The 55,223-nt window shown below is 72.5% G+C and carries 52 protein-coding genes (1 of these 52 running past the window's edge); 20 read left to right on the top strand and 32 right to left on the bottom strand.

All coding sequences use genetic code 11. The annotated features are described in order from the left end of the window. On the bottom strand, positions 1–1,226 hold the 5' portion of the coding sequence (locus ACGFYU_RS32675; RefSeq protein ID WP_393830924.1) for a helicase-associated domain-containing protein. It extends 1,258 nt beyond the left edge of the window; 1,226 of the gene's 2,484 nt are visible here — the first part of the coding sequence; it begins with the start codon at positions 1,224–1,226; its stop codon lies beyond the left edge, outside the window. 86 nt (positions 1,227–1,312) lie between these two features. On the opposite strand from ACGFYU_RS32675, the gene ACGFYU_RS32670 reads away from it, so the two are divergent. After that, positions 1,313–2,302: a hypothetical protein gene (locus ACGFYU_RS32670; protein ID WP_393830923.1), complete on the top strand. Its 990-nt coding sequence runs from the start codon at positions 1,313–1,315 to the stop codon at positions 2,300–2,302. Positions 2,303–2,576: 274 nt separating this feature from the next. Here ACGFYU_RS32670 and ACGFYU_RS32665 read toward each other — a convergent pair whose 3' ends face one another. The 7 genes from ACGFYU_RS32665 to ACGFYU_RS32635 are packed head-to-tail and all read right to left on the bottom strand — an operon-like array spanning position 2,577 to position 6,359. After that, positions 2,577–3,002, bottom strand: a complete 426-nt coding sequence (locus ACGFYU_RS32665) for an NUDIX hydrolase (protein ID WP_393830922.1) — start codon at positions 3,000–3,002, stop codon at positions 2,577–2,579. A gap of 19 nt (positions 3,003–3,021) precedes the next feature. After that, complete coding sequence (locus tag ACGFYU_RS32660) at positions 3,022–3,813, bottom strand: STM4013/SEN3800 family hydrolase (protein ID WP_393830921.1); 792 nt, start codon at positions 3,811–3,813, stop codon at positions 3,022–3,024. After that, positions 3,810–4,289, bottom strand: coding sequence for a hypothetical protein (locus ACGFYU_RS32655; RefSeq protein WP_393830920.1), 480 nt, complete (start codon positions 4,287–4,289; stop codon positions 3,810–3,812). The genes ACGFYU_RS32660 and ACGFYU_RS32655 overlap by 4 nt, the downstream gene beginning before the upstream one ends. Next, positions 4,282–4,935 (bottom strand): dTMP kinase, encoded by a 654-nt coding sequence (locus tag ACGFYU_RS32650; RefSeq protein ID WP_393830919.1) that lies wholly within the window; start codon positions 4,933–4,935, stop codon positions 4,282–4,284. Before ACGFYU_RS32650 ends, ACGFYU_RS32655 begins: the two co-directional genes overlap by 8 nt. Continuing rightward, positions 4,932–5,954 carry a radical SAM protein gene (locus ACGFYU_RS32645; RefSeq protein WP_393830918.1) on the bottom strand — a complete coding sequence of 341 codons (1,023 nt, stop codon included), beginning with the start codon at positions 5,952–5,954 and terminating at the stop codon, positions 4,932–4,934. Before ACGFYU_RS32645 ends, ACGFYU_RS32650 begins: the two co-directional genes overlap by 4 nt. 37 nt (positions 5,955–5,991) lie before the next feature. Beyond that, entirely contained in the window at positions 5,992–6,192 is a 201-nt protein-coding gene (locus ACGFYU_RS32640; RefSeq protein ID WP_393830917.1) for a hypothetical protein, read from the bottom strand. Continuing rightward, positions 6,192–6,359 carry a hypothetical protein gene (locus ACGFYU_RS32635; protein WP_393830916.1) on the bottom strand — a complete coding sequence of 56 codons (168 nt, stop codon included), beginning with the start codon at positions 6,357–6,359 and terminating at the stop codon, positions 6,192–6,194. The genes ACGFYU_RS32640 and ACGFYU_RS32635 overlap by 1 nt, the downstream gene beginning before the upstream one ends. Before the next feature lie 269 nt (positions 6,360–6,628). Here ACGFYU_RS32635 and ACGFYU_RS32630 point away from each other — a divergent pair, with 269 nt between their 5' ends. Continuing rightward, positions 6,629–7,837 (top strand): XRE family transcriptional regulator, encoded by a 1,209-nt coding sequence (locus ACGFYU_RS32630; RefSeq protein ID WP_393830915.1) that lies wholly within the window; start codon positions 6,629–6,631, stop codon positions 7,835–7,837. Next, positions 7,828–8,340, top strand: coding sequence for a GNAT family N-acetyltransferase (locus ACGFYU_RS32625; RefSeq protein ID WP_393830914.1), 513 nt, complete (start codon positions 7,828–7,830; stop codon positions 8,338–8,340). Before ACGFYU_RS32630 ends, ACGFYU_RS32625 begins: the two co-directional genes overlap by 10 nt. 159 nt (positions 8,341–8,499) lie before the next feature. On the opposite strand, the gene ACGFYU_RS32620 is transcribed toward ACGFYU_RS32625, so the two are convergent. The 5 genes from ACGFYU_RS32620 to ACGFYU_RS32600 all read right to left on the bottom strand — a co-directional run bounded on the left by ACGFYU_RS32620 (position 8,500) and on the right by ACGFYU_RS32600 (position 12,837). Continuing rightward, complete coding sequence (locus ACGFYU_RS32620; protein ID WP_393830913.1) at positions 8,500–9,339, bottom strand: hypothetical protein; 840 nt, start codon at positions 9,337–9,339, stop codon at positions 8,500–8,502. A 9-nt stretch (positions 9,340–9,348) separates the two neighbouring features. After that, positions 9,349–9,861 (bottom strand): SigE family RNA polymerase sigma factor, encoded by a 513-nt coding sequence (locus ACGFYU_RS32615; protein ID WP_393830912.1) that lies wholly within the window; start codon positions 9,859–9,861, stop codon positions 9,349–9,351. A gap of 107 nt (positions 9,862–9,968) precedes the next feature. Further along, entirely contained in the window at positions 9,969–10,781 is an 813-nt protein-coding gene (locus tag ACGFYU_RS32610) for an ABC transporter ATP-binding protein (RefSeq protein WP_393830911.1), read from the bottom strand. Then, on the bottom strand, positions 10,778–11,821 hold the full coding sequence (locus ACGFYU_RS32605) for a FecCD family ABC transporter permease (RefSeq protein WP_393830910.1): 1,044 nt from the start codon (positions 11,819–11,821) through the stop codon (positions 10,778–10,780). The genes ACGFYU_RS32610 and ACGFYU_RS32605 overlap by 4 nt, the downstream gene beginning before the upstream one ends. Then, positions 11,818–12,837, bottom strand: a complete 1,020-nt coding sequence (locus ACGFYU_RS32600; protein ID WP_393830909.1) for a FecCD family ABC transporter permease — start codon at positions 12,835–12,837, stop codon at positions 11,818–11,820. Before ACGFYU_RS32600 ends, ACGFYU_RS32605 begins: the two co-directional genes overlap by 4 nt. Before the next feature lie 113 nt (positions 12,838–12,950). Between ACGFYU_RS32600 and ACGFYU_RS32595 the strand changes: the two genes are divergently transcribed. Next, a complete protein-coding gene (locus tag ACGFYU_RS32595; RefSeq protein WP_393830908.1) occupies positions 12,951–13,586 on the top strand; it encodes an HAD family hydrolase in 636 nt (211 codons plus the stop codon). Between the two features lie 188 nt (positions 13,587–13,774). On the opposite strand, the gene ACGFYU_RS32590 is transcribed toward ACGFYU_RS32595, so the two are convergent. Beyond that, positions 13,775–14,029 carry a hypothetical protein gene (locus ACGFYU_RS32590; protein ID WP_393830907.1) on the bottom strand — a complete coding sequence of 85 codons (255 nt, stop codon included), beginning with the start codon at positions 14,027–14,029 and terminating at the stop codon, positions 13,775–13,777. Positions 14,030–14,207: 178 nt separating this feature from the next. Between ACGFYU_RS32590 and ACGFYU_RS32585 the strand changes: the two genes are divergently transcribed. Continuing rightward, positions 14,208–14,591: a cold-shock protein gene (locus tag ACGFYU_RS32585; protein WP_322975534.1), complete on the top strand. Its 384-nt coding sequence runs from the start codon at positions 14,208–14,210 to the stop codon at positions 14,589–14,591. A 71-nt stretch (positions 14,592–14,662) separates the two neighbouring features. Here ACGFYU_RS32585 and ACGFYU_RS32580 read toward each other — a convergent pair whose 3' ends face one another. The 4 genes from ACGFYU_RS32580 to ACGFYU_RS32565 all read right to left on the bottom strand — a co-directional run bounded on the left by ACGFYU_RS32580 (position 14,663) and on the right by ACGFYU_RS32565 (position 18,438). Further along, entirely contained in the window at positions 14,663–15,532 is an 870-nt protein-coding gene (locus tag ACGFYU_RS32580) for a 1,4-dihydroxy-6-naphthoate synthase (protein ID WP_393830906.1), read from the bottom strand. Continuing rightward, a complete protein-coding gene (locus ACGFYU_RS32575; RefSeq protein WP_393830905.1) occupies positions 15,501–16,244 on the bottom strand; it encodes a futalosine hydrolase in 744 nt (247 codons plus the stop codon). Before ACGFYU_RS32575 ends, ACGFYU_RS32580 begins: the two co-directional genes overlap by 32 nt. A 13-nt stretch (positions 16,245–16,257) precedes the next feature. Beyond that, complete coding sequence (locus ACGFYU_RS32570) at positions 16,258–16,746, bottom strand: DUF2771 domain-containing protein (RefSeq protein ID WP_393830904.1); 489 nt, start codon at positions 16,744–16,746, stop codon at positions 16,258–16,260. Positions 16,747–17,064: 318 nt separating this feature from the next. Beyond that, positions 17,065–18,438 carry an MFS transporter gene (locus ACGFYU_RS32565; RefSeq protein ID WP_393830903.1) on the bottom strand — a complete coding sequence of 458 codons (1,374 nt, stop codon included), beginning with the start codon at positions 18,436–18,438 and terminating at the stop codon, positions 17,065–17,067. 326 nt (positions 18,439–18,764) lie between these two features. Here ACGFYU_RS32565 and ACGFYU_RS32560 point away from each other — a divergent pair, with 326 nt between their 5' ends. The 3 genes from ACGFYU_RS32560 (at position 18,765) to ACGFYU_RS32550 (ending at position 21,893) form a co-directional block, all read left to right on the top strand. Then, positions 18,765–19,688: a DUF3027 domain-containing protein gene (locus tag ACGFYU_RS32560; protein ID WP_393830902.1), complete on the top strand. Its 924-nt coding sequence runs from the start codon at positions 18,765–18,767 to the stop codon at positions 19,686–19,688. A 391-nt stretch (positions 19,689–20,079) separates the two neighbouring features. Further along, complete coding sequence (locus ACGFYU_RS32555; RefSeq protein ID WP_393830901.1) at positions 20,080–20,301, top strand: hypothetical protein; 222 nt, start codon at positions 20,080–20,082, stop codon at positions 20,299–20,301. 128 nt (positions 20,302–20,429) lie between these two features. After that, positions 20,430–21,893, top strand: coding sequence for an SPFH domain-containing protein (locus ACGFYU_RS32550; protein WP_393830900.1), 1,464 nt, complete (start codon positions 20,430–20,432; stop codon positions 21,891–21,893). 215 nt (positions 21,894–22,108) lie between these two features. Here ACGFYU_RS32550 and ACGFYU_RS32545 read toward each other — a convergent pair whose 3' ends face one another. After that, positions 22,109–23,131: a WD40 repeat domain-containing protein gene (locus tag ACGFYU_RS32545; protein WP_393830899.1), complete on the bottom strand. Its 1,023-nt coding sequence runs from the start codon at positions 23,129–23,131 to the stop codon at positions 22,109–22,111. 76 nt (positions 23,132–23,207) lie between these two features. On the opposite strand from ACGFYU_RS32545, the gene ACGFYU_RS32540 reads away from it, so the two are divergent. Then, entirely contained in the window at positions 23,208–23,900 is a 693-nt protein-coding gene (locus tag ACGFYU_RS32540; protein ID WP_393830898.1) for a GDSL-type esterase/lipase family protein, read from the top strand. A gap of 70 nt (positions 23,901–23,970) precedes the next feature. Here ACGFYU_RS32540 and ACGFYU_RS32535 read toward each other — a convergent pair whose 3' ends face one another. From ACGFYU_RS32535 to ACGFYU_RS32520, 4 genes are all read right to left on the bottom strand, one after another. Beyond that, a complete protein-coding gene (locus ACGFYU_RS32535) occupies positions 23,971–24,960 on the bottom strand; it encodes an aldo/keto reductase (RefSeq protein ID WP_393830897.1) in 990 nt (329 codons plus the stop codon). Positions 24,961–25,201: 241 nt separating this feature from the next. Next, a complete protein-coding gene (gene thpR, locus ACGFYU_RS32530; protein WP_393830896.1) occupies positions 25,202–25,756 on the bottom strand; it encodes an RNA 2',3'-cyclic phosphodiesterase in 555 nt (184 codons plus the stop codon). A 138-nt stretch (positions 25,757–25,894) separates the two neighbouring features. Continuing rightward, positions 25,895–27,253, bottom strand: coding sequence for an MFS transporter (locus ACGFYU_RS32525; protein ID WP_393830895.1), 1,359 nt, complete (start codon positions 27,251–27,253; stop codon positions 25,895–25,897). A gap of 26 nt (positions 27,254–27,279) precedes the next feature. Then, entirely contained in the window at positions 27,280–27,717 is a 438-nt protein-coding gene (locus tag ACGFYU_RS32520; protein WP_382644402.1) for a MarR family winged helix-turn-helix transcriptional regulator, read from the bottom strand. 131 nt (positions 27,718–27,848) lie between these two features. Here ACGFYU_RS32520 and ACGFYU_RS32515 point away from each other — a divergent pair, with 131 nt between their 5' ends. After that, positions 27,849–28,031 carry a hypothetical protein gene (locus tag ACGFYU_RS32515; protein ID WP_030156886.1) on the top strand — a complete coding sequence of 61 codons (183 nt, stop codon included), beginning with the start codon at positions 27,849–27,851 and terminating at the stop codon, positions 28,029–28,031. 3 nt (positions 28,032–28,034) lie between these two features. On the opposite strand, the gene ACGFYU_RS32510 is transcribed toward ACGFYU_RS32515, so the two are convergent. Next, on the bottom strand, positions 28,035–29,495 hold the full coding sequence (locus ACGFYU_RS32510; protein ID WP_393830894.1) for an NCS2 family permease: 1,461 nt from the start codon (positions 29,493–29,495) through the stop codon (positions 28,035–28,037). Between the two features lie 129 nt (positions 29,496–29,624). On the opposite strand from ACGFYU_RS32510, the gene ACGFYU_RS32505 reads away from it, so the two are divergent. Beyond that, the gene (locus ACGFYU_RS32505) at positions 29,625–29,903 is read left to right on the top strand and encodes a DUF2530 domain-containing protein (RefSeq protein WP_393830893.1); all 279 of its coding nucleotides are present in this window, start codon (positions 29,625–29,627) and stop codon (positions 29,901–29,903) included. Between the two features lie 109 nt (positions 29,904–30,012). After that, a complete protein-coding gene (locus tag ACGFYU_RS32500) occupies positions 30,013–32,490 on the top strand; it encodes an HAD-IC family P-type ATPase (protein WP_393830892.1) in 2,478 nt (825 codons plus the stop codon). Positions 32,491–32,503: 13 nt separating this feature from the next. On the opposite strand, the gene ACGFYU_RS32495 is transcribed toward ACGFYU_RS32500, so the two are convergent. From ACGFYU_RS32495 to serC, 4 genes are all read right to left on the bottom strand, one after another. Continuing rightward, positions 32,504–35,644: a sacsin N-terminal ATP-binding-like domain-containing protein gene (locus ACGFYU_RS32495; RefSeq protein WP_393830891.1), complete on the bottom strand. Its 3,141-nt coding sequence runs from the start codon at positions 35,642–35,644 to the stop codon at positions 32,504–32,506. A 71-nt stretch (positions 35,645–35,715) separates the two neighbouring features. Then, complete coding sequence (locus ACGFYU_RS32490) at positions 35,716–36,357, bottom strand: class F sortase (RefSeq protein WP_393830890.1); 642 nt, start codon at positions 36,355–36,357, stop codon at positions 35,716–35,718. Next, a complete protein-coding gene (locus ACGFYU_RS32485; protein WP_393830889.1) occupies positions 36,350–37,135 on the bottom strand; it encodes a hypothetical protein in 786 nt (261 codons plus the stop codon). Before ACGFYU_RS32485 ends, ACGFYU_RS32490 begins: the two co-directional genes overlap by 8 nt. Before the next feature lie 268 nt (positions 37,136–37,403). Further along, positions 37,404–38,522: a phosphoserine transaminase gene (gene serC, locus ACGFYU_RS32480; RefSeq protein ID WP_393830888.1), complete on the bottom strand. Its 1,119-nt coding sequence runs from the start codon at positions 38,520–38,522 to the stop codon at positions 37,404–37,406. Between the two features lie 115 nt (positions 38,523–38,637). Between serC and ACGFYU_RS32475 the strand changes: the two genes are divergently transcribed. Beyond that, positions 38,638–41,655 carry an FAD-binding and (Fe-S)-binding domain-containing protein gene (locus ACGFYU_RS32475; protein ID WP_393830887.1) on the top strand — a complete coding sequence of 1,006 codons (3,018 nt, stop codon included), beginning with the start codon at positions 38,638–38,640 and terminating at the stop codon, positions 41,653–41,655. 46 nt (positions 41,656–41,701) lie between these two features. Further along, positions 41,702–42,694, top strand: a complete 993-nt coding sequence (locus ACGFYU_RS32470) for a DMT family transporter (RefSeq protein ID WP_393830886.1) — start codon at positions 41,702–41,704, stop codon at positions 42,692–42,694. Here ACGFYU_RS32470 and ACGFYU_RS32465 read toward each other — a convergent pair. From ACGFYU_RS32465 to ACGFYU_RS32455, 3 genes are all read right to left on the bottom strand, one after another. Continuing rightward, positions 42,652–42,993 (bottom strand): DoxX family protein, encoded by a 342-nt coding sequence (locus tag ACGFYU_RS32465; protein ID WP_393830885.1) that lies wholly within the window; start codon positions 42,991–42,993, stop codon positions 42,652–42,654. The genes ACGFYU_RS32470 and ACGFYU_RS32465 overlap by 43 nt on opposite strands. 160 nt (positions 42,994–43,153) lie before the next feature. Beyond that, complete coding sequence (locus ACGFYU_RS32460) at positions 43,154–44,020, bottom strand: GyrI-like domain-containing protein (RefSeq protein WP_393830884.1); 867 nt, start codon at positions 44,018–44,020, stop codon at positions 43,154–43,156. 89 nt (positions 44,021–44,109) lie between these two features. Next, a complete protein-coding gene (locus tag ACGFYU_RS32455; RefSeq protein WP_393830883.1) occupies positions 44,110–45,069 on the bottom strand; it encodes a helix-turn-helix transcriptional regulator in 960 nt (319 codons plus the stop codon). Between the two features lie 50 nt (positions 45,070–45,119). Between ACGFYU_RS32455 and ACGFYU_RS32450 the strand changes: the two genes are divergently transcribed. Then, positions 45,120–45,572 (top strand): hypothetical protein, encoded by a 453-nt coding sequence (locus ACGFYU_RS32450; protein WP_393830882.1) that lies wholly within the window; start codon positions 45,120–45,122, stop codon positions 45,570–45,572. A gap of 75 nt (positions 45,573–45,647) precedes the next feature. On the opposite strand, the gene ACGFYU_RS32445 is transcribed toward ACGFYU_RS32450, so the two are convergent. Next, a complete protein-coding gene (locus ACGFYU_RS32445) occupies positions 45,648–47,279 on the bottom strand; it encodes a CocE/NonD family hydrolase (RefSeq protein WP_393830881.1) in 1,632 nt (543 codons plus the stop codon). A gap of 341 nt (positions 47,280–47,620) precedes the next feature. Here ACGFYU_RS32445 and ACGFYU_RS32440 point away from each other — a divergent pair, with 341 nt between their 5' ends. The 5 genes from ACGFYU_RS32440 (at position 47,621) to ACGFYU_RS32420 (ending at position 54,963) form a co-directional block, all read left to right on the top strand. Next, positions 47,621–48,421, top strand: coding sequence for a TIGR03084 family metal-binding protein (locus ACGFYU_RS32440; protein ID WP_393830880.1), 801 nt, complete (start codon positions 47,621–47,623; stop codon positions 48,419–48,421). A gap of 71 nt (positions 48,422–48,492) precedes the next feature. Then, the gene (locus tag ACGFYU_RS32435) at positions 48,493–50,295 is read left to right on the top strand and encodes an acyclic terpene utilization AtuA family protein (protein ID WP_393830947.1); all 1,803 of its coding nucleotides are present in this window, start codon (positions 48,493–48,495) and stop codon (positions 50,293–50,295) included. Beyond that, entirely contained in the window at positions 50,292–51,890 is a 1,599-nt protein-coding gene (locus tag ACGFYU_RS32430; protein WP_393830879.1) for an acyl-CoA carboxylase subunit beta, read from the top strand. The genes ACGFYU_RS32435 and ACGFYU_RS32430 overlap by 4 nt, the downstream gene beginning before the upstream one ends. An 8-nt stretch (positions 51,891–51,898) precedes the next feature. Beyond that, a complete protein-coding gene (locus ACGFYU_RS32425) occupies positions 51,899–53,806 on the top strand; it encodes a biotin carboxylase N-terminal domain-containing protein (RefSeq protein WP_393830878.1) in 1,908 nt (635 codons plus the stop codon). Further along, positions 53,803–54,963: an acyl-CoA dehydrogenase family protein gene (locus tag ACGFYU_RS32420; protein ID WP_393830877.1), complete on the top strand. Its 1,161-nt coding sequence runs from the start codon at positions 53,803–53,805 to the stop codon at positions 54,961–54,963. The genes ACGFYU_RS32425 and ACGFYU_RS32420 overlap by 4 nt, the downstream gene beginning before the upstream one ends. Positions 54,964–55,223 lie beyond the last annotated feature (260 nt).

Raw genomic sequence — 55,223 nt, 5'->3', positions numbered from 1 at the left:
CAGGCGGCCGCCAGCGCCGACCACCGCTCGGCGGGCGGCAGTTCGCACCAGTCGTCGAAGGCGGGGGTGGGCGCGTACCGCTCGTCGGCCTCCCCGTCGCTGGCCAGCAGCCCGGCCGCGTAGGCCAGTTCGATCCAGAACGCCGCCTGCGGCTCGGCCGTGTCCAGGGTGACCGCGGCCCGCTTCAGGTCCCGTACGGACAGCCCGCCCGCGCGCAGCACCGGCGGACCGGCGTGCTCCCAGGACTTCACCAGCTCCTCGACGGTGGACAGCGCGGCCAGCGCCTGCCCGGCGGCGTTCGCGTCCACAAGCTGTGGACGGTGCTCGCGGTGCGCCGGCACCGGCGGGGGCACCGGCGCGGTGTCCCGGTGCGCGAGCCCGCCGCGCAGGTGCAGCGCCACCTCGCGGGGCAGTACGACGGTCCGCGCCGAGGCCGGCAGCAGCAGCCCGCGGTCGCGCAGCCAGCGCACCGGCACGGTCGGATTCGGGGTCACCTCCCCGTACGGCGGCCCCCACACCAGCCGCCCCAGCACCTGGTGGGCTTCCGCCGGGGCCTCGTCGAGCAGGGCGGACATCCGCTCCGGGTCGGTGAACAGCCCGGTCAGCGCGGTCACCGCGGACACCGGGTCGTGGGTGGCGGGCAGCCCGACGGCCGCGACGATCTCCTGGATCCGGGTCGGCGACATCCCGGCCGTGGCCTCGGCGACCGTCGGCCCCAGGCCGGTCGGGGAGGGCCGCTGGGCGGAGGGCGCGAGCAGCTCGCGGGCGGTGCGCACCAGGCGCAGCCGGTCCTCGCCGCCCCACACCAGGGCCTGGTCGCGCAGGGTGCCCAGGGCCCGGGGCAGCGCGGCGCGGGCCCCGTTGTCCTCGCCGGTGGTCCCCTCCTCGCCGGTCAGCAGGGACTCCAGCACCTCGTACGGGCACGGGTCCGGGGCCACCGCGAGCGCCTCGGCGGTCTGCAGCGCGAACCGGTCCATGCGCTCCAGCGCGCGCACCACCGAGGCCCGGGTCCCGGCGCGGGTGGCCAGCTGGGTGACGTCGCCGGGCACCGGGTTCAGCAGGTCGGGGCGGGCGCGGAGCAGGGCGGCGAGCGCCGCGTCGTCGCGGGCGCGCAGCGCCTCGGCGAGGGAGCGCGGGGCTCCGCTTCCGCCGGATCCTCCCGCAGTGCTTGCCTCGGGCACAGTCGCCTCCCGGTCGCGTCGGCCGGTCAGTGGGCCGGTTCCCATCCGGCCAACGGTATCCGCTGCGCCCGCGGCCGCTCCACGGGCGCACGCGCTACCTTTCCGAGAGGCGGTACGGGAGGAGCCGGGGCATGGGGATCGAGAGCGACCATCTGGTCTACGAATATCTGAGCCGTGTCGGGGACTTGGCGCAGCGGCGGCAGCTGTCCTCCGGCGACCGCATGCGGCTGGTGGCGGGGCTGCGGGACGAGATCGACCGTCGGCGCGCCAAGTACGACCCCGAGACCCCGGCCGCCGTACGCCGCATCCTGGAGCGGATCGGCACGCCGGAGGAGGTCCTGGACACCCTGTCGGGGGCCTCCTCCCACGGGGCACCCGAACCGGACCCCGCCCCCGCGGTGCCCACCCAGCGGGGGCCCGGCCCGCTCCGCCGCAAGCAGGTGCCCGCGCCGCGCCCGGCGGCGGAGCCGCGGAACGTGCCGCCGCACCTGGCCGGGCTCGACGAACTCGGCCCCTCCGGCTCCGGCGGGGAGGAGCCCGACTGGTGGCGCGTCACCCCGGGCACGTACGGGGCGGGGCCGCAGGTCGAGGGCTTCGCGGGTGGCATCGAGATCCCGGACCTGTTCAAGGAGGGCCCGGAGGAGGAGACCGCCGAGCCGGCGGGGCCGCCGCCCGGCCCGCCGGAATCCCGCGCGCGGACCCTCGTACGGTTCCTGCGGGAGCGGCGGCGAGCGAAGGCGGAGGCGGCGGCCCCCGAACCCGCGGCCGAGGCCCCGGCCGCGGCGCGCCCCCGGCCCAACGCCTTCCTGCTGCTGGCCGCGGCCGTCCTGGTGGTGGGCGCGGTCACCGGCTACTGGCTGCTGCTCGTCGTCGGCTGGCTCCTTCCGTACGCGTCGCGCGTGCTGCGCCCCGCCGAGCGCAAGTGGGCCGTCTTCGGCCCGCCCGGCGCGGTCCTCGCGGGGGCGGCGGTGTGGCTGTGGGGCCGCATGAACGGCAAGTGGGGCGAGTCCCTCGCGGAGGACCAGCTGAGCGGGGTCCTGCACGGCATGTGGCCATGGCTCCTGCGCGGCGCGGCGCTGGCCTCGGTCCTGTACCTGGTGTGGCGGGCGCGGCGGCGGTGATCGGGCGCCTTGCGCGGGTGGGGCTTGTACGGGCCGGGGCGCGGGTTGGGGTTGTACGGATTCACGCGCTTGCGGGGGCTTAACCCCCCGAGCTCCCCACTCCCGGGCGATGGCTGCCCGCCCGCCCCCCTCGGTGGTGACGCGGGGGCGGGGGCGCCCGGTGCAGCGGGGCCTGTACGCATTCACGCGCTTGCGGGGCCTCCACCCCCTCCGAACGCCGTATTGCGGTTCACCCCGAGTGCACGCGGAGCTGGGAGCTTCGTAGTGTGCGGGGTCAGAGCCGCTCGGCGAGGAGCAGTGCGAGGGGACCTCCTTGAAGGAGGAACCGGCCTTCGGCGGCGGCGGTGATGGCGTCCTGTATGGGCCACCACATGAGCTTGAAGTCGTCTTCTCCCTCGGCTGGTTCCTGGGGGCCGAGTGTGAGTCCTTCGGCGAGGAACAGGTGGACGCGGGCGGTGGAGCCGAGGGTGATGGCGTACGAGCCGAGGGGACGCCAGGACTGGGCGGTGATCCCGGCCTCTTCGCGGAGTTCTCGCTGGGCGCACTGCTCGGGGGTCTCACCGGGCTCCATTCGGCCGCCGGGGAGGAAGAGGTATTCGCCGCCGTGCTTCGGGAACCGTGAGGTGAGGAGGGCCACCAGGCCGTTCTCGTCCCGGGCCGCGATCACGGCGGCGTCGCGCATCTCGTGTTGTGCGTCCATGGTTCGAGCGTAGTGAGGGTCAGAGCAGCGTGGAGGCGAACGGCACATTCGTCACCGTGGGGTGGATGATCCCCCGGCCGTGGTATCCATCCTCTCCGAAGGCGTCGCCGTGGTCGGCGCAGATGATGACGAGCCACTGCCTTTTCGCGGTGAGCCCGGCGACCAGGCGGCCGAGGTGTTCATCGGCGTAGGCGAGGGCTGCGGCCTGGGATGCCCACGTGTTGGTGCTCTGGTTGAGGTAGTGGCCATGGGGGACGTGGGTGGCGGAGACGTTGACGAAGAGGAACAGCGGCTGGCTGTCGTGCTGCTCGGCGATGGTGAGGGTGTGGTCGACCTGGTGGCGGGTGGAGTCCTGTTCGGGTGAGCAGAACTCTGGGCGCCAGTGGTCTTCCTGGAACATGGCGGGGAGGACGGAGCCAAGTGGCGTCTCGCGGGAGAAGTAGGTGACACCGCCGATGCAGATGGTGCGGTAACCGTGCTGGATGAGTCCTTCGAGGAGATTCGGGGCGTCGAATACGAATGTGCCGGGGTCGACTTTCTTGAACGCGGGCGGCCGGCACTCCCAGAGACGGGGCGGCTGGTGGGGCTGCGGGAGCTTGGGCAGGAAGCCGGAGAAGAACGCCATGTGGGCGGGGAGGGTGAAGGTGCCCGGCGTCCGTCGCTCTTCCCACTGGCCGCCGGGGAGGATCTTGGCGAGGCGGGGGGTCTGTCCGGCGTGGAGGGCGGCGCGGGCCACGTCGTAGCGCAGGGAGTCCAGGGTGACGAAGAGGATGCTCGTCCCGGACCGGATGATCTCGGCGGCGTCGATCACTGGATGACCTCCGCGTAGGGCTGGATACGACCCTTGCAGCCGCTGTTGACCGGGATGGGGACGCGGTCCTCGGCGATCATGATGCGGATCAGGGAGAGGCCGGTGTCTTCGGTGAGCGGGGCGCCGTAACGGTCGTACAGCGTGAGGGTGGCGGTGTCGCCGGTTGTCGTGACGCGCATCCCGGGCACGCCGTCGGCCTCTTTCATCGCGGCCAGCAGCGTCTTCACGTCCGCGTTGCCCAGGTCGAGGACGTGACAGGCGTAGTGCTGGGCGTTGATAGCACCCAGGCACATGCGGTCGAAGAACGGGGCGGTGGCCGGCTGCCCGTCGTAGGCGACGACGATGCGGTGCGCGCGGGCGGTGACGACAAAGCAGGTTGCCATCCACCACGCCACCGCGGGGTGGATCTCGTCGGGGAACCGGCCCGTGGCGCCCCCGGCCTGGATGACGGCCGCGGTGTCGATGGGGTTAAGCACGCTGGCGCTCCAGGTGGGCTGTGATGATGTCGGCGAGGTCGTCCGGGGTCATGCCGTCGGTGTCCAGCGCGGTCGCGGTGGGGTCGGTGGCGGCGACCAGTTCGAAGCACTCGCGGAGGGCCTTGAGGCGGCCGGGGACGCCGAAGAGGTCGGTGTCGTCCTGCTTGGTGTCGTCCTTGACCGCCATGCGCTCTCGGAGGGTCGCGTCCGAGCAGGTCAGATAGAACGTGTGGCCGGGGGCCAGGAGGTAGGGCTGGAACGGGGCCAGGAGGGCGTCCACATCGTCGGGGGCTACCCCGTGGATGGCGGCGTGACAGGCGGTGACGGAGGCCGCGTACCGGTCGGCGATGACGGGGCCGGTGGCGAGGGCGCGGCGGATGCGGTCGGAGACGTGCAGCAGCCCGGACAGGTAGAACACGAGGACTGGGAGGGGCTGCATGCGGTGGGCTTCGGCGGACCATCCGGAGTGCGGGGGCGCGAGGGTGTGCAGGACGGTGCCGCCCAGGCGTTCGGCGAGGATCGCGGCGAGGGTCGACTTCCCGATCCCGGACACGCCTTCCAGGTTGATGAAGGGGTGACCGCTGTCCTCGCCGTGGGCGAGGGGTTCGAACGGCAGGGGCAGCAGATGCGTGCGGGTCTGGGTCACAGGGTCCCCTCGGTGAAGGCGGTGACGTGTCCGGCGATGGCTTCGGCGATGGCCTCGGGTTTGTCCAGGAGATCCCGCAGGTTCAGGCGCAGGTCGTCGCGCAGGAGGCAGGGTTGGAGACCGCCGGCGTGGTCGGCGCGGAGGGACCAGAAGCCTTCGACGCACTTGGGGCGGACGGGGCAGGTGCCACACTGGCCGACGTGATGGCGGCCGAGGCCGCGGTGGATGACGTCGATCTCCACGCCGTCGACCCGGAAGACGCGGCGCCCCTGGCCGACTCCGGTGATCTCGGTCCGCTCGTCGCTGGTGAGCGTGCGCAGGTGACGGATGATGTCGTCCGCGGGAACGGCGGAGGCGGCGCGGTTGTCGTTGAAGTCGGTGCCCACCAACTCGATGAACTGCATGGGCATGCGCCGGTCGAGTGCGAAAGTTAGGATGTCGCGGACCTCGTGGGCGTTCTCCTTTTGGAGCAGACAGTTCAGCTCCACGTTCTCGAAGATCTCGCGGGCGGCTTCGATCCCGTCCAGGACGCAGCCAATGCCGATCCGCGTGCCCGCGATGGCCTTGAACGACTCGTCGGAGAAGTAGTGCAGCGACACCTTCACCGTGTCGAGCGGGGTCTTGGCGAGCCACGACTGGTGGGTGCGAACGCGGGTGCCGTTGGTGATCAGCGTGTACGACCCGTCTGGGCCGCTCGGGCGCAGCCCCGTCAGCACATCCCGGGCGAGCGGGGAGGTCAGCGGCTCGCCCCCAGTGAAGAAGACGCGCTTGAGGCCGGCGTCCATCACCGCGTTGATGACGGTAAGGAAGTCGGCGGCTCCGTAGTGGCGGGTACGCGGTTGCCGGATGCGGTCCCGGCGAGTGACCGGTGGCGGTACGTCGGCCTCGTTGTGGCAGAACCAGCAGGCCACGTTGCACCGAGGGGTGAGGGAGACCCGGAACTGTCCGCCGAGGTGCGCGAAGTTCCGGAACGCCGTCCAGTCCACCGGGGGCTCGGCGAACGGTAAGAGGGTGGTCATGGTGGTGCTCCTCTCGATCGGCTTCGAGTGGTGCGAGTTACGCCGGTTCGATGTTGCTGGCCGCGGTGGTCCAGGTGATGCCGGAGGGAGGCCGGATGTGGGCGACGCGGACGGTGCCGTGGCTGTGCACTTCGTGGGTGACGGCGTCCAGGGTGCCGATGCACTTCGAGGCGATGTCCCGGACCTGGCGGTGGAGCAGGGGGTGCTGCTCGTGGCCGGTGTGGTCGACGGGGTACATCAGGCGTCGTCCTCCTGGTCCTGGAGCCGCATCCGGGCGAAGAACCGTTCGAGGCCGTGCTCGGCACGATCCCGGAGTTCCGGAGAGGGCTCGCCGAACCCGTCCCAGGGGGTGAAGTCGTGGCCGATCGGCTTGCCGGGCTGTCTGCGGGGAAGCGGTGCGGGCATCGCGGGTGCTCCTCTTCGAGGGGATGCAGCAGCGCACCGTGCGACATGGGGGACGGAGCGGTGCCCTGCTGCTGGGCGGCCACCCTGCGGGGGGCGGCGTGATGCCCAGTGAACCGGCCGGAACCCGAGCCGGAACAGGAAAGGCTGCCGTCGACTTGCTCCCGTCCGACCGGAAAACTTTGCCCGCGCATTACCCGGTGCCTGGTGCGGACAGTGGGGGTGCGGCTACGTTCTGTCGCATGGGAGTGAACGTCATCCTTAAGGCCCGGATGGGTGAACTCGGCCTGACGCAGGACGAATTGGCACGTCAGATGAACAACGCGCTCCACAAGATCACCGGCAGGCCGGGCGATGTCTCCGCACGGTCGGTGCGGAACCTGCTCAGCGGCGCGACCCGGCGCCCGATCGGCCGTACATGTGCCGCACTGGAAGAGGTGTTCGCCTGCCCCGTCGCCGACTTAGGGTTCGGCCCACCACGTACCGCAGCACACTCGGAGGACCCTGTGCTCCGCCGTACCTTCCTTGTCGCAGCAGCAGGAACCGCCATTGCCGCCAGCCCTGTAGGCCGAACGCGGCTGGGGCAGTCCGACGCCGACCGGTTCCACCTGGAGTACACCGAGCTACTGCGCGACGACTCGCGCATCGGCGGGGCGCGGCGCATCGAGAACCGGGCCGTCGAGCTCGCGGCGCGTATCCAGTCCTCGCTCGCCGGTGGGGGCGCCTCGGACCGCTTCCAGCGGCAGGCGTACCGGCTCGCGTCCGACGTCACGTGCCTGGCGGCCTTCGCCGCCATCGACGCGAGCACACCGCTGCGTGCACGCGCCCATCTGGACAAGGCCCTCGCCCTCGCGGGACTCGCACGTGACAGTGAGGCCACGTATCGGGTCTGGGACCACCTGATGCTCACCTCCAGCCAGCGGGAGAACCATGGCGAGGCGGCGGCCGGCGCGGAGGTGTTGAAGCGTTCGTCGGTGGCCCGGTGTGACCCGTTGTACGCGTCGCTGGGGCACATGCGGCACGCCAATGCCCTGGCCAGGCTTCGTCAGCCTGCGGAGTCCCTGCGGGCCCTGAACCTCGCGGAGAAGGCATTCGGACGTACCCGGGGCGAGCAGCCGTCGGCGTGGATCACGTTCTACTGCCGCGCCGAGTTCGACGCCCTGTCCTCGTACGTCTGGACGGCGCTCGGGGAACACGAGAGAGCCGAATCGTGTCTTCACCGCACCCTCGCCGCCATCCCCGACGGCATGGTCCGCAACAAGGCGCTCTACACCGCGCATCTGTCTCTGGCCCAGGCGAGGCAGGGAGAGGTGGAACTGGCGTGCGCGACCGGGCGGCAGGCTCACGGGATGCTGCTGTCGGCTTCCGGGTCGCGGCGTACGACGAACACGCTGGCCAGCACGCGCCAGGTGATCGAGGCCACGGGCACGAAGGCGCCCGAGGTCGTGAGCTGGATCGAGGAGTCCCGCCAATGGATCTGAAGACGTACACGCACGCCGACGCCCAGGACGTGCGGTCCCTGCTCCTTGACATCCACGACGAGGTATACGCGGACGATCCCGACCCGTTCCACTCGCGTGAACGCTTCTCGTACTTCGTCGACCTGTGGTCAGGGCGCGAGGACTGGCTGTGCGTATCGGGGTGGGAGAACGGAGGCCCGGTCGGCTACGCGTACGGCTCGAAGTTCAAGCCGGGCGGCTGGTGGAAGGGAACGGACCGTCCGAAGGGTGTGCGTGGCCGGATCTTCGCTCTGTCCGAGCTGATGGTGATGCCCGAATGGCAGGGGACCGGACGGGCGCGGCAGATCCATGACGCACTGCTCCAGTCGGTTGACGTCGACTTCGTGACGCTGCTCGTGGACTCCGCGCATCACAGAGTGCAGGGCTTGTACGAGAAGTGGGGCTACGTGAAGCAGGCCGAAGCCAAGCCGTCCGACGACTCCCCGCTGTACGCGGTGATGGTGCAGGATCTGCGGACCGCCTGACCCCGAAACAGCGAGTGCCCCCGCTGGCCCCCGAACTGCGAAGCCACCGACCCGCAGGCCGACCTGCCGGAGCGGAACGCCGCTTGGCCCGACCCCGGCCGACAATCTGCCGGGCCTCGGCCTCGCGCCCGGCGGGTGGGCCGCGCGGGGCGCCCGCGCTCAGCCGCCCGGGATCGTCTGCTGCGGCTGCTCCAGCGGGTTGGCGTCGGCGGTTTTGACCAGGTCGATGAAGGCGGGGTCCTTGGCGAGTTCCAGGAGCTGGTCGTTGGTGACGGGTGCCGAGGTGTTCGAGGCGTCGTGCGGGGCGACGGCCAGCCTGATGTTGCTCTTGCCGTACCGGAAGGAGAGCTCGGTCTCGGTGACGTTGCCGTTGTTGACCGGCATCGTCACGGCCGTGGCCTCGATGCCGCCGGGCAGGGTGGACTTCTTGCAGACCATGCCCTTCACGTCCGCGCAGGGCTTGTTGTTGGAGTCCGAAGCCGACGGACGGATCGAGAAGATGATGACGAAAGTCTTGCCGTCCTTCGTTCCCTGGTACATGCGGACGTTGAGGTCGGTCCGCTGCACGGTGCCCACCGTCGGGGGCAGCAGAGCCTGGAGCACGCCGACCGCCTGGTTCTGGAAGTTCTCCTGCCGGGTCCGCTCGGCGGCCGGCAGGTCGGCCATCGAGGATTCGCCCGGGGTCGGTTCCAGGTGGACCGGCGGCTGCGGCCCGGTGCCCGACGGCGGTGCGGCCACGTTGACCGTTCCGGACACCTGCCGGCCGCCGCCGACGTCCGACAGCGACACGGCCCCGGCCACGCCGATCGCGGCGACGGCCAGTACCCCGCCGCCGATCGCCACCCGGACGCGCGCCTTGCGGCGCCGCCCCTGGGCGAGGGCCGCGCCCGTCAGGTCCGGCAGTGGGGGCAGGTCCGCGGTCGTACGGTCCATCGCGTCGCGGACCAGCAGTGCGGCCCGGTCGTCCGGGACTTCGTAGAGGTCTTCGGTGGTACCCATGACGTCTCCTCAGTTCTCGGTGGCGTAGATGTGGGCCTCGCCGAGCTGCGTGCGCAGCTTGGCCAGGGCGCGCGAGCACTGGCTCTTGACCGTTCCCTCGCTGCACCGCAGCAGCTCCGCGACCGTGCCGACGCTCAGGTCCTCCCAGTAGCGCAGGACGACCATGGCGCGGGCCCGCGGCGGTAGCTCGGCCAGCGCGGCGAGCAGGGTGACGCGCAGCTCGGCGTGCTGGGGGAGCGGCGGCGGGTCGGCGCGCGTGTGGGCCAGGAGGTCCCGCAGTCGACGTCGCTGTTCGGCGAGGAAAGTACGGGTCAGTACGGTCCTGGCGTACGCGTCGGGACTCTCGGCGGCGGACACCTTCCGCCAGTGCTGGAACAGCTTCGCGAGCGTCGTCTGGGTCAGATCGCGTGCGCGGTCGGTGTTCCCGCACAACAGGTACGCGGTCCGGTACAGCTTGCGCTGACTGGCCCGGGCAAAGGCTTCGAAGTCCCGGCCGGAGTCGTGTTCGGTGCCTGGTGGCATCCGCCCTCCCCTTTTCACATCGTGTCTTTCACCCTGTCCTGAGTGCTGCCGCACGGAAAAGGTTGAGCACGAGTTTGCGGGCTCGGCGGATGGCTGTCCGTTCGGCCTCAGACGCCGCCGGGTGCACCCCACGGCGCGCTCGGGATGACCAGGGGGGAGGCCGTGATCGGGTCCGGGATGACGATCGCGTCGAGGCCGAAGACCTCGCGGACCAGCTCGGCGGTGACCACCGCGGACGGCGGGCCCTCCGCGACCACGCGGCCCGCCTTCATCGCCACGAGGTGATCGGCGTAGCGGGCGGCCTGGTTGAGGTCGTGGAGCACTGCCACCACCGTGCGGCCCCGGTCGCGGTTGAGCCGCCGGACCAGGTCCAGGACCTCCACCTGGTGGGCGATGTCCAGGAAGGTGGTCGGCTCGTCCAGGAGCAGGAGGTCCGTGTCCTGGGCGAGGGCCATGGCGATCCAGACGCGTTGGCGCTGTCCGCCCGAGAGGGCGTCCACCGGCCGGTCCGCCAGCTCGGCCACCGAGGTGCGCGTCATCGCCTCCGCGACGGCGCGCTCGTCCGTCTCCGACCACTGCTGCCACCAGTGCTGGTGCGGCTGCCGCCCCCGCGCCACCAGGTCCGCGACCGTGATCGCCTCCGGGGCCACCGGGGACTGCGGGAGCAGCCCGATGGTCTGCGCGATCTTCCGGGTCGGCATCGACGACAGCGCCGCACCGTCCAGCAGCACCGCCCCCGAGCGCGGCCGCAGCAGCCGGCCCAGGGCCCGTAGCGTCGTCGATTTCCCGCACGCGTTCGGGCCGACGATCACCGTCACCTTCCCGTCGGGCACGGCGAGGTCCAGGTCCTCCACCACCACCCGGTCCTCGTACGCGAGCGTCAGTTCACGGGCGGAGAGACGGGACGCCGTCGGGTTCATGCCTTGCCTCCAGTGCGGCTGCGGACGATCAGCCAGATCAGGTACGGGGCCCCGACGGCGGCCGTCAGCACGCCCACCGGAAGCTCGGTCGGGGACAGGAGACGACGGGCCAGCAGGTCACCGAGTACGACGATCAGCGCGCCCGTCAGGGCCGAGCACAGCAGCGGGATCTGCGCGGTCCGCGTCATGCGCCGCGCGATCTGCGGCGCGAGCAGCGCCACGAAGTCGATCGGGCCGGCCGCGCCCGTGGCCACCGAGGCCAGGACGACACCGAGGGCGATGAGTCCGAGCCGGACCCGGCCCAGCCGGACCCCGAGCGCCGTGGCCGTGTCGTCGTCGAGGGAGACGGTGCGCTGGGCCCGCGCCGCCCACAGCACGCCGGGGAGCAGCAGCAGGAGGACCCAGGCCAGCGGCTCGCCGACGTCCCGGCCGCGGCCGTTCAGCGAGCCCGTCATCCAGATCTGGGCCTGCTGGGCGACGAGGTAGTCCCCCTTGGTCATCAGCAGGGTCGTCACCGACCGCAGGGCGATGGCGAAGCCGATGCCGATCAGCACGAACCGCGCCGCGTGCAGACCGCCCCGCCACGCGAAGACGTAGACGAGGACGGCCGCGACGAGACCGCCGAGCACCGAGAGGTACGGCAGTACGGCGTACGAGGTCACGCCGAAGGTCAGCGCGGCGACCGTGACCGCGCTCGCGCCCTGGCTGATGCCGATGATGTCGGGGGAGGCCAGCGGGTTGCGGGCCACGGTCTGGATCAGCGCGCCCGCGACCCCGAAGGCGAGGCCGACGAGCAGCCCGACCGTCATCCGGGGCAGCCGCAGGGTGCCGACGACCAGTTCGTCCGGGGACGGCTGCCCGAGGACCACCTTCACCACTTCGCCCGGTGCCACGAACGACTCGCCGACCGAGAGGTAGACCACGCAGACCGCGGTCAGGAGGACGGACAGGGCCAGCGCCACGAGCGCCGCCCGCCGGTGCAGCAGGAAGGAGCCGCGCCCGGCCCGGAGCAGGGTGTGGCCGTACGGTACGGAACTCACGCCGCCACCGCCTTGCGGCGTACGAGGGTGACGAGGAACGGCACCCCGATGAGCGCCGTCATCACCCCGGCCGGAACCTCGCCCGGCGGCACCACGATCCGCCCGATCACATCCGCGACGAGGAGCATCACCGGCCCGATCAGCGCGGCCATCGGCAGCGCCCAGCGGTGGCCGCCGCCCACGAGGGCGCGCGCGATGTGCGGCACGGCCAGCCCGATGAAGGCGATCGGCCCGGCGGCCGCGACCCCGGCGCCGGTCAGCACGGTCGCGCCGAGCCCGCCGACGATCCGTACGGCCGCCACGTTCTGCCCGAGCCCCCTGGCCACGTCCTCGCCGAGCGCCAGCGCGTCCAGACCGCGCGCCACCGACACCACCAGTACGGCTCCCACCAGCAGGAACGGCCAGATCTGGTGCACCACCTGGGCGTCCCGCCCGGCCACCGAGCCGACCTGCCAGAAGCGGAACTCGTCGAGGGCCGAGGCCTTCGTCGTCAGCACCCCCGTGGTCACCGACACCAGCAGCGCGTTGATCGCGGCCCCGCCGAGCGCCAGCTTCACCGGGGTCGCGCCGCCACGCCCGCGCGAGGCGATGGCGTAGACGGCGACCGAGGCGATGGCCGCCCCCGCGAAGGTGAACCACACGTAGCCGCTCAGCGTGTGCACCCCGGCGAAGGCGATGGCGCAGACGACGGCGACCCCGGCGCCCTGGCTGACGCCCAGGATGCCGGGGTCGGCGATCGGGTTGCGGGTGATGCCCTGGAGCGCGGTCCCGGCGAGGGCCAGGGCCGCGCCGACTATCAGGGCGATCAGGGTGCGCGGGACGCGCAGGGTGCGGACCACCTCGGCGTCGGGGCCGCTCGCCCCGTGCACCAGGGCGTCCCAGACGGTCGCGGGCGGGACGGGGCGGGCGCCCACGGCGAGGGAGAGGACCACCGCGCATATCAGCGCGGCGAGGGCCGCTGCCGTCCACCCGATACGACGGGTCGTCAGGGCGCGTCGGGGAACGGGGGCAGACATGTCACCTATTTCATGCATTTCATGATCTGGTAAGGCGACCCTGAGTGTACGTTCCCCCGCTGTTGGCCCGGAGGCCGGTCCTCCGGTCTGCTCGCCTCGGCACAATGGCCGGTATGAACCTCACCGTCGGCTTCGACCTCGACATGACCCTCATCGATTCCCGCCCGGGCATCAAGGCCGCCTACCAGGCCCTGTCGGCCGAAACGGGTGTGTTCATCGACGCCGACGCGGCGATCACGCGGCTCGGGCCGCCGCTGGACGAGGAGCTCGCGTACTGGTTCCCGGAGGCCGAGATTCCCGCCATGGCGGACCGCTACCGGGAGATCTATCCCACATACGCCATCGAGCCGACCCCGGCGATGCCGGGCGCGCGCGAGGCGGTCGAGGCCGTCCGCGCGCTCGGCGGCCGCGCGATCGTCGTCACCGCCAAGCACGAGCCCAACGCGCGCCTGCACCTGGCGCACCTGGGCATCGAGCCGGACGCGGTCATCGGCTGGCTGTGGGCGGAGGCCAAGGCCGGCGCCCTGCGCGAGTACGGGGCCCAGGTCTACGTCGGCGACCACGTCGGCGACGTCCGCGGGGCCCGCAAGGCGGGCGCGCTGTCGGTGGTGGTGCCGACGGGTCCGTGCCCCGAGCCGGAACTGCGGGAGGCGGGCGCCGACGTGGTGCTCGCGGACCTCACCGAACTGCCGGGATGGCTCGCGCGGTACGTCGCCGAGCAGGAGGCCGTTCCGGCGGTCGGAGCCTAGGCCGTCTCTTCCGGATCTTGCTCCCCCAGCTACCGCTGGGAGGTGCCCCCAGACCCGCGCCGCCCGGCACCGCACCTCGCTGCGTTGTCGAGGCACCCAAGTACGTCCAGTAATCGGGCGCCTCTCCGCCTTGCGATGCACGGCACCGGACGACGCGGGCTTAACCGGCAAGATCCGAAAGAGACGACCTAGGCGCTCTGCGAGGCCCGTGCCTCGCGCCGCTGCGCCGCGGCCGAGCGGAGCACGCCCGCCGCGGCGAGCGCGAAGCCGACGCCCATCAGCATGCACACGGCCCACGCGTACGACGGGAACGGGTCCGTGCCGAGGAACAGCGGGGCCATCGTCACCAGCGTGGCCACGGCGCCCACGATGAAGACGATGCCGCCGGCCCGGACCAATGCGTCACCGGGCCACGCTTCGTCGGAATGAGGAGTAACAGTCACCTCACCAGGGTAGTTCCCTTGCCTGAAGCAGCCGACGGCGTAGGGCCGGGGAACGTCTTGTCACACGGCCCGGGACCATTAGCCTTGAGGTGGCGGGTCACACATGACCCGCTGCGCTGTTATCCGGAGCCGTTCCGCGGACTCCGGACCCCGACGAGCACAAGGACAGAGGACGGACGTGCCTACCGGCAAGGTCAAGTGGTTCAACAGTGAGAAGGGCTTCGGCTTTCTCTCCCGCGACGACGGCGGCGACGTCTTCGTCCACTCGTCGGTGCTCCCTGCCGGGGTCGACTCGCTCAAGCCCGGCCAGCGCGTCGAGTTCGGCGTCGTCGCCGGCCAGCGCGGTGACCAGGCACTTTCGGTGACGGTCCTGGACCCGGCGCCGTCCGTCGCGGCGGCCCAGCGCCGCAAGCCCGACGAGCTCGCCTCCATCGTGCAGGACCTCACGACGCTGCTCGAGAACATCACCCCGATGCTGGAGCGCGGCCGGTACCCCGACAAGGTGCACGGCACGAAGATCGCCGGACTGCTGCGCGCGGTGGCCGACCAGCTCGACGTCTGAGTCCCCGCCGCAACCCGTCGTACAGGTGCGCCCCGCCACTCGAAAGAGCGGCGGGGCGCACCCGTTCGCGGCTACGGGAAGCTCAGCGCGCCCGACGGAATGGCCGGTACCAGTCCCTCGGCGGCGGCCCGCGTCAACAGCCCGCGCACGGCCGCGTAGCCGTCCTCGCCGAGGTCGGCGGTGAACTCGTTGACGTAGAGCCCGATGTGCTGGTCGGCGACGGCCGGGTCCAGCTCCTGCGCGTGTGCGCGGACGTACGGGCGGGAGACCTCCGGGTCCTCCCAGGCCATCAGGACCGACGTACGGGCGGACTCGGCGAGCGCGCGCAGCCGCTCCTCGCCCAGCGAGCGCTTGGCGATGATCGCGCCGAGCGGGATCGGCAGCCCGGTCGTGGACTCCCAGTGCTCGCCCATGTCGGCCAGGCAGTGCAGCCCGTAGTCCTGATAGGTGAACCGGGCCTCATGAATGACCAGTCCGGCGTCCACCCGGCCGTCGCGCACCGCCGGCATGATCTCGTTGAAGGGCAGCACGACCACCTTGCCGACCCCGTCGGGCAGCACGTCCGCCGCCCACAGCCGGAACAGCAGGTAGGCGGTGGAGCGTTCGCTCGGCACGGCGACGGTCTGGCCGGCCAGGTCCACGCCCGCCTCGCGCGTGAGCACGAGCGGCCCGCAACCACGCCCCAGCGCCCCGCCGCACGGCAGCAGCGCGTACTCCTCCAGTACCCAGGGCAGGACGGCGTACGACACCTTCAGTACGTCCAGCTCGCCACGCTCGGCCATGCCGTTGGTGATGTCGATGTCGGCGAAGGTGACGTCGAGGGCGGGCGCGCCCGGGACGCGGCCGTGCGCCCAGGCGTCGAAGACGAAGGTGTCGTTGGGGCAGGGCGAGTAGGCGATCTTCAGCGATTCACCGGTGCTCATGGCGTTGATGGCGTTCATGGCGTTCTCCCCAGTTCGCGAGTACGGGCCCCAGCGCGCGAAAGCCGTCGGCGAGGGCGGCGAGCGCGTCCCCGATCCGCCAGGCGGCACGGTCGCGCGGGCCCACGGCGTTGGACACGGCGCGGATCTCCAGTACGGGCAGCCCGTGCGCGGCGGCCGCCTCCGCGACCCCGAAGCCCTCCATGGCCTCGGCCCCGGCCAGCGGGTGCCGGGCCGCGAGCCCGGCGGCGCGGGCGGCGGTGCCGGTGACGGTGGAGAGGGTCAGCACGGGCGCGAGCAGCGCCCCGGTCGCCTCGGCGGCGAGGGCCGCCAGCTCGGCGGGCGGCAGGTGCACGCTGTGCCCGAAGCCCAGCGCCCGTACGTCGAGGAAGCCGTCGGGGGTCTCGGCCCCCAGGTCGGCGGCGACGATCGCGTCGGCCACGACGAGCGAGCCGACGGGGGCGGCGGGCTGGAACCCGCCGCCGATGCCCGCCGAGACGACGAGGTCGTACGGGCCCAGGGCCAGGGCGGTCGCGGCTCCGGCGGCGGCCGCCGCCGGGCCGACGCCCCCGACGACCACGTCGAAGGCGATGCCCGGGAGGTCCCGACGGGTGATCGGGTAACCCCCGGGAAGGGTGCGCGGCTCAGGACCGTTGGCGTCCGGATGAGGGGTGAGACCGGCAACGACGGAGTCTGCCTCCGCCGCCACCGCGGTCACGACGAGCGCGCGCACCGGTGCCGTCCGGCTACTTGAGCTTGAGGTTGAAGGTCCAGACGGAGAGCGGCTTGCCGTCCTCGCCGACCTGGACGAAGGCGAGCTTCTTGGAGGCCGGGGCCTCGCCCTGGCCGCCGGTCGCGAAGACGTCGGCGCCGGGGAAGCTGCGGTAGGTGTTCGAGGACGGCTCGGTGATGGGCTGGCCGTCCAGGACCGCCTGCCACTTCTTGCCGTCCTCGACGACCTCGGGCTCGACGCCGAGGCGCAGCGTGTCGCCGCGGGCGTACTCGACGGTCTTGGCGTCCTTGAGGTTGGTGAGGCAGTCCTGGACCTTGTCCATGGACAGGGGCTCCGTGCCGTCGTGGCAGGCGGCTTCGGCGGACACCGAGGAGGTGCCGACCGTCACGGTCGCCAGCGGTGTCGGCTTGTCGCAGGCGGAGAGGAAGAGGAGGCCGGCGGACACGGCTCCGAGGGCCGCGACGCTGCGGCGGGCCCTACCCGAGAAAAGCGGTGCGGTCATGAGCCGAAGGCTATCGGGCCCTTGGGCTGCGCCGCTGCACGGGGTACCGCTGGCCTGCGGCGCGGCGCGGTTCGCCTGCGGCGTCGCTGCCGGATCCGGCCCGCCCGGGTGCCCGGGTGCGGCTGCAAGATTCGGGGCTCCGCCCCGTACCCCGCTCCTCAAACGCCGGAGGGGCTGGATTTGGCTGGCCTCAGCCTTCAAGTGCACGCCCGACACACCCAGCCCCCCGGCGGGGGGCTGGGGGCGGAGCCCCCAGTTTCGGGAAGGGGCGGGGTGGGGGGAGGCCCCGCAGGGCCACCGCCCGCGCAGCGGCGGGGCTTACGCCACGCGGGGCCGGGGGGTGCCCTGGTGGTGATGGCGGGGGGCCGACAGGAGGCCGCGGAGGGCCATCGTCGTGCCCAGGGCGACCACGGCAGCCGCCACCGACATGCCCAGGACCCCGTTCAGGGGGAGGGCGATGCCGATCGCGCCGCCCAGGACCCACGCCACTTGGAGCAGCGTTTCCGAGCGGGCGAACGCCGAGGTCCGGACCGCCTCCGGAATGTCGCGCTGGATCATCGCGTCCAGCGACAGCTTGGCGAGGGCCTGGCAGAAGCCCGCCGTGGCACCGAGCACCGCCATCAGCACCCCGCTGAAGAAGATCGCCGCGAACACCGCCGCCGTCAGCGTCAGACACAGCACCGCCGCGATGATCCCCTCCGGCGCCCGCGCCCGCAGCCACGCCCCTACCGCCGTCCCGCACGCGTTCCCCACGCCAGCCGAGACCGCCACGATGCCCAGCGACACCGCCGCGCTCTGCCCCGACAGGGGATGCTCGCGCAGCAGGAACGCCAGGAAGAAGATCAAGAACCCGGACAGCGCCCGCATCGACGCGTTCGCCAGCAGCCCGCACAGCACCGACGGCGTCACCGTCCGCAGCCCCGGCCGCCGCGAGTGCGCCTCGTGCGTCGACAGCCGGGCCCGCCGCTCGCCCTTCGCCTCGTCCACCTTGTGCGGCAGCGAGAACGCCGCGAAGGTCCCCCAGATGAAGATCGCGCAGGCCCCGTACAGCGGCCACGGCGGGCCGATCGCGTGCAGCCCGGCGCCCACCGGCGCCGCCGCGCCCGTGGCCAGCAGGCCGGCCAGCGTGACCCGGGAGTTCGCTTTGACGAGTGAGAACTTCGGCGGCAGCAGCCGTGGCACCACCGCGCTGCGCACGACCCCGTACGCCTTCGAGGCGACCAGCACGCCCAGCGCCGCCGGATACAGCTCCAGCCCGCCGGTGGCCACCGCGCCCGACATCATCAGCGCCAGCAGCGCCCGCGTCAGCATCGCGGCCGCCATCGCCGCCCGCCGCCCGTGCGGCAGCCGGTCCAGCAGCGGACCGATCACCGGGGCCAGCAGGGTGAAGGGGGCCATCGTGATCGCCAGGTACAGGGCCACCCGGCCGCGTGCCTCGTCCGTGGGGACGGAGAAGAACACCGTCGACGCCAGCGCCACCGTGATCATCACGTCGCCGGCGCCGTTGATGGCGTGCAGCTCGATCAGTTTGCCGAGACCCGACTCACCGGCCCCGTGCGCGTGCGTGGCCCGCCGGATCCCGCGCGCCGTACCGGTGAAGGGCGTGTGCAGGGCACGCCCCAGGGCCCGGCCGGCCCGCCTGGCCGGTCCCGAGCCGCCGGCGGACGACCGTACGGGTGCCACAATCGCCATAGTGCCCCACCGGGCCCTCCGGGACCCCTTGCGGCGCGTCGCGGCCCGCCCGCTTGTCCGCGAATCGGACCTTGCATGTGGGCCCAAGGCGCCGGAGGAGGTAGCGTGCGTAGCGCGCCACCGGCGGTTGCTCTTGGCCGCGCGCCTCTTCGCGATCCCGCAGAATGGATAGCAGGTAGGTGCGCCCGGAGTCCGATCGGGTGCGGACGTCGACGCGGCCCTCTGGTCCGCTCCGCCCGCACTTCGTACGGACAGCACCGCCGGGTCGTTGTGGACGACAGTACGGACGGCGCACTCGTGAGACGGCGTAGGAGAGAACGAGACCAGTGAGTGCTGCGACGACGCGAAGCCGTACCCCGCGTACCCCCGCCCCCGACCGGCTGTGCGTGGAGGCGGTGGAGCTCGCCCGCGCGGCGGCCGAGGAGGCCGCCTTCCCCGGCGTGGTGGGCGAGCACGTCTCCGCCGTAGCGGAGGGCGACCGGGTCGTCACTCACTTCTTCGAGGCCAAGGAACCGGGCTACCGGGGCTGGCGCTGGGCCGTCACCGTGACCCGCGCCTCCCGCGCGAAGAATGTCACGCTCGACGAAACGGTGCTGCTGCCCGGCGAGGACGCCCTCCTGGCCCCCGAGTGGGTGCCGTGGAGCGAGCGGCTGCGCCCCGGCGACATGGGCCCGGGCGACCTGCTGCCCACCGACGCCGATGACCTGCGGCTGGAGCCGGGCTGGTCGGACGAGGACGCGCCGCCGCCGAACTCGGTGGTCTCGGAGGAGATGGCCGAGCTGGTCGAGGCGGAGGACGCCGACGTCACCGACCGGGTGGTGGTCCCGGCGCGCGGCTCCATCACCTCGGTCGCCGAGGAACTGGGCATGCGGCGCAGGCGGGTGCTCTCGCGGTACGGGCTGCACAGCGCGGCCGACCGCTGGGACGACACCTTCGGCGCGAAGACCCCGATGGCGCAGGCGGCGCCGGCGTCGTGCGTGTCCTGTGGCTTCCTGGTCAAGATCGGGGGGTCGCTGGGCCAGGCGTTCGGCATCTGCGCGAACGAGTTCGGCCCGGCGGACGGTCGGCTGGTCTCGCTGTCGTACGGGTGTGGTGGGCACTCGGAGGCGGCGGTCATGCCGAAGCCGTTGCGGCCCGCGCCGCCGGTGCTCGACTCCGTGGCCGCGGACGAATTCCCCCTCCGCCCGTCCCCGGACACCGGCTCGGTCCCGGTCTCGGACCTCCCGGCCGCCGATCTGGGCCACTCTTAGCCGACCCCGTGCCGGGGGCCCTGCCCCCGGACCCTCCCCCAGACTTCGTCCGGGGGGACCCCCAGCTCCTCAAACGCCGGAGGGGCTGACATCGCCCTGCGGGCAATCCAGCCGCACCGTGTGCGCTTACGCCCGGTTGGGTGACTCGGGGGGCGCCCCGGGCGGGGGCGTGGTGCGCTGGTGGGGATGACGATCACCGACACGCGCCCGCCCCACACCGGGCAGCCGAAACCGGTCCGGCGACGCCTGTCATGGGTGGACTTCGCCGTGGCCGCGGCCGTCCTCGTGCTTGGCTGGGGAGTTGTACGGCTACCACGCCGACTCGGAGGAGTACCGGCTCGACGAGGAGGACCCGTATCCGGCGTAGCGGCCTGCCGCGTACGCTCGGGCCATGGGGGACGACACGGAGATGGTGGGCATGACCGGCCGGGTGACCGGGACGGTCGGTCCGGGGCTGGTGGGCGAGGTCATCGTCCGGATCCGGGGCGGCGCCGAGCACTTCCTCGCGCACCCGGTCGCGGGGACCGGCCGGCTGCCCGTCGGGACGGTGGTGACGGTGGTCGAACACCTGCCGCCGCGCACGGTGTACGTGATGGCCGCCTACGACAACTGAGGCCGCCCGGCGGCGTGTCCGTATCAAGACGGCGACAAGAATGATCCGGCCACTTCTCTGGGGGAACGGTACGGCGCAGACTCGCCCTCGTCGGTGCCGAACGGCACCGCGATAAGGGGGCGTTGCCGATGGCTGTCGGCGTCGTGGCGGGAATCGTTCTCGCCGCAATCGTGGCTTTGATCGGCCTGTTCAAGCTCATGTGGCGGGTGGCGGAGCCGAATGAGGCACTCGTCATCTCCGGGTCCGCGCACAAGACCGAGGGCATCGGCGAGGGCATGGGATTCCGGATCGTCACCGGGCGGGGAACGCTCGTACTGCCGGGCGTGCAGGCGGTGCGGAAACTGTCCCTGGACCTCAACGAGACCCAGCTGTCGGTGGACTGCGTCACCCACCAGGGCATCCCGCTGCGGGTCAAGGGCGTGGTGATCTTCAAGGTCGGTGACGACCTCGTGTCCATCGCCAACGCGGCGCGCCGCTTCCTCGACCAGCAGAAGATGATGCCCGAGCGGGTGCACATCGTCTTCGCGGGCCATCTCCGGTCGATCGTGGGCGGGTTGACGGTCGAGGACATGATCCGCGACCGGGAGAAGCTGACCGGGCAGACCCGGATGGCGTGCGGTACGGAGATGGAGAAGCTCGGCCTGATCGTCGACTCGCTCCAGATCCACGAGATCGAGGACCCGACGGGCTACATCAAGAACCTGGCTATGCCGCACGCGGCCGCCGTGCAGCGGGACGCGCGGATCGCGCAGGCGGAGGCCAACCGGCTGGCGACGGAGGCCGAGCAGGCCGCGTCGGCGCGGATGGCCGAGGCGACGCGCGATAGCGAGATCCTCCAGGCCGGCTACCAGGCCGAACGGGACAAGGCGGCGGCGGCCGCCCGGCAGGCGGGCCCGCTGTCCGACGCCGCGGCCCGCCAGGAGGTCGTGGTCCAGGAGACCCGGGTCGCGGAGCTGGAGGCGCACCGGCGCGAGCAGCAGCTCCAGGCGGACGTACGCAAGCCGGCGGACGCGGCGGCGTACGAGATCCGGACCCGGGCGGAGGCGGAGCGCGACGCCCGGATCTCGGCGGCGCAGGCCAAGGCGAAGGAGACGGAGCTGGCGGCTGCCGCCGAGGCGACGCGGGTGACGACGGCGGCGGCGGCCGACGCGAAGGCCACGGAGGCGCGGGGCCTGGCGGCGGCGACCGCGACGCGGGCGACGGGCGAGGCGGAGGCGGCGGCGACGCAGGCGAAGGGCCTGGCGGCGGCCGAGTCCGCGAAGGCGAAGGGGCTCGCGGAGGCGGAAGCGATCAAGGCCCGGGCGGCGGCGCTGGCGGAGAACCAGGAGGCCGTGGTCGCGCAGCAGCTGGCCGAGAACTGGCCGGCGATCGTGGAGGCGGGGGCCGGGGCCTTCGGCAACGTGGAGCACATGGTCCTGCTCAACGGGGCGGAGGGCATGTCGGAGATGTTCGCGAAGGCGCTGACGATGGGCGGCACGGGCCTGGGCCTGGCCCGCCAACTCCTGTCCTCGATGTCCCAGCCCCCTTCCGGCTCCGCCCCTGGCTCCGCCGATGCCCCGCTGAACGGCCGCATCCCGATCCGCGAGGAGTAGCGCCGGCGGCGGGCTGGTTCTGCCTCCGGCGGCGCCTCAAACGCCGGCGGGGCTGGATGTGGCTGCTGCCGTCCGCCAGGCGCGGCTGGTTTGCCCGCAGGGCAATTCCAGCCTCGCCGGGCAAATCCGGCTCCTCCGGCGTTGAGGGGTGGGGGTCCCCCGGACGGAGTCTGGGGGAGGGTCTGGGGCGGAGCCCCAGGAAGCGGGGCCGCGGGCTAGTTGGGGGTGCGGCGGCGGAACACGCGCTTCGCGGCGACCACCAGGACAATGGCTCCCGCCAGGACAAGGGCGCCCTTCGTGAAGCTCCCGCCGTCCCCCGGAGAAGGGGCGGCCGGGGAGCCCGGCTGCGGGGTCGCGGGGGGCGTCGAGGAGCCGCCGCCGGGCGTCAGCGGGACGGCGATGACCCGGCTGCCCTCCCCCTCCGCGCCGAACATCAGCGCCGACCCGTCCGCCGTGTACGTCACCGACTCCGCCTGCCCCTGCCACGGCGCGTCCACCCGTTCGCCCTCACCCTCCGGCCGCCCGTCCTTCCACCCGTACGTCCGGGCCGTGAAGTACCCCCGCAGCGTCAGCCGGGTCCCGTCCGGCGAGAACGCCCCGTCCGTCACCCACGGCACGCCCGCGATCCGCCGGAACACGTTCGAGCCGGAGGCCGACAGCTGCTCCGGGCCCTCGTACAGCCCGCCCTTGCTCTCGTTCTTGCTCGCGATGTACACCCGCCCCGTCACCGGATGCACCATCAACGCCTCCGCGTTCCGCGGCCCGTCGGCGTACCGCACCGTGAACTGCGCCGCCTGGAGGGTGACATCGCCCAGTACCTTCGGCTCCGGGAAGCGGTAGATCCACACGTGGTCCCAGGTCCCGTCCCGGTTGTCGCCGATGTCCCCGACGTACAGCTGCCCGTCCGGCCCCAGCGAGATCGCCTCGACGTCCCGCGGCTTCCCGATCCCCGTCAGCGTCACCCGGGCCACCGTCCTGCCCGTCGCCGAGTCCACCGCGTACACGTACGGGCCGTCGTCGCTGTCGTTGTGCGTCCAGTACACCCCCGGGTGGATCCGGCTGGCCGCCAGCCCGCTCGACTCCTTGATCCGCGGGTCGGCGATGGTGAAGGAGGAGGCCGCGGGCACCGGAGCCTCGGCCGCGCCGGCCGAGGCGGCCGGCAACAGGACGAGAACCGCGGTGAGAACGGAGGCGAGTACGGCGGCAGGGGCGGCGGACGACGACGGCAGCAGGCGCATTCCCCCAGCCTGCCAGCCCGCCCGGCGTGTCCGGCATCACAAGGGCGCCTGTCGCGTGATCCGCGATGATGACCGGATGTTTTTCATGTTTGTTGGTGACTCCATGACCATCGGACGCGCCGGCGACTACACCTGGCGCTACCGGATGTGGCAGCACCTGGACTCCACCCTCGGCGGCCCCTACGAGATCGTCGGCCCGCGCAGCGAGTTGTACGACACCTCCGCCGACGCGCCCGTCAGCCACGCCTACGCCGACCCCGGCTTCCCGCCGGAGGCCCGCCGGCACCTGGCCGGCTGGGGCGAGGGCTGGCAGCACATGGCCCCCCTCATCGGCCCCGCCGCCCGCGCGGGCCGCGCCGACGTCCTGCTCGTCTCCCTCGGCCTGATCGACCTCGGCTTCTACACCGCCGCCGACGAGACCGCCGCCAACGCCCGCCGCTTCATCGCGGCCGCGCGGGAGGCCCGCCCGGCCATCCGGATGGTCCTGCTCCCCGTCATACCGAACGTCCGCGCCGAGGAGGACGCCCCCTTCGCGGCCGAGGTGGACCGGTTCAACGAGCTGCTGGCGAAGGCGGTCGCCGATCTGACGACCGCCGCCTCGCCGATCCTGCTGGCCGCGCGCCCGGACGCGTACGACATCCACCACGACACCTACGACGGCACCCACCCCAATGCCTCGGGCGAACACCGCCTGGCGGGCGAGTTCGCGGCGGTCCTTCACCAGGCGTGGGGCATCGGCGGTCCCTACCGCCGCCCGCCGGCAGGGTGACGCCTGCGTGACGCGGTGGCCGCCGCCCCGTCAGAGCGGGCGACGGCCGTGCCCACGAGGTGCTACTCGATCACCAGGCGAAGGCTTCCGGCGCAGGTCCGGAGCCGGGGAAGATCTCGTCCAGAGACGTCAGGACTTCGGCACTCAGCTCCAGCTCCAGGGCGCGCAACGCGCTCTCCAGCTGTGCCGGCGTGCGCGGCCCCACGATCGGGCCGGTGACGCCGGGCCGGGTCAGCAGCCAGGCCAGCGCCGTCTCGCCGGGCTCCAGGCCGTGCTTGTCGAGCAGGTCCTCGTACGCCTGGAACCTGGCCCGCACCGCCGGGTCGGCGAGCGTCTCCGCCGCGCGGCCTTCGGTGCGCCGCTTGCCCTCGGTCTCCTTCTTCAGCACGCCGCCGAGGAGGCCGCCGTGCAGCGGAGACCAGGGGATGACCCCCAGTCCGTAGTCCTGCGCGGCCGGGATGACCTCCATCTCGGCGCGCCGCTCGTAGAGGTTGTAGAGGCACTGCTCGCTGACGAGCCCGACCATTCCGCGCCGGGCGGCCGTCTCGTTGGCCTGGGCGATCTTGTAGCCGGGGAAGTTCGACGACCCCGCGTAGAGGATCTTGCCCTGCTGGATGAGCACGTCCACGGCCTGCCAGATCTCCTCGAAGGGGGTCAGGCGGTCGATGTGGTGGAACTGGTAGACGTCGATGTGGTCGGTCTGGAGCCGCTTGAGGCTGGCCTCGACGGCCCGGCGGATGTTCAGTGCCGACAGCCGGTCCTCGTTCGGCCAGGTCTCGCCCTCGCGGGACATCGAGGCGTAGACCTTGGTGGCCAGGACCGTCTTCTCGCGGCGGCCACCGCCCTGGGCGAACCAGGTGCCGATGATCTCCTCGGTGCGGCCCTTGTTCTCACCCCAGCCGTACACATTGGCCGTGTCCACGAAATTCAGACCTGCGTCGAGGGCGGCGTCCAGGATGCCGTGGCTGGTCGGTTCGTCTGTCTGTGGACCGAAGTTCATCGTGCCGAGAACGAGTCGGCTGACCTTGAGTCCGGTGCGTCCGAGCTGCGAGTACTTCATGGACCCAAGCCAACTGCTTCGAGTCCACTCCAGGCAAGAGCCGCCCGCGAAGCCCTCCGCGGGGCCTTGGTGCCGGCCCTGGAGACCTTCGCCCGGCAGGGCGGCCGGCTACTGCCCGACGGCGGCCGCCACGGCCACGACGACGAACATCAGCACGAGTACACCGGCCATCACACGGTTTCTGGTCTTGGGATCCACCCGTCGAGCCTAACGCGGCCGCCGGGTGCCCCGGCACCGGCCCTCAGCCTTCGAGGGGCCAGGACCCGACGGTCTCGTAGCGGGGGTGTTCGTGGGGGACACCGCTGACGGGCAGGTGGCTGCGGACCAGGCTCAGCGTGTCGACCGGCCAGGGAGTGCCCTCGAAGCCGGCGAGGGCCTCCACGTACGGGTGCAGGCGGGTGCCGGGGCCGTGGCCGCGGGCGAGGGTGATGTGCGGGGTGTACCGGCGGTGCCGCTCCATCGGCACCCCGGCCCGGCGCGCGGCGGCGTCGGCCCGCTCGGCGAGCATCCGCACGGCGGGGAGGTCCCCGGCGGCCCCGACCCACAGGGCCCGGTCCCCGAAGTGCCCGGAGCCGTGCAGGCGCAGCGGGAAGGGGCCCGTCCGGTGCGCGGCCCGGGCGAGCCGGGCGTGGAGCTCGGGAAGCACCTCTTCCCTCACGTCGCCCATGAAAGCGAGCGTGAAGTGCCAGCCGGCCTCCGCGGCCCACGTCAACCGGTCGTCCCGCAGCGGCCGCACGGCTTCCCGCAGCTCGGCCAGGGCCGCCTCGGGCGGCAGGACGGCGGCGAACAGTCTCATACCCCGAGCCTAGCGGCGCCGCGGGGTCCGGGGACTGACCCGGTCCGGCCCCGCAGCCGGGCGCTCCGCCCCCGAACCCCGGCGTTTGAGGCGCGGGGTCTGGGGCGGAGCCCCGGGACACCGCGGCGCGCCCGTGGACTACGCCACCGGCACCAGTTCGCGGCGGCGCGAAGAGGCGGCCGGGACGAAGGCCACCCCGCGCCGGTTCACCCGCAGGCGGAGGTTGCCCACGCGGGCCAGGACCACCGCGATGGCGACACCGGCGGCCAGGGAGATCACGCCGCCCGCCGCCATGCCGATCCGCGCGCCGTACGTGTCCGTGATCCAGCCCATCAGCGGGGCACCCAGCGGGGTGCCGCCGGTGAAGACCATCATGAACAGCGCCATGACCCGCCCCCGCATCTCGGGATCGGTCGCCATCTGCACGCTGGAGTTGGCCGTGACGTTGACCGTCAGGCCGAAGACCCCGATCGGCACGAGCAGCGCCGCGAACAGCCAGAAGCCGGGCGCGAAGGCGGTCACGAGCAGCAGTACCGCGAACAGCACCGCGGCCGCCACCAGCAGCCGCAGCCGGGACAGTCCGCGCCGGGCGGCGAGCAGGGCGCCCACCAGGGAGCCGGCCGCGATCAGGGTGTTGAACAGCCCGTACGTCCCCGCGTCCCCGTGGAACACGTTGCTCACGAACGCCGACAGCCAGATCGGGAAGTTGAACCCGAAGGTCCCGATGAAGCCGACCAGCACGATCGGCCAGATCAGCTCGGGGCGCCCGGCGACGTACCGCAGGCCCTCCCGCAGCTGCCCCTTCGCGCGCGGCTGGGGCTCGACCGGGTGCAGCTCGTGCGTCCGCATCAGCAGCAGTCCGGCGATGGGCGCCGCGAACGACAGTCCGTTCAGCAGGAAGGCCCAGCCGGAGCCGACGGCGGTGATCAGCACACCGGCGATCGCCGGGCCGACCAGCCGCGCGGACTGGAAGTTCGCCGAGTTCAGGCTGACGGCGTTGGCGACCTGGTCCTTGCCGACCATCTCGGAGACGAAGGTCTGGCGGGCCGGGTTGTCCACGACGGTGACCAGCCCGAGCAGGAAGGCGGCGAGGTAGACGTGCCAGACCTGGACGTGTCCCGCGAGGGTCAGCACGGCCAGCGCGACGCCCGTCAGGCCCATCGCGCCCTGGGTGGCGATCAGCAGAGGCCGCTTCGGCAGCCGGTCGGCGAGTACGCCTCCGTAGAGGCCGAACATCAGCATCGGCAGGAACTGCAGCGCGATGGTGATGCCGACGGCGGAGGCGGAGCCGGTGAGGGAGAGGACCAGCCAGTCCTGGGCGATGCGCTGCATCCAGGTCCCGGTGTTCGAGACGACCTGGCCGGTCGCGAAGAGCCGGTAGTTCCGGATCTTCAGCGAGCTGAACATCGAGTTCCTTGAGTTCCTCGAGTTCTTGCCCGCGGTAGTGGTGGTGGATGTGTGGCCGGGTGCGGAGTCTGCTCCGTTTCCCGTACTCAAAAGCGTTCGCCTCCTGGCGTCGTTCCTTACAAGTGCGCGAGCTTCTCCAGGACGGGCGCGGCCTCGCGCAGCTTGGCCCACTCGTCCTCGGTCAGCTCGGCCGCGAGCCCGGCCAGGAAGGCATTGCGCTTGCGGCGGCTCTCTTCGAGCATCGCCTCGGCTGTCTCCGTCTGGCGGACCACCTTCTGGCGGCGGTCGTCGGGGTGCGGTTCCAGCGTGACCAGTCCCTTGGCTTCCAGCAACGCGACGATGCGTGTCATCGACGGCGGCTGGACGTGCTCCCGGCGGGCCAGCTCGCCGGGCGTGGCCTGGCCGCACCGGGCGAGGGTGCCGAGGACCGACATCTCGGTCGGGCTCAGCGACTCGTCGACGCGCTGGTGCTTCAGGCGCCGGCCCAGTCGCATGATGGCGGAGCGGAGATCGTTCACGGCGGCAGCGTCGTCGCCATGGGAAAGGTCATGCATGTCCTTAGCGTAACTCATTACTCTAGCTAAGGAACACCGGTTAAACCGGCCACCGTCCGCGGTCACTCGTACGGGTGAGTCGGGTGCGGAAAGTGACACGCGTCCACACCGTCTGCCCCGACCCTTTCGTCATGGGGACACATGTGCTGAGCATGCGCATAGACGGGGAGCTCCTCGACAGGCTCCGGACTCATGCCGCCAAACGCGGAATGAGCGTCCAGGACTATGTGGTCCGGACGCTCATTCGCGACGACTTCGACGAGCGCTTCAAGGCGGCCGTCGACGAGACGGAGAAGTTCTACGGGCTCACGTGAGCCTTACGTGAGCCCGAGGGCCGGCATCGCGTAGTAGAAGACGAACACCGCCGACACGACGTACATGGCCACCGGGACCTCGCGGCCCCGGCCGGTCGCCAGCCGCAGCGCGCAGAAGCTCACGAAGCCGATGCCGATGCCGTTGGTGATCGAGTAGGTGAAGGGCATCATCACCATGGCCAGGAAGGCCGGGACGGCGATGGTGAAGTCGCTCCAGTCGATGTCCTTGACCGAGCCCGCCAGGATCAGGAAGCCGACCGCCACCAGGGCGGGGGTGGCCGCCTGGGACGGGACCATGGTGGCGAGCGGGGTCAGGAACAGCGCCACGGCGAAGAGGCCGCCCGTCACGACGTTCGCCAGCCCCGTACGGGCGCCCTCGCCGACACCGGCCGTGGACTCCACGAAGCAGGTGGTGGCCGAGGAGGAGGTCGCTCCGCCCGAGGCGACGGCCAGGCCGTCGACGAGCAGGACGCGGTTGATGCCAGGGAACTCGCCCGTCTTCTTGTCGATCAGCTTCGCCTCGTCGCCGACGCCCAGGATCGTGCCCATGGCGTCGAAGAAGCAGGACAGCAGCACGGTGAAGACGAAGAGGACGCCCGTCAGGACTCCGACCTTCCCGAAGCCGCCGAAGAGGCTGACCTGGCCGACGAGCCCGAAGTCGGGCGCGGCCACCGGGTTGCCCGGCCACTCGGGGACGGTGAGGCCCCAGGCGGTGGCGGGCAGCCGGGTGATCAGCTGGACGGCGACCGCTACGACGGTCATCGCCACGATGGAGATCAGGATCGCGCCCGGTGTCTTGCGGATCAGCAGGGCCAGGGTCAGCAGCACGCCGACGACGAAGATCAGGACCGGCCAGCCGTGCAGGTGGCCGCCCGCGCCGAGCTGGAGCGGGACCGTGGTGTGCGCGGCGTCGGGGATGCGGGTGACGAAGCCGGAGTCGACCAGGCCGATCAGCATGATGAACAGGCCGATGCCGATGGCGATGCCCTTGCGCAGGCCCAGCGGGACGGCGTTCATGACCCGCTCGCGCAGGCCGGTCGCGACCAGCAGCATCACGACGAAGCCGGCCAGGACCACCATGCCCATGGCGTCGGGCCAGCTCATGCGCGGGGCGAGCTGGAGGGCGACGACCGTGTTGACGCCGAGGCCGGCGGCGAGCGCGATCGGGACGTTGCCGATGACACCCATGAGGAGGGTGGTGAAGGCCGCCGTCAGGACGGTCGCCGTGACGAGCTGGCCGCCGTCGAGCTGGTGCCCGTACATGTCCTTGGCGCTGCCGAGGATGATCGGGTTCAGCACGATGATGTAGGCCATCGCGAAGAAGGTCGCGAAGCCGCCGCGGACCTCGCGGGCGAGGGTGGAGCCGCGCTCGGAGATCTTGAAGTAGCGGTCCAGCCCGCCGGAGGGTTCCTGGGGGGAAGGCTCCGGACGGATGGCTTCGGGGGCGGGGGCCGAGGTGCTCATACGGTCCTCAAATGGGGTTTCATACGAAGAAAATGGGCCTGGCCCAAACCGTTTCAGTATGAACACATGAACGAAGGGGCGTCCATCTCCGCGCGTAGACCACGAATCGCCGCACCTAGACTTGGGGGCATGGCGAAATGGACTGCGAAGCACGAGGCTCCCGAGCCCCTGGAGGGCCCGGTCGTCGCGACCATCACGGGCGGCACGATCCTCTGGTTCGCGATGTTCGTCGTCCAGCTCCCCTTCTACGGCTGGTTCGCCGACCGGGACCTGCTGTGGTGGGTCTGGACCTGCGCGGCCGGCGGCTTCCTCGGCCTGATCGGCATCTGGTACGTCCGCGGCCGCGACGCGGCACTCAAGCGCCACGCCGCCGAGGCCGCCGCGCAGGCCGAACAGACCGGCGAGTAGCCCCGCCGCCGCAGGAGGGCCTACCAAGGGACGATTCGGGTCATCCCGAAGTCGGATCTTCGGACTTCTCGGCGGGTGAAGCGTTCGAACCGCCCGTACCGTCGAAAACATGACGCAGCGGGCGAAGATCGACAATGACGGGCCTGAGCCGGGCGACGCCGCAGGCGGCACGGCGGCCGGCCTCGCCATCGACGCGGGCGCCGAGCTCGACCCGGTGCACCCCGTGCGGCCACCCGCGCCCAGGTTCAAGCCGGGCGGTCTGACCACCGCCGAGGTCGCCGAGCGCGTCGCGCGCGGCGACGTCAACGACGTGCCCGTGCGCAGCAGCCGCTCCACCGCCGACATCGTCCGCGGCAACGTCTTCACCCGCTTCAACGCGATCATCGGTGTCCTGTGGCTGATCATGCTGATCGTGGCGCCGATCCAGGACAGCCTCTTCGGCTTCGTGATCATCGCGAACACCGGCATCGGCATCATCCAGGAACTCCGCGCCAAGAAGACCCTCGACGGGCTCGCCGTCATCGGCGAGGCCAAACCCAGCGTCCGCCGCGACGGCCGCACCGCCGAGATCTCCACCTCCGAGATCGTCCTCGGCGACGTCATCGAACTCGGCCCCGGCGACAAGGTCGTCGTCGACGGCTCCGTCGGCGAGGCCGACGGCCTGGAGATCGACGAGTCCCTGCTCACGGGCGAGGCCGACCCCGTCCTGAAGAAGCCCGGCGACCAGGTCATGTCCGGGTCCTTCGTCGTCGCCGGCGGCGGCGCGTTCACCGCCACCAAGGTCGGCCGCGAGGCCTACGCCGCCCAGTTGGCCGAAGAGGCCTCCCGCTTCACGCTCGTCCACTCCGAGCTGCGCTCCGGCATCTCCACCATCCTCAAGTACGTCACCTGGATGATGATCCCGACCTCCATCGGTCTCATCATCAGCCAGCTGATCGTCAAGGACTCCAACCTCAAGGACTCCATCGCCCGCACCGTCGGCGGCATCGTCCCGATGATCCCCGAAGGCCTCGTCCTGCTCACCTCCGTGGCCTTCGCGATCGGCGTCATCCGCCTCGGCCGCAAACAGTGCCTGGTCCAGGAACTGCCCGCCATCGAGGGCCTCGCCCGCGTCGACGTCGTCTGCCTCGACAAGACCGGCACCCTCACCGAGGGCGGCATGGACGTCACCGAGCTCCGCCCGCTCGGCGGCGCGGACCCCTCGTACGTCAAGAAGGTGCTCGGCGCGCTCGGCGAGTCCGACCCCCGCCCCAACGCCAGCCTCCAGGCCATCATCGACGCCTATCCCGACAGCGCGGAGTGGCGCTGCACCGAGTCGCTGCCCTTCTCCTCCGCCCGCAAGTACAGCGGCGCCAGCTTCAGCGAGGGCGACGGCGAGAACAACACCTGGCTGCTCGGCGCCCCCGACGTACTGCTGCCCGCCGGGGACCCGGCCCTCGACGAGATCAACGACCTCAACGAGCAGGGCCTACGGGTCCTCCTGCTGGCCCGCTCCGCCCGCGAACTCGACGACGCGGCCGTGGCCACCGGCGTGAAGCCGACCGCCCTGATCGTCCTCGAACAACGCCTGCGCCCCGACGCCGCCGACACCCTGCGCTACTTCGGCGAGCAGAACGTCCACGCCAAGGTCATCTCCGGCGACAACGCGATCTCGGTCGGCGCGGTCGCCGGCAAACTCGGCCTGCCGGGCGCGGAGAACACCGTCGACGCCCGCAAGCTCCCGTCCGAGCAGGACGACATGGCGAAGATCCTCGACGCCAACTCCGTCTTCGGCCGCGTCACCCCGCAGCAGAAGCGGGACATGGTCGGAGCCCTCCAGTCCAAGGGCCACACGGTCGCCATGACGGGCGACGGCGTCAACGACGTGCTCGCCCTCAAGGACGCGGACATCGGCGTCTCGATGGGCTCCGGCTCGGAGGCCACCCGAGCGGTGGCCCAGATCGTCCTCCTGAACAACAGCTTCTCGACCCTCCCCTCGGTGGTCGCCGAGGGCCGCCGCGTCATCGGCAACATCACCCGCGTCGCGACCCTCTTCCTCACCAAGACGGTCTACTCGGTCCTCCTGGCCATCCTGGTGGTCTGCTCGCAGGTCGAATACCCCTTCCTGCCCCGCCACCTGACCCTTCTCTCCACGCTCACCATCGGCATCCCGGCCTTCTTCCTGGCCCTGGCACCCAACAAGGAACGCGCGAAACCGCACTTCGTGAAGCGCGTCATGCGCTACGCGATCCCGGGCGGCGCCATCGCCGCGACGGCCACCTTCGTCACCTACCTGATCGCCCGGGCCCACTACACGGGCCCCGACTCCCTCAAGGCGGAGACCAGCGCGGCCACCCTGACCCTCTTCCTCACCTCGATGTGGGTCCTGGCGATCATCGCCCGCCCGTACACGTGGTGGCGGGTGGCCCTGGTCGGCGCGATGGGCGGCGCCTTCCTGATCGTCCTCGTCGTCCCCTGGCTCCAGAACTTCTTCCAGCTCAAGCTGGAGGGCGTGACGATGCCGTGGATCGCGGTGGCCATCGCGGCGGCCGCCGCGACCCTCATCGAGTTCACCTTCAGGTGGGTGGACCGCAGGTTCCCGGCCTGAACCGGGCCGGGAACTAGTCGAACCACCTGTCCCGGGCCAGTTCCGCGGTCCGGGACGGGTCCTCCAGGAGGGCTGCCACCTCGAAGCGGCGGGGCCACTGGGACGCGGCCCAGGCCAGACCGGCCGCCACGCCTTCCAGGGTGGAGGCGTGGAGGGTGCCGTCGGGGGTGCGGCGCCAGTCGAGTTCGGTGCCGCCCGCGATCAGTTCCTCGTGCTCGATGTAGGTGCGGGGGGTGGAGGGGCCGAGGAGGATGCGCACCGACTCCGGGACCTCGTGTTCCTCGCCCGGGGTCGTGACCTCCGCCGGGACCGTTTCCGAGAGGCGGCGGACCTGGAGGAGGTCCGCCAGGTCGGCGGCCCGGGACGGGGACACGGCGAGGAGGGGCATGCCTTCCGTGAGGGGGAGCAGGTCGGGGGCGTCCGCGATGACCGCATCGGCAGCGTCCACCACCCGGGTTTCGCCGTCCACCACCGCGCGCAGCTCGTCCGGGAGCGTGACCTGTTCCGGGTCCAGGTCGGCCAGGGCGGTGTACAGGCCGTGCAGCTGGCGGCCCGTCACCTCGCGGTCCGGGTCCGCGAGGCGGGCCAGGAGCTCGGCCGCGCCGCCGGGTTCGTCCAGCAGGGCCGGCACGGTCGTCCGTACGCCCAGGGCGCGCAGGACCTGCTCGTCCTCGAAGCCCGTGGCGTCCGCCGAGGTGTAGAGGCCTTCGAGGAGCGGGTCGCCGCCCGCCGCGCGCAGGCCCGCCGGGCGGCGGCCGTCCAGGACCGGGTGGTCGCGCAGCCACCAGGCGGTGTACGGGCGCACGGACTGGGTGGTGCCGTCCGGCAGGAGGATCCGTACGGGCTGGGTCAGGGCGTCCCGGAGCGGGGGCTGGGCCAGCATCGAGAGGGCCTGGGGCCAGCAGTCGTCGTCCACCAGGTCGAGGTCGCGGACCGCGACCAGTTCCGTGGCCACGGGGGGCACGGGGAGCTCCGGGAGCTGGTCGAGGACGTCCTCGCACCACACGTCCACCGCGTCCAGCAGACCCGCGTCGTCGGGCTCGGCGAAGTCGCCCTCGCGCGGCTCCAGTTCGTCCGGATCGAGGACCACGTCGGTGGCGCGGACCAGCTGGAAGGCAGCCAGGACCCCGACCGCCGTCAGCGGGCCCTCCCCCCAGCGCGACGCCAGCTCCGCGTCCACGTACGGGACCTCGTCCTCCCGGATCACCGAGGCCAGGGGGCTGCCGGGCAGCAGCAGTTCGCCCGCCGGGGTCAGTTCGCCGTCCTCGTCGGGCAGGGCCAGCGCCCCCAGCCAGGGCTCGTCGCCCGGCGCGAGGTCGGCGTCGCGGACCAGGGTCAGGACGATGTCGGCCAGCTCGTCGGCGTCCGGGGTGTCCGCGTCCTCGTCCCAGATCTCGCCCGCGTCGAGGGAGGCCGCGACGGCCGCCCGCACCTGCGGGGTCGTCAGCACGGCCCGCGCCGTGGCCGGCAGGGCTCCGAGCTTCTCCAGCAGCGGGTGCGCCGCGTCCGGGTGGGCCACCTTCAGCCCCAGCCGGGCCAGGCTCTCGGGGGTGTCCGCGTAGGGGAGCAGGATGTGGCGCGGGCCGATCGTGGTGCGGCCGTCGGCCAGCGGTACGGGGAGGCCGGACAGCCGGTCCGGGTCCACCCCGGCGAGGCTGTCGTAGAGCCGGTGCCACCACTCGGGGGTCCGCTCGATGCCCGCGATCCGCTCGATGGCGTCGCCCAGCGGGAGCCGGCCCACGCCCAGGGTGCGCAGCTCGGCGCGGCGCTCCAGGCCGGCCGGGAGCAGGGTCGGCAGGACCTCGGCGAGGACCCGTACGGTGTCGGCGCCCGCACCCTCCACGACCTCGGCCTCGAACGGGCGCAGGGCGCCCCGCTCCTCGGCGTGCTCGGGCGGGGCGGCCGGGGCGAGGAAGGCCGTACGGGGGAGCCGGTCGAGGACGGCGGCGCGCAGCGCTCCGTCCAGCGCGCCCTTGCCGAGCGGGCCCGGGACCAGGTCGACGAGGGCGGTGCTCACCGGGTCCCAGGCGCCGAGGAGCTCTGCGTACGCGTCGGCCGCGCGCTCCACGAGGAAGTCGGTCAGCGGTCCCGGTGCGGGATGCCGGCGGGTGGTGTCCAGCGGCAGGGTGGCGATGAGCAGGGCCGGGATGCCGAGGGGTTCGTCGGTGGGGGTCGGCGCGTGCACCACGGGCGCGGTGGCCGGGCGCAGCGGGGCGCCCTCGGAGTCGACGGGCACGGCCCAGGACACCGTCCAGGCGGGCCGCAGGCGTTCCTCCACGGGCCGGTCGGCGAGCAGCGCCCGCTCGATGGGGCCGCCGTGGCGGACGGTGCGCCAGCGGTTGGTGCCCGTACGGGAGTCCTCGATGACGGTGTACGGGCCCTCGTCGCGGCGGTACAGGGTGCGGGTGCCGTCGGCCGGGGTCTCGACGACGACCTCGCGCAGGCCCGGGAGGGTGAGGAGGAGGGCGTCGTCGATACCGGCCAGCAGCCGCTCCGCGAGGTCCTCGGCGGCCGCGTCGCGCAACGGGAGGACCACGACGGTGTCGTAGCCCTCGGGGGCGGTGCCCTCGGCGGGCAGCGGGAGGCGCAGCAGCGGTACGTGGCCGTCGCGGCGGCGCAGCTCGTCGCCGAGGCCGGGGCTGCCGACGGCGGCGTCCCGGGCCAGTTCGCGGGCCTCGGCCAGGGACCAGCGGACGCCGCCGTGGCGGCCGAGGACGGCGGGCTCGTCGGAGACGGCGAGGACGGCGGCGAAGCCGACGCCGAAGCGGCCGACGGTGTCGGCGGAGGCGGAACCCGGTGCGGTGGACTCGCGCTTGGCGGAGGCGCGCAGCGTGGACAGCGACTCCACGCCGGTCGCGTCGAGCGGGGCACCGGTGTTGGCGACGGCGAGCACCGCGTGCCCGCCCTCGCCGGGGTGCAGGGTGAGCCGCAGCCGGCCCGGAACGCGGGCCCGGGCGGCGGCGTCGGCGGCGTTCTGCGCCAGCTCGACGACCAGCCGGTCGCGGTAGCCGCCGAGCGCCAGGTCCTCCTCGGCGTTGGCGTCCTCGCGGAACCGGGACGGGCCGGCGCCCCACGCGTCGAGGACCCCGCGCCGCAGCCGGGCCGTGCCGAAGGGGTCCACGCCGCTCTGGGCCGCCGTCACTCGCACGTTCACGCCGCTGCCTCCAAGATGTGCTGGGCCTTGATGCTTCTGCCCCGAACGACCTGAAGGTATCGCGTGTACCCCTACGCCTTGCCCGTGAGGTGGGCGAACACCACGACGTTGGCATCCCAGTGGCGGTCCGCGGTGAGGTTGCCGCCGCAGGTGATCAGGCGGAGCTCGGCCTTGCCGTGCGTGTCCCCGTAGACCTTGTCGGTGGGGAAGGCGTCCTTCTTGAAGGTTCCGACCTCGTCCACGGCGAAGACGGCGGTGCTGCCGTCGGCCCGGTGGACCTCGATCCGCTGGTCCTTCTTCAGGGTCTTGAGGTTGAAGAAGACGGCCTCGGGGACCTTGGGGGTGTCCATGTGGCCGACGATCGCGGCCGCGCCCTGTTCGCCGGGGGTGGGGCCGTCCTTGTACCAGGCGGCGTCCTTGGGCTTGGCGAAGTCCGGTTCCTGCATGACCCCCTGGGAGTCGAGGCCGACGCTGTCGAGCGGGGCGTCCACGCCGATGGCGGGGATCTTGATGCGGTCCGGGACGGACGGCGGGAGCGAGGCGGCCGCCGCCGCGTTGACCGGGGCGTCCTGCTGGGCGGTCTCGCCGCCCGCCGAGCAGCCGGAGACGAGGGCGACGGCAGCGAGGGCCGAGGCCCCCGCCAGGGCGGCCGCGCGGCGTGCGCGGGCGCCCCGGCGGGGTGTGGCGGCAGAGGGGGTGGAGGACTCAGACATTGCTGGTCTCGGGGACATAGCCGACGGGCGCCTCGCCGGTGTTCACGGAGCCCTTGGGCTTCTTGTGCTCGCTCGGCTTCAGCGGCTGCGGCTTCGGCTTCACGTCGTGGCCGCCGCCCGCCTCGGTGGAGAACTTGACGGTGTCGAACTGCTTGCCGCCCGCGTACGCCTGGACTCCGTAATAGCCGGTCTTGACGTCCTTGGCCACGGTGGCGGTACCGGTGAAGGTGCCCTTGCCGTCGCTCTTCAGGTTGACCTGGCCGCCGGTGAAGGCGTCGGACTTGACGAAGGCGTTCTTCTCGGTGGTCTTGATGGTGACGACGACCTTGTCACCGGGGTGGCCGGAGTCGGTGGACAGGCTCAGGCTGGGCGCCGACGGGCTGGGCTTGTCGCCCTTCTTGACGGTCAGCTGCGCGGTCGCCTGGAGCTTGCCGCCGTCGGGGCCGGTGCCGGTCAGGGAGACGCCGTAGGTGCCGTCCGCGACGTCGGCGACCTTGGCGGTGCCGCCCCTGCCGTCGGTCATCTTCACGCCGTCCAGGGCCTTGGAGGAGACGGAGAGGTTCGTCGAGCCGTCGGGGACGTCCATCCGGAAGGTGACGGAGTCACCGGGCTTGGCGCTGGAGGCGGACAGGTGCAGGCCCGCCGAGGCCGCGTGTCCGCTCGCGCTCGCCGACTTGGTGGGGGACGGGGTGGCGTCGGCGGCGAAAGCGGTGGTGGCGCCGCCGAGGGCCATCGACGAGGCGAGGGCGATCGCCGAGAGGGTGAGTGCCTTGCGCATGGGGTCTCCTCATGAACGGGCCGGGGTTCGTTCCCGGCACACCAGACATGAGGGACATCCTGGGCGGGTTGGTTGCGGGCCGCCGAGGGGTGGCGGGGCGGGCCGCCGAAGGTCCTGCGACATAAAGGCGCAGGCCGGGGGAGGGGCCGGGATCTTCCGTTTGCAGGGTCTTTGCCCCGATTTTTGGGACCAAAGTCCCCGGCCACGGAGGCGGGAAACGCCCGAGCCCCCGGAGACACGAGGTCACCGGGGGCTCGGGCGGCAGTCGTTAGAGCTTCTCGATCACGTAGTCGATGCAGGCCGTCAGCGCCTGCACGTCCGCCGGGTCGATCGCCGGGAACATCGCGATGCGCAGCTGGTTGCGGCCGAGCTTGCGGTACGGCTCGGTGTCCACGATGCCGTTGGCGCGCAGCACCTTGGCGATCGCCGCCGCGTCGATGTCGTCCGAGAAGTCGATCGTGCCGATGACGGCGGAGCGCTTGTCGGCGTCCACGACGAACGGGTTCGCGTACTTCGAGGCCTCGGCCCAGCCGTACAGGTTCCGCGCGCTGGCCGCCGTACGGTCGGTCGTGAACTCCAGGCCGCCCTGGCTGTTCATCCACCGCAGCTGCTGGTCGAGCAGGAAGAGGGTGGACAGCGCCGGGGTGTTGTACGTCTGGTTCTTCAGCGAGTTGTCGATCGCCGTCGGGAGGGAGAAGAACTCCGGGACGTGCCGACCGGAGGCGTGCACGCGCTGCGCGCGCTCCAGGGCCGCCGGGGAGAAGGCCGCCAGCCACAGGCCGCCGTCCGAGGCGAAGGACTTCTGCGGGGCGAAGTAGTAGACGTCGGTCTCGGTGATGTCCACCGGCAGACCGCCGGCGCCCGAGGTCGCGTCCACCAGGACGAGGGACCCGGCGTCGGCGCCCGCGACGCGCTTGATCGGCGCCGCGACACCCGTCGAGGTCTCGTTGTGGGTGTACGCGTACACGTCCACGCCCGCCTCCGCCACCGGCTCGGGGTGCGTGCCCGGCTCGGAGGAGATCACGGAGGGCTCGTCCAGCCACGGCGCGAGCTTCGCGGCCTTGGCGAACTTGGAGGAGAACTCGCCGAAGGTCAGGTGCTGGGACTTCTGCTCGATCAGCCCGTGGGTCGCGATGTCCCAGAAGGCGGTGGAGCCGCCGTTGCCCAGGATCACCTCGTAGCCCTCGGGGAGGGAGAAGAGGTCCCGGAGACCCTGGCGCACCGAGCCGACCAGGTTCTTGACCGGGGCCTGGCGGTGTGAGGTTCCGAGCAGGGAGGTTCCGGTGGCGGCGAGGGCGTCCAGCGCCTCGGTCCGCACCTTGGAGGGGCCCGCGCCGAAGCGTCCGTCGGCGGGCTTGATGTCAGCGGGAATCTGGATCTCAGCCACGAGCGGAGCGTATCCGGTCGGAGTCCGAGGGTTGGAGGCGCGTCCACCCGATGAGACGCAGGGGGACGGTGGCAGGGTGGGCACCGTGACGTCATCCGGGGCATCCAGGGCATCCATGCGTGAACTAGAGCGGGCATTGAGGTCGAACCTGCGCGGGGAGGTGGATTTCGGCGCCGCCGCCCGCGCACTGGTGACCATGGACGCCTCGAACTACCGGCGCGTCCCGGTCGGCGTCGTCGCCCCGCGCGACGCCGAGGACGTGGCGGCCGCGCTGCGCGTGTGCGCCGAGGCCGGGGTGCCGGTCGTGCCCCGGGGCGGCGGAACCTCCATCGCCGGCCAGGCGACCGGGGTGGGCGTGGTGCTCGACCTCACCCGGCACATGAACGCCCTGGTGTCGGTCGACCCGGCGGCCCGCACCGCCGTCGTCCAGCCCGGGCTCGTCCTCGACCGGCTGCGGGACGCGGTGCGCCCCTACGGGCTGACCTTCGGCCCGGACCCCTCCACGCACTCCCGCTGCACCCTCGGCGGCATGATCGGCAACAACGCGTGCGGGGCCCACTCGGTGGCCTGGGGGACCACCGCGGACAACGTGGCCGAGCTGGCGGTGACGGCGTACGGGGGCTCCTCGTACCGGATCGGCACGGGCTGGGAGGGGGCTCCTCCGGGGCTGCGGGAGCTGGTCAACGGGAACCTGGCGGTGCTGCGGACCGGCCTGTCAGGGGGGTTCTCGCGGCGCATCTCCGGCTACGGCGGCCTGGACGCCCTGCTGCCCGAAAGGGGCGTGGCGGTGGCCCGGGCCTTCTGCGGGAGCGAGGGCACGCTCGGGGTGGTGACGGAGGCGGTGGTGCGCCTGGTGGAAGCGCCGCGCGCGCCGGTGCTGGCGGTCCTGGGCTACGCCGACGAGAGCGCGGCGGCGGACGCGGCGGCGGGGCTGCTGCCGTACCGGCCGCTGACGGTGGAGGGAATGGCGGAGGACCTGGTCCGGGGCGCCGCGGCCGGGCTGCCGAGGGGGCGGGCCTGGCTGTTCGTCGAGATGCCGGACCGGGGCGCTGCGGATGCCCTCGTACGGGCCGCTGAGGCGGTCGACGCGGTGGTGGTCACGGACCCGGCGGGGCAGCGGGCGCTGTGGCGGATCCGCGAGGACGCGGCGGGCACCGCGACGCGGATGCCGGATGGTTCTGCGGCCTGGCCGGGGTGGGAGGACTGCGCGGTGCCGCCCGCCCGGCTGGGGGCGTACCTGCGGGAGTTCCGCGCGCTGCTGGCGGCGCACGGGCTGCGGGGGTCCCCGTACGGGCACTTCGGCGAGGGCTGCGTGCACGTACGGATCGACTTCGACCTGGCGTCGGCGAAGGGCGTGGCGGCCTTCCGCGCCTTCTCCTCGGACCTGGCGGATCTGGTCGTCTCCCACGGGGGCTCGCTGTCGGGCGAGCACGGGGACGGGCAGGCGCGGGCGGAGCTGCTGCCGCGGATGTACGGGCCGTCGGTCATCGCGCTCTTCGGCGCGTACAAGGACGTGTGGGACCCGGCGGGCGGGATGAACCCGGGGATGCTGGTCCGGCCGGGGCGGCTGGACGAGAACCTCCGCTTCGCGGTGCTGCCGGACTCCGCGCTGGCGAGGGATGTGTCTAGGTGCGTCGGGGTCGCGAAATGCCGGACCACCGAGACCGGGGGCCCGGCCGTCATGTGCCCGTCGTACCGGGCCACGGGCGAGGAGCAGCACTCCACGCGGGGCCGGGCCCGGCTGCTGCACGAGATGCTGGCGGGCGAGGTGGTCACCGGCGGCTGGCGCTCGCCGGAGGTCGCCGAGGCGCTGGACCTGTGCCTGGGCTGCAAGGGTTGCCTCAGCGACTGCCCGGTGGGCGTCGACATGGCCACGTACAAGGCGGAGTTCCTGCACCACCACTGGTCGGGCCGCATCCGCCCGCTGTCCCACTACACCCTGGGCGGCCTGCCCACCTGGCTCCGGATGCTCACCGTGCTGGGGCTGCGGGGCGCGGCGAACGCGGCGTCCCGGCGCGTGGGGGTACCGGGGCTGGCGGGGGAGCGCGCCTTGCCGGAGTTGGCGGGGGAACCGCTGACGCGCTGGTGGCAGGCCCGCGGGGGGCGGGCGCCGGGGGCGGGGGCGGGAGCCCGCCCGGGGGGCCGAGCCCCAGCGGTGGGGCCGGGGGCGGCGGGCCCGTCTGCGACCCCCGCGCGCCCGGAGCCTCCGCCCGCCGCGCCCCCGGGCACACCGGCCCAGGCCCCGCCGGGCCGCGCAGCCTCGTCGGCGTTCGAGGCGCGGGGCCGGGGGCGGAGTCCCGTCCAGGCGCCCTCGGCGCACCCGGCTGAGGTGCCGCCGGGCCGCGCAGCCTCGTCGGCGTTCGAGGCGCGGGGTCGGGCGGAGCCCGGGGGCGGCGCGCAGGGCGCTGGTTCCGGTCCCGCCGTCACCGTCACGCTGTGGCCCGACACCTTTACCGAGCACCTGTCCCCCGGGACCGGTCGCGCGGCGGTCCGTGTGCTGAAGGCCGCCGGGCTCGAAGTGGTCCTCCCCCGGGGACGGGTCTGCTGCGGCCTGACCTACTTCTCCACCGGCCGTCTCGACCGCGCCCGCACGGTCCTGCGCCGCACCCTGGACGCCGTAGGCGACGTACCGGCCCCCGTGCTCGTCCTCGAACCGAGCTGCGCCGCCGCCCTCCGCAGCGACCTTCCCGCCCTGCTCCCCGACGACCCCCGAGCCCCCCGCCTCGCGGCAGCCGTCCGTACCTTCGCCGAGACCCTGGAGGAGTACGCCCCCGACTGGCGGCCGCCCCGCCTCGACCGGCCGGTCGTCGGCCAGACCCACTGCCACCAGCACGCCATCCTCGGCGACGCCGCCGACCGCCGCCTGCGCGAGCGCGCCGGCCTGACCGGCGCGCTCAGCGGCGGCTGCTGCGGCCTGGCGGGGAACTTCGGCTTCGAGCCGGGCCACCACGCCGTGTCGGTGGCATGCGCCGAGGAGCAGTTGCTGCCGTCCCTGCGCGAGGCCCCGCAAGACGCCCTGGTCCAGGCGGACGGCTTCTCCTGCCGCACACAGATCGCCCAGCTGGGCGGCGGGGTCCGAGCCCGCCACCTGGCCGAACTCCTGGCGGAGGGGCTGGAGGACAGCCGCCTGTAAGGCAAGACACGCAGCGACACTCCTTACGACCCCCTAACCTGGAGGAATGACCGCGCCCACGCCCACCCCCGTACCCGCCACCGCACCGGCGGCCGCATCGACGGCCGATCCCGCCGCCCCCGGCGGCCGCGGCACCCGCCTCGGCCCGGTCGCACTGGTGATCGCGGCCGGCATCTCGGTCCAGTTCGGCGCCGCCCTCGCGGTCATGATCATGCCGAGGGCGGGCGCGGCAGGCGTGGTCACGCTGCGCCTCGCGGCCGCCGCCCTCGTACTGCTGCTCCTGTGCCGCCCCAAACTGCGCGGCTACTCCCGTTCCGACTGGGGCACGGTGCTCGCCTTCGGCGTCACCATGGCCGGGATGAACGGCCTCTTCTACCAGGCCGTGGACCGCATCCCGCTCGGCCCGGCCGTCACCCTGGAGGTCCTCGGCCCGCTCGCCCTGTCCGTCATCGTCTCCCGCCGCCTGGTGAACCTCCTCTGGGCCGGCCTCGCCCTGGCCGGCGTGGTCCTCCTCTCCGGCCACGGCGGCAGCGGTGGTGGCGGCTTCGGATTCGGTGCCCTCGACCCGGCGGGCGCCGCCTTCGCGCTCGGAGCGGGCGCGATGTGGGCGGCGTACATCGTCTTCAGCGCCCGTACCGGCCGCCGCTTCCCGCAGGCGGACGGCCTGGCCCTGGCGATGGCGGTGGCCGCGGTGATCTCGCTCCCGCTGGGCGTGATCGAAGCAGGCTCGGACCTCGTCGTCCCGAGCACCCTGGCTCTGGGCGTCGGCGTGGCGGTCCTGTCCTCCGTACTCCCGTACACCCTGGAACTGCTCGCCCTGCGCCGGCTCCCCGCCCCGACGTTCGCGATCCTGATGAGCCTGGAGCCGGCCATCGCGGCCACGGCCGGCTTCCTCGTCCTGCACCAGGCCCTGTCCGCCCTGGACGCCCTGGCCATCGCCCTCGTGATCGCGGCCAGCATGGGCGCGGTCCGCTCCCAGAGCCGAAAGCGGGCCGCTCAGAAGCCGAGGGCGAGGGCGGCGACCGCGGGGGCGGCGTAGATGATCGGGAAGATGGCGTGGCCGTAGGCCTTGGCGCGGATGACGGTGATGACGGCGCCGGTGAAGTAGAGGGCCAGGCCGATGGCTGCGGCGATGCCGATGGGCGGGACGAAGAGGCCGACCACCAGGCCGACCGCGCCGCCGAGCTTGGCGGTGGCGAGGAGGTTCCACCAGCTGCGGGGGACGCCGTACTGGGCGAGGGGCTCGACGGTGAACTTGGCGCCGAAGAAGATCGAGGCGCCGGAGAAGCCGGCCATGAACGCGGCGACGAGGGTGATGACGGTGGCGGTGGTGGACATGGTGTGCTCCTGTCGGGTGGGGATTGTTGAGTTGCTCTTGCCTCAATGACCCGACGGGTGGGGGGAGTGTGACCGTGTGCGTGGACTTTTTTCCGTGCCGGGTGGCTGAGTGCCGTCCGGGAGGGGGCGCGCGGCGGCCTTCGGCGCCGCGCGCCCGTCGTCAGGTTGTCGTTCGTTCCACGGGGATCCACAGTTCCGCGTCGGCGTGTGTCGTGTCCTGGGACAGCCGGGTGCGCAGGATTTCGGGGCCGGGGCGGCTCCGGTAGGGGTTGGACGGGAACCACTGCGTGAACACGTCCCGCCACAGGTGCTGAAGGGTGTGGGGGAACGGTCCGGAGCTCTCGAAGACGGCCCACGTTCCGGCCGGGACGGTGAGGGCGTCCATGTCCTCGGGGACCGGGGCGCTGGTCACCACGGCGTGGTAGTAGTCGAGTTCGGTTCCCTCGGCGCGGCTTTCGTCCAGGTCGTCGGTTACCGAGACGATTCCGTCCGGGGCCTGGTCGGACAGGTTCTCGATGCGTTGGAGTGTGTCCCGGTCGAGGCTGCGGATGAAGGCGGCGATGGCCGGGTTGACGCCCTCGTGGACCAGGGGGACGCGCGCCTTTCTGCCGACCACGCGGAATGCCTCTTTCTCCACGACCTTGTATCGCATGCTGCTGCTCCCTTCGATGATGAGGCGGAAGGACATCCGTTGCTGGGAGTGGAGGTGTGCGCCGGTCCGCCTGGCCTCGCTCGGGCCGACGCCGTGCATGGCGCGGAACGCACGCGCGAACGCCTCGCCGGAGGTGTAGCCGTACCGCACCGCGATCTCCAGGAGCGTCCGCTCCCCGGCCAGTACCTCGGCGCCCGCGACCGTCAGCCGCCTGCGCCGGACGTACTCCGACAGCGGGATCCCGGCCAGCGCCGAGAACAGCCTTCGGAAGTGGTACTCCGAGGTCATCGCGATGCGCGCCAGGTCGTTCGCGTCGATGCGCTGATCGAGGTGGCATTCGATGTGTTCCATGGCCCGGTTCAGCCGCTCCAGCATTCTGGTTTCCTTCCCTTTCGATTGCTTACGTTAGGAAGGGGCCGCCTTGCCGGACCCGACCTTTCGTGCCCGGTTCGGTCGGGTGCCGGTCATGTGTAGCGGGACGTCATCGCCGCCAGGGTGGATGTGATGGCGTTGCGGAGGGTGGGTGGGGAGAGGACTTCCGCTTCCGTGCCCAGGGACAGGAACTGGGACAGGGCCTGGTCCTGGGACTCGATCGGGAGTACGGCGCGGGTCCAGCCCGGGAGGTCGGGGTCCGGGTTGCCGGTGGTGGTCAGGGCGCGGGCCTGGGCGCCCGTGAGTCGGGCCGCCGCGTGCGGGGAGAGGCGGACCAGGGCCTCCTCCGGGTGGAGGCGGGCGTGGAAGTCGGCCTGGGTTCGGCGCCAGTGGGTTGCCAGGTCGAAGTCCTCCGGGGGTTCGGCTTCCTCGGTCGTTTCGCGGAGGGTCAGGATCTGGTCGATGCGGTACGTGCGGGGGCCCTCCGGGCCGGCGACCAGGTACCAGCGGCCCGCCTTCAGGACCAGGCCGTACGGGGCCAGGCGGCGGTCCACCTCGCGGGGTTCCTTCCACCGCCGGTAGCGCACCTCGATCACCCGGCCCCGCCACACCGCGTCGGCGACCTGGGCGAGGTACGGGGTCTCCTCGTGCTCCGCGTACCAGCCCGGGGCGTCCAGGTGGAAGCGCAGTCGCATCCGGTCGGCCTGGGCGCGCAGTTCCGGGGGGAGGGCGGCGCGGAGTTTGAGCTGGGCCGCCGACAGGGCGGGGCCCAGGCCGAGTTCCGCCGCGGGCCCTGGCATGCCCGTCAGGAACAGGGCCTCCGCCTCGCCGGTGTTGAGCCCGGTCAGCCGGGTCCGGTAGCCGGCGAGCAGCTGATAGCCGCCGCTGTGGCCGGCGTCCCCGTACAGCGGTACGCCCGCCGCGGCCAGCGCCTCCGCGTCGCGGTAGACCGTACGGACGGACACCTCCAGCTCCCGCGCGAGCTCGGCGGCGGTCATCCGGCCCCGGGTCTGGAGCAGGAGGAGGATCGAGAGCAGGCGGCTGGACTTCATCGGGACTCCACTGACACAGGATGTCAGTGGAGTGTTCCTACCGTTCCCGCATGAACGATTTCGACTTTCTTGTCGGTGACTGGGATGTCCTCAATCGCTGGCGCGTTGACTTTCTTGATGTGGAGAGCGACTGGGAGGAGTTCCCGGCCGTGTCCCGCGGATCGCGGCACTTCGACGGCGGCGCCAGCTTCGACGAGATCGACTTTCCGACGAAGGGATTCGGCGGGCTGACCCTGCGGCTCTTCGACCGGGAGCGGGAGGAGTGGTCGCTGTACTGGTCGAGCCGGCGGACCGGGACGCTCTTCCCGCCCGTCGTCGGCCGCTTCGAGGGGGGTCGGGGCGTGTTCGAGGGGGAGGACACGCACGACGGGAAGGCGGTGCGGGTGCGGTTCGTGTGGTCGGGGATCACGGAGGATGCGGCGCGCTGGGAGCAGTTCTTCTCCGTTGACGGGGGCGACAGCTGGATTCACAACTGGACCATGGAGTTGGCCCGTCGGGCCTGATGTCGGGGATCGGCCCGAGTGCCTGCGCCCGCCCGGCCGGCTACGGGGGTACCGGCCGGGCGGGCGCGCTCCGCGCTAGCCGAGCGGCAGGTCCAGGTACGAGGGCGTCGGCTCGGGTGAGGTGAAGGCCAGGGTCGCGCGCGGCAGGTTGGCGTCCCCGTAGAAGGGGTCGCGGGCGTCGATCACCAGCATCAGCCGGTTGCCGCGCGGTACGTCGTACGCGGTGGCCTGGAGCTCGATGTCGGCGCTGATCAGGCTGTCGGGCGGGGAGTCGAGGTCGGTGTACGGGGCGTGCGTGACGATGTGGGCCGTGCCGTCGGGCGCCACGTCGAGGAGGTACGCGACGAAGGCGGATCCGGGGTTCGCCGCCCGGTAGGTGACGCGCAGTTTCGGCGTGCCCCGCAGCCGGGTGGTCTCCGGGGCCGGGGCGGCGGTCCACACGGCGGCGACGGTGTGGTCGATCTCGCCCGTCGGGTAGACCTTCGGGCGGCCGGCGATCTCGGCGTAGCCGGAGGTGACGATGGTGTCGGCCACGGTCGCCGGGGTGTCCACCCCGCACAGCACGGTCGCCGACCAGCCGGCCTCGGGCTGCTCGGCCAGTTCACCGCCGCCCGCCAGGTGCAGCCGGTGAACGTGCTCGGTCAGGGAGGGCCAGCTCGGGCGGGGTTCGAGGGTGCGGCTCCACATGACCTCGCCGATCACCTCGCCCTCGTCGCCGATGCCGTTGTCGATCCCCTTGAGGTGGTGGTCGAACCAGCGGTGGGCGTCCGTCCAGATCCGGTTGGGCAGGCCGAGCATGCCGGACGCCTCGGGTCCGGAGTGGTCGCCGATGGAGAGGACGAGCCGCTTGGGGCCGGTCAGCTCGTTGAACGTCTTCAGGATCTGGTTGGACGGGAAGAGCGTCTCGTGCCAGGCGTGCGCGTAGAAGACGGGCACCTGGCGGCGGTTGAGCTCCTTGACGTAGGTGAAGGGGGAGCGAGCCTCCGCCCAGCGCAGGGTGCCCCGGATGTCGCGGCCCGCGAGGACGTTGTCGAAGACGCTCTGCGTCTGCGGGCTCAGGCGCGCCTTCGCGGCCGCGTCGAGAAGGGCCCGTACGGCCGCGACGTGGCGGGTGGAGTTCTCGTAGAAGGCCTCCCCGAGGTCCCCCCAGCTGCTGAGCGCGACGACGGCGTGGACGCGGGTGTCGTGCGCGGCGACGAGCTGGCTGATGCCCGAGCCGTACGAGTCCCCGAGGAAGCCGATCTTCGTGACCGGGCCGGCGGCGCGCTCGATGAGGTGGTCCAGCGCGCGGCTGCCGTCGGCGACGTCGAGCGGGCCGGCCACCTCCACCTGGCCCTCGGAACCGGCGAATCCGCGGGTGGTGTAGGCGAGGACGTCGTAGCCGCGGGCCGCGAAGAGGGTGGCCTGCACGGCGTACGCGAGCCAGCCGAGGCTGGTCCAGGGGGAGGGCATCACGATCAGCGGGCGCGGCTGGGGGCCGGTGTGGCGCCAGAGCCCGGCGTCGAGCAGGTCCCCGTCGGCGCCGGTCACCTTGCCGCGGGTGAAGACGGCCCGGGAGCGGAGCTCGGCGACCTCGGCGGCGCGGGCGGGGGCGAGGCCGGTGAGGTCGCCGCTCTCCAGGGCGGTGACGAAGGCGCCGAGGGCGGTCGAGTCGAGTTCGGGGTAGAGGGAGAAGGGGGTTCGGGGTGTTCGGGCGGCTGGGGTCACGACAGTTCATCCTCTTCGTCGTCGTCTGCGTCGAGTGACATGAACGTGCTGCGTGAAGTGCTGCGCTCGCCCGGGCCCGGAGCGGAACGTCCAGTATCGACGGGACATCCGGTGACGTATCGCGAGTTTGCGGCTTACGGCCTGAATCGCCCCCTGTGAGCCGGGTCGTCGGCGCGGTACGGGACCTGCGTCCGTGAGGCGGCGTGGCAACTCCCTTCCGGTGGACGGTCATTGCGGGGTGTGGCGGGAACGCGCCGTCTTCACGAGAAATCATGCAAGCGTGCTTGATTGTTTTTGCGGAGGCTGCCAGTCTTCCCCTCACGCCGAGAGGGGAGCGAGCCGTGCCCGATCCGTCCGCAGCCGCAGTCTTCATCGACCTGAGCGAGGAAGGGTGTGAACTTGACGCCCTGGTCGGAGAGTTGGACGACACCGACTGGGCCCGGCCCACCCCAGCGCCCCGGTGGAGCATCGCCCACCAGATCGCCCACCTGCACTGGACCGACCGGGCCGCGCTGCTCTCCCTCACCGACCCCGCCGGCTTCGGCCGCATGGTCGAGGAGGCCCTCAAAGCCCCCGACTCCTTCGTCGACGAGGGCGCCGAAGAGGGCGCGAAGCTGCCGCCGGCCGAGCTGCTCGCCCGCTGGCGGGCCGGGCGCGCCGCCCTCGACGAGGCGCTCGCCGCGGCCTCGCCCGACGCCCGCTTCCCCTGGTACGGCCCTCCGATGAAGGCCGCCTCGATGGCGAGCGCCCGGCTGATGGAGACCTGGGCGCACGGCCAGGACGTCGCCGACGCGCTCGGCGTGCGCCGGACCCCGACCGCGAGGCTGCGGCACGTGGCCCGCATCGGCGTACGGGCCCGCGACTACGCCTACTCCGTACGGGGACTGCCCGCGCCGGAAGGGGAGTTCCGGGTGGAGCTCACGGCGCCCGACGGCGTGCAGAGGTGGGAGTACGGTCCGCCGCAGGCCCCGCAGCGCATCACCGGGCCCGCGCTCGACTTCTGCCTGCTGGTGACCCAGCGCGCCCACCGCGCCGATCTCGCCCTCACCGCCACCGGTCCCGACGCCGACCGCTGGCTCGACATCGCCCAGGCCTTCGCGGGCCCGGCCGGCCCGGGCCGCGAACCGGGGGCCGCGCGGTGACCCGCCGCCGTGCACTGCGCATCGGCAACGCCTCGGGCTTCTACGGGGACCGCTTCGACGCCCTGCGCGAGATGCTGACCGGCGGCCCGCTGGACGTGGTGACCGGGGACTACCTGGCCGAGCTGACCATGCTGATCCTCGGCCGGGACCGGCTGAAGAACCCGGACCTCGGCTACGCCAGGACCTTCCTGCGCCAGCTGGAGGAGGGACTCGGTCTCGCGCACGAGCGGGGCGTACGGATCGTGGCGAACGCCGGCGGCCTCAACCCGGCCGGACTCGCCGACGCGGTACGGGCGTTGGCGGCCAAGGCGGGCGTGCCCGTGTCCGTCGCGCACGTCGAGGGCGACGACCTGATGCCATACGAGGAGGGGGCGCTGACCGCCAACGCCTACCTCGGCGGCGCCGGGATCACCGCCTGCCTGCGGGCGGGCGCGGACGTGGTCGTGACCGGCCGGGTCACGGACGCGGCGCTGGTCAGCGGCCCGGCCGCCTGGTGGTTCGACTGGGCGCCGGAGGACTACGACCGGCTGGCGGGGGCGGTCGTCGCGGGCCACGTCCTGGAGTGCGGAACCCAGGCCACCGGCGGCAACTACTCCTTCTTCACCGCGCACGACGTCCGCCGGCCGGGGTTTCCGCTGGCCGAGATCGAGGAGGACGGCTCGGCGGTGATCACCAAGCATCCCGGGACCGGCGGGGTCGTCTCGGTCGGCACGGTGACGGCGCAACTCCTGTACGAGACCCAGGGTGTGCGCTACCTCGGCCCGGACGTCACGGCCCGGCTGGACACGGTCCGGCTCGCCCCGGCCGGAGCGGACCGGGTCCGGATCTCGGGCGTACGGGGAGAGGCCCCGCCGCCGACGCTCAAGGTGGGCGTGACGCGGATCGGGGGCTGGCGCAACGAGGTCGTCTTCGTCCTGACGGGCCTGGACATCGAGGCCAAGGCGGCGTTGGTGCGGGCGCAGCTGGCCGATGCCCTGTCGGGTGTCGCCGACGCCACCTGGACGCTGTCCCGTACGGATCACCCGGACGCCCCGACGGAGGAGACGGCAGGCGCCCTGCTCCGTCTGGTGGTGCGGGACCCCTCCCCGGACCGGGTGGGCCGCGCCCTGACCTCGACGGCCGTCGAGCTGGCCCTGGGCAGCTACCCGGGCTTCCACGTGACGTCCCCACCGGGGCCGGGCCAGCCGTACGGGATCTTCCGCTCGGGGCCGGTCCCGGCGGCCTCGGTCCCCCACGAGGCGGTCCTGCCGGATGGCACCCGCCTCCCGATCCCCGCTGCGCGGAGCCTGTCCTTCACTCCGCCCCTTCCGGGCGGTGCCGCATCGACGGCTGCACCGAGCGGGGGCAGCACCTCCAGCCGCTCCGCCCCGGACCCGGCCGGGGCTCCGCTCCCGATCCCCCGCGCCTCAAACGCCGGCGAGGCTGATCCTTCAGCCCCTCCGGCGTGGGAGGAGCCGGGTCCGGGGCGGAGCCCCGGTTTCGGGAAGGGGCGGGTAGGGGAGAGCCCCGCAGGGCCCACCACCCGCGCCCCCTTGGGGGCCCTGGCCGGGGCCCGTAGCGGCGACAAGGGCGGGGACGCCAACGTCGGCGTGTGGGTGGAGACCGACGCCGCATGGGACTGGCTGCACCACACCCTCACGGTGGAGACCCTCCAGACCCTGCTCCCCGAAACCCGGACCCTCCCCGTGACCCGGCACGCGCTCCCGCACCTGAGGGCCCTGAACTTCACCATCACCGGCATCCTCGGCGACGGCGTCGCCTCAGGCCACCGCTTCGACCCCCAGGCCAAGGCCCTCGGCGAATGGCTCCGCGCCCGCCACCTCGACATACCGACGCACCTCCTGCCGCCCGCCCCGGAGGGGACCCGCCCATGACCCGCCTCGCCACCACCGTCGACCCCCACGCCCCCGAGCACGCGCAGGCCCGTACCGCCGCCCTCGAACGCCTCGCCGCCCTCGACGCCGAGCACGCCAAGGCCCTCGCCGGCGGCGGCGAGAAGTACACCGCCCGCCACAAGGCCCGCGGCAAGCTCCTCGCCCGGGAGCGCATCGAGCTGCTCCTCGACCCGGACACCCCCTTCCTGGAACTGTCCCCGCTCGCCGCCTGGGGCGGCGACCACCCCGTCGGCGCCTCCATGGTCACCGGCATCGGCACGGTCGAGGGCGTCGAGTGCCTGGTCACCGCCAACGACCCCACCGTCCGCGGCGGCGCCTCCAACCCCTGGACCCTGAAGAAGGCGCTGCGGGCCAACGAGATAGCCCGCCAGAACCGGCTCCCCTGCATCAGCCTCGTGGAGTCCGGCGGCGCCGACCTGCCCTCCCAGAAGGAGATCTTCATCCCGGGCGGCGCGATCTTCCGCGACCTCACCCGGCTGTCGGCCGACGGCATCCCGACCATCGCCGTCGTCTTCGGCAACTCCACCGCCGGAGGCGCGTACATCCCCGGCATGTCCGACCACACCATCATGATCAAGGACCGCTCCAAGGTGTTCCTCGGCGGCCCGCCCCTGGTCAAGATGGCCACCGGCGAGGAGAGCGACGACGAATCCCTCGGCGGAGCCGACATGCACGCCCGCACCTCCGGACTCGCCGACCACTACGCCCTCGACGAGCACGACGCGATCCGCCAGGCCCGCCGCGTCGTCGCCCGCCTGGGCCACCGCAAGCCGTACGCGGACCCGCCCAAGGCCGAAGAGCCCCTGTACGACCCCGAGGAGCTCCTCGGCATCGTCCCGCCTGACCTGAAGACCCCCTTCGACCCCCGCGAGGTCATCGCCCGCATCGTCGACGCCTCCGACTTCGACGAGTTCAAGCCCCTCTACGGCACCAGCCTCGTCACCGGCTGGGCCACCCTCCACGGCTACCCGGTCGGCATCCTCGCCAACGCCCAAGGGGTGCTGTTCAGCGCCGAGTCGCAGAAGGCGGCCCAGTTCATCCAGCTCGCCAACCAGCGCGACATCCCCCTCCTCTTCCTCCACAACACCACCGGCTACATGGTCGGCAAGGAGTACGAGCAGGGCGGCATCATCAAGCACGGCTCGATGATGATCAACGCGGTCTCCAACTCCCGCGTCCCCCATCTCTCCGTCCTGATCGGCGCCTCCTACGGCGCCGGCCACTACGGCATGTGCGGCCGCGCCTACGAGCCCCGGTTCCTCTTCGCCTGGCCCAGCGCCAAGTCCGCCGTCATGGGCCCGCAGCAACTGGCGGGGGTGCTGTCCATCGTGTCCCGGCAGTCCGCCGCCGCCAAGGGACAGCCGTACGACGAGGAACAGGACGCCGGCATGCGCGCCTTCGTCGAGGCGCAGATCGAGTCCGAATCCCTGCCGATGTTCCTGTCCGGGCGGCTGTACGACGACGGCGTCATCGACCCGCGCGACACCCGTACCGTCCTCGGCCTGTGCCTGTCGGCCGTCCACAACGCCCCCGTCGAGGGCGCCCGTGGCGGCTTCGGCGTCTTCCGGATGTGAGCCCGCAGATGACCATCAGCTCCCTCCTCGTCGCCAACCGCGGCGAGATCGCCGTCCGGATCTTCCGGACCGCCCGCGCCCTGGGCCTGGACACGGTCGCCGTGCACTCCGACCCCGACGCCGACGCCCTGCACGTCCGTACCGCCGACGCGGCCGTACGCCTGCCCGGCGCGGCCCCCGCCGACACCTACCTGCGCGGCGACCTGATCATCAAGGCCGCCCTCGCCGCCGGGGCCGACGCCGTGCACCCCGGATACGGCTTCCTCTCCGAGAACGCCGACTTCGCCCGCCAGGTCCGGGCCGCCGGCCTCACCTGGATCGGCCCGCCGCCCGAGGCCATCGAGGCCATGGCCTCCAAGACCCGGGCCAAGGAGCTGATGCGCGCCGCCGGCGTCCCCCTCCTCGAACCCGTAGACCCGGCCACCGCCACCCCCGCCGACCTGCCCCTGCTCCTCAAGGCGGCCGCCGGCGGAGGCGGCCGCGGCATGCGGGTGGTCCGCGACCTGGACGCCCTCAAGGAGGCCCTCGACGCCGCGTCCGCCGAAGCGGCCTCCGCCTTCGGCGACGGCGAGGTCTTCGCCGAGCCCTACGTGGAGCGCGCCCGCCACGTCGAGGTCCAGATCCTCGCCGACACCCACGGCACCGTCTGGGCGCTCGGCACCCGCGACTGCTCCCTCCAGCGGCGCCACCAGAAGGTCATCGAGGAAGCCCCCGCGCCCGGCCTCCCCGAAACCCTGCGCACCACCCTCCACGAGGCTGCCGTCGCCGCCGCCCGCGCGGTCTCCTACGAGGGCGCGGGCACGGTCGAGTTCCTCGTCACCGCCGACGGCCGCCCCTGCTTCCTGGAGATGAACACCCGACTCCAGGTGGAACACCCCGTCACCGAAGCCGTCTTCGGCCTCGACCTCGTCGCCCTCCAGCTGCGCATCGCCACCGGCGCGGCCCTGCCGCTCACGCCCCCGCAGCCCACCGGCCACGCCGTCGAGGCCCGCCTCTACGCCGAGGACCCCGCCCAGGACTGGCGCCCCCAGACCGGCGTCCTGCACACCCTCACCGTCCCCGGCGAGGTCCGCGTGGACACGGGCTTCACCGACGGGGACACCGTCGGCATCCACTACGACCCCATGCTCGCCAAGGTCGTCGCCCACGCCCCCACGCGCGCCGAGGCCGTCCGCGTCCTCGCCCACGCCCTGGCCGGCGCCCGCATCCACGGCCTGACCACCAACCGCGAGCTGCTCGTACGGTCCCTGCGGCACCCGGAGTTCACCGCCGGGCAGCTCGACACCGGCTTCTACGAGCGCCACCTCGCCGCCCTCACCGCCGACGCCCCGGACCCCACCCTGTCCGCCCTCGCGGCCGCCCTCGCCGACGCCGCCCCGGGCCCGGACGCCCCGCTTGCCGCCCGCCTCGGCGGCTGGCGCAACGTCCGCTCCCAGCCGCAGACCCGCCGCTACGCCGCGGCAGGCACCGAGTACGAGGTCCAGTACCAGCCCGTGAACCTCCCCGGAGTCCGGGTCCTGGCCGCCGAACCCACCCTCGTGACGCTCGAAGTCGAGGGAATCCGACGCGCGTTCCACGTGAAACAAAATTCGAACAAGTCAGAGATCTACATCGACTCACCCCTAGGCGCCCACACCCTCACCCCCGTTCCCCGGTTCGCGGACCCCCAGGACCGCACCGAACCGGGCTCCCTGCTCGCCCCCATGCCCGGCACCGTCGTCCGCGTCGCCGAGGGCCTCGCCCCCGGCAGCCCCGTCACGGCCGGGCAGCCCCTGCTCTGGCTGGAGGCCATGAAGATGGAACACCGCATCCTCGCGCCCGCCTCCGGCACGCTCACCGCGCTCCACGCCGCCACCGGCCAACAGGTCGAGTTCGGCGCCCTGCTCGCCGTAGTCCAGGAGGAACCGCAATCATGAGCCCCACCATCGAATCGGAAGAAAACAAGTCCCTGCGCACGGCGGTCGCCGCCCTCGGCCGGAAATACGGCCGCGAGTACCTCGCCCGCGTCGCACGCGAGGGCGGCCACCCCGACGAACTGTGGGCCGACGCCGCCAAGCTCGGCTACCTCGGGGTCAACCTGCCCGAGGAGTACGGCGGCGGGGGCGGCGGCATCACCGAACTCTCCATCGTCCTGGAGGAACTCGGCGCCGCGGGTTGCCCCCTGCTCATGATGGTGGTCTCGCCCGCGATCTGCGGCACGGTCATCTCCCGCTTCGGCACCGAGGCCCAGAAGCGGGCCTGGCTCCCCGGCCTCGCCGACGGCACCCGCACCATGGCCTTCGGCATCACCGAACCCGACGCCGGATCCAACTCCCACCGCATCACCACCACGGCCCGCCGTGACGGCGACGACTGGATCCTCACCGGCCGCAAGGTCTTCATCTCCGGTGTCGACATCGCCGACGCCACGCTCATCGTGGGCCGCACCGAAGACGCGCGCTCCGGGCGCCTCAAGCCATGCCTGTTCATCGTCCCCCGGGACACCCCCGGCTTCTCCCGCACGGTCATCGACATGGAACTCCAGGCGGCGGAGAAGCAGTTCGAGCTGGTCCTGGAAGACGTACGCCTGCCGGCGGAAGCGCTCGTAGGAGACGAGGACGCGGGCCTCCTCCAACTCTTCGCGGGCCTCAACCCCGAACGCATCATGACCGCCGCCTTCGCCATCGGCATGGGCCGCCACGCCCTCGCCAAGGCCGTGGACTACGCGAAGACCCGGCAGGTGTGGCAGGCCCCCATCGGCGCCCACCAGGCGGTCGCGCACCCGCTCGCACAGGCCCACATCGAGCTGGAGCTCGCGCGGCTGATGATGCGGGAGGCTGCGCTGCTGTACGACGCGGGGGACGACATGGGGGCGGGCGAGGCGGCGAACATGGCGAAGTACGCGGCGGGGGAGGCCTGCGTCCACGCGGTGGACCAGGCGGTCCACACCCTCGGCGGCAACGGCCTCACCCGCGAGTACGGGCTGGCCTCCCTGATCACCGCTTCACGGGTGGCGCGCATAGCCCCCGTCAGCCGCGAGATGATCCTCAACTTCATCTCCCACCAAACCCTCGGCCTCCCCAAGTCCTACTAGCCCCCGCTCCTCAATCGCCGGAGGGGCTCGGTGTGCCATGCCTGGCCAGGTGCGGCTCAAGGATCCGGGGCTCCGCCCCGTACCCCGCGCCTCAAACGCCGGCGAGGCTGGATTTGCCGGCCCGGGCTGGAAGGTGCCAGGTGGGCTGGATGGTGGTGCCGAGGTCGGGGTCGGGGACGGGGTGGGGTGTCGGCCGGGACTAAAACGAGATGAATTCGGCGCACGCTCCCGTCCGGCAGAGCCGACCCGGAAAGGGCGCC

The organism is Streptomyces sp. NPDC048337 (assembly GCF_043201175.1).
Lineage (GTDB): Bacteria > Actinomycetota > Actinomycetes > Streptomycetales > Streptomycetaceae > Streptomyces.
Note: the sequence above shows the minus strand (reverse complement) of the source record. Positions and strands in the feature narration are given on the sequence as shown.

Bases quoted from the DNA above. Each gene is read 5' to 3' on its own strand.
- ACGFYU_RS32670 (WP_393830923.1), top strand. From the start codon at position 1,313: ATGGGGATCGAGAGCGACCATCTGGTCTACGAATATCTGAGCCGTGTC.
- ACGFYU_RS32665 (WP_393830922.1), bottom strand. From the start codon at position 3,002: ATGGACGCACAACACGAGATGCGCGACGCCGCCGTGATCGCGGCCCGG.
- ACGFYU_RS32645 (WP_393830918.1), bottom strand. From the start codon at position 5,954: ATGACCACCCTCTTACCGTTCGCCGAGCCCCCGGTGGACTGGACGGCG.
- ACGFYU_RS32640 (WP_393830917.1), bottom strand. From the start codon at position 6,192: ATGTACCCCGTCGACCACACCGGCCACGAGCAGCACCCCCTGCTCCAC.
- ACGFYU_RS32635 (WP_393830916.1), bottom strand. From the start codon at position 6,359: ATGCCCGCACCGCTTCCCCGCAGACAGCCCGGCAAGCCGATCGGCCAC.
- ACGFYU_RS32630 (WP_393830915.1), top strand. From the start codon at position 6,629: ATGGGTGAACTCGGCCTGACGCAGGACGAATTGGCACGTCAGATGAAC.
- ACGFYU_RS32625 (WP_393830914.1), top strand. From the start codon at position 7,828: ATGGATCTGAAGACGTACACGCACGCCGACGCCCAGGACGTGCGGTCC.
- ACGFYU_RS32620 (WP_393830913.1), bottom strand. From the start codon at position 9,339: ATGGGTACCACCGAAGACCTCTACGAAGTCCCGGACGACCGGGCCGCA.
- ACGFYU_RS32615 (WP_393830912.1), bottom strand. From the start codon at position 9,861: ATGCCACCAGGCACCGAACACGACTCCGGCCGGGACTTCGAAGCCTTT.
- ACGFYU_RS32610 (WP_393830911.1), bottom strand. From the start codon at position 10,781: ATGAACCCGACGGCGTCCCGTCTCTCCGCCCGTGAACTGACGCTCGCG.
- ACGFYU_RS32600 (WP_393830909.1), bottom strand. From the start codon at position 12,837: ATGTCTGCCCCCGTTCCCCGACGCGCCCTGACGACCCGTCGTATCGGG.
- ACGFYU_RS32595 (WP_393830908.1), top strand. From the start codon at position 12,951: ATGAACCTCACCGTCGGCTTCGACCTCGACATGACCCTCATCGATTCC.
- ACGFYU_RS32580 (WP_393830906.1), bottom strand. From the start codon at position 15,532: ATGAACGCCATCAACGCCATGAGCACCGGTGAATCGCTGAAGATCGCC.
- ACGFYU_RS32570 (WP_393830904.1), bottom strand. From the start codon at position 16,746: ATGACCGCACCGCTTTTCTCGGGTAGGGCCCGCCGCAGCGTCGCGGCC.
- ACGFYU_RS32565 (WP_393830903.1), bottom strand. From the start codon at position 18,438: ATGGCGATTGTGGCACCCGTACGGTCGTCCGCCGGCGGCTCGGGACCG.
- ACGFYU_RS32555 (WP_393830901.1), top strand. From the start codon at position 20,080: ATGGGGGACGACACGGAGATGGTGGGCATGACCGGCCGGGTGACCGGG.
- ACGFYU_RS32550 (WP_393830900.1), top strand. From the start codon at position 20,430: ATGGCTGTCGGCGTCGTGGCGGGAATCGTTCTCGCCGCAATCGTGGCT.
- ACGFYU_RS32545 (WP_393830899.1), bottom strand. From the start codon at position 23,131: ATGCGCCTGCTGCCGTCGTCGTCCGCCGCCCCTGCCGCCGTACTCGCC.
- ACGFYU_RS32540 (WP_393830898.1), top strand. From the start codon at position 23,208: ATGTTTTTCATGTTTGTTGGTGACTCCATGACCATCGGACGCGCCGGC.
- ACGFYU_RS32535 (WP_393830897.1), bottom strand. From the start codon at position 24,960: ATGAAGTACTCGCAGCTCGGACGCACCGGACTCAAGGTCAGCCGACTC.
- thpR (WP_393830896.1), bottom strand. From the start codon at position 25,756: ATGAGACTGTTCGCCGCCGTCCTGCCGCCCGAGGCGGCCCTGGCCGAG.
- ACGFYU_RS32520 (WP_382644402.1), bottom strand. From the start codon at position 27,717: ATGCATGACCTTTCCCATGGCGACGACGCTGCCGCCGTGAACGATCTC.
- ACGFYU_RS32515 (WP_030156886.1), top strand. From the start codon at position 27,849: ATGGGGACACATGTGCTGAGCATGCGCATAGACGGGGAGCTCCTCGAC.
- ACGFYU_RS32510 (WP_393830894.1), bottom strand. From the start codon at position 29,495: ATGAGCACCTCGGCCCCCGCCCCCGAAGCCATCCGTCCGGAGCCTTCC.
- ACGFYU_RS32505 (WP_393830893.1), top strand. From the start codon at position 29,625: ATGGCGAAATGGACTGCGAAGCACGAGGCTCCCGAGCCCCTGGAGGGC.
- ACGFYU_RS32500 (WP_393830892.1), top strand. From the start codon at position 30,013: ATGACGCAGCGGGCGAAGATCGACAATGACGGGCCTGAGCCGGGCGAC.
- ACGFYU_RS32490 (WP_393830890.1), bottom strand. From the start codon at position 36,357: ATGTCTGAGTCCTCCACCCCCTCTGCCGCCACACCCCGCCGGGGCGCC.
- ACGFYU_RS32485 (WP_393830889.1), bottom strand. From the start codon at position 37,135: ATGCGCAAGGCACTCACCCTCTCGGCGATCGCCCTCGCCTCGTCGATG.
- ACGFYU_RS32475 (WP_393830887.1), top strand. From the start codon at position 38,638: ATGCGTGAACTAGAGCGGGCATTGAGGTCGAACCTGCGCGGGGAGGTG.
- ACGFYU_RS32470 (WP_393830886.1), top strand. From the start codon at position 41,702: ATGACCGCGCCCACGCCCACCCCCGTACCCGCCACCGCACCGGCGGCC.
- ACGFYU_RS32465 (WP_393830885.1), bottom strand. From the start codon at position 42,993: ATGTCCACCACCGCCACCGTCATCACCCTCGTCGCCGCGTTCATGGCC.
- ACGFYU_RS32460 (WP_393830884.1), bottom strand. From the start codon at position 44,020: ATGCTGGAGCGGCTGAACCGGGCCATGGAACACATCGAATGCCACCTC.
- ACGFYU_RS32455 (WP_393830883.1), bottom strand. From the start codon at position 45,069: ATGAAGTCCAGCCGCCTGCTCTCGATCCTCCTCCTGCTCCAGACCCGG.
- ACGFYU_RS32450 (WP_393830882.1), top strand. From the start codon at position 45,120: ATGAACGATTTCGACTTTCTTGTCGGTGACTGGGATGTCCTCAATCGC.
- ACGFYU_RS32435 (WP_393830947.1), top strand. From the start codon at position 48,493: ATGCTGACCGGCGGCCCGCTGGACGTGGTGACCGGGGACTACCTGGCC.
- ACGFYU_RS32430 (WP_393830879.1), top strand. From the start codon at position 50,292: ATGACCCGCCTCGCCACCACCGTCGACCCCCACGCCCCCGAGCACGCG.
- ACGFYU_RS32425 (WP_393830878.1), top strand. From the start codon at position 51,899: ATGACCATCAGCTCCCTCCTCGTCGCCAACCGCGGCGAGATCGCCGTC.
- ACGFYU_RS32420 (WP_393830877.1), top strand. From the start codon at position 53,803: ATGAGCCCCACCATCGAATCGGAAGAAAACAAGTCCCTGCGCACGGCG.